Raw genomic sequence first — 57,532 nt, forward strand, 5'->3', positions numbered from 1 at the left:
ATCATCAACATTTCCAGCGGTGCCGGCATCGGCATTTCGCTGACCGGCATCCAGGCCTATGCCAGCGCCAAGGCCGGCCAGATCGGACTGACCCGCCAGCTCGCCCACGAACTCGGCCCCTGGAATATCACCGTCAACAACGTCGCGCCCGGCTTCGTGCGCTCCAACCCCACGACGGAAAAGCAATGGGAGGCGATGGGCGAGGAGGGACAGACGCGGCTCCTGCAGAACATCGCGCTGAAGCGCCTCGGCTCGCCCGATGATATCGCCGCCATGGTGATGTTCTTCGCGTCGGACTATGCCGGCTGGATTTCCGGCCAGATCGTCAGCGTGGACGGCGGCAAATGAGCGTCGAGGCCTTTCTTGACGCGAATTATACGGCCGCTCTTGAGGATCTGAAGGCTTTCTGCCGCATCCCGAGCATCAGCACCGATCCGGCCTATGCCGAAGGCATCAAGGCGGCCGCGCGTTTCGTTGCTGACCGGCTCACCCGCGCGGGCTTTTCCGGCGTCGAATTGCTGGAGACCGGCGGGCATCCGGCCGTCTTCGGCGAGATCGCAAGCGACCCGTCGCTGCCGACCTTCCTCGTCTACGGTCACTACGACGTTCAGCCGCCGGATCCGCTCGACAAGTGGAAAACGGCGCCTTTCGAACCGGATGAACGCGACGGACGGCTTTATGCCCGCGGCGTCTCCGACGACAAGGGACCGCTCCTTATCCCGATCCTCGTCGCCGAGGCTTTCATGCGCGAGGAGGGGCGGCTGCCCGTCAATCTCAAGGTGCTGATCGAGGGCGAGGAGGAATCCGGCAGCCCGCATTTCGAGCCGATCCTTGAAAAGTACCGTGAGAAGCTTCGTTGCGATCTCGTGCTTTCGGCCGACGGTGCGATGTGGCGGCCGGACAGGCCGTCGATCACGGTCGCAAGCCGCGGCCTCGTCGCGCTCGATGTTACTGTGACCGGTGCCGCGAAGGACCTGCATTCCGGCCGCCACGGGGGCAGCGCGCCGAACCCGATCGCGGCGCTTGCAGCGCTGCTGGCGTCGATGCACGGACCGGACGGCCGCGTCAACGTCGACGGATTTCTCGACGGCACGAGCCCGCCGGATCCGCGCATCGTCGCGGCGATCGAGGCGGCGGATTTCGACAGTGATGCCTATTATCGTGAGATCGGCGTTCCGGGAGCGGCCCCGATCGGGACCGGCCGGGAACTGCTAATCCGGCAATGGCTGGAGCCGACGCTGGAATTCAACGGCATTTCCGGCGGCTACCAGGGCAGGGGCACCAAGACGGTCATCCCGAATTCGGCAAGCGTCAAGATCACCTGCCGGCTGATCGCCGGGCAGAAGCCGGACGCGGTGGTTGCCGCGATCACTCGCCATCTCGAAAAGCGCCTGCCGAAGGGATTTGCGCTCGAAGTCCACCGCCACGGACCCGGCAGCGAAGCGGATTTCATCGATCCGGACCTGCCGGCGCTCAAGGTCTCGGAAGACGTGCTGGGCGAACTGCTCGGCCAAAAGCCGCTGCGCGTCGCCATGGGCGCGACGATCCCGATCGGCAGCGCCTTCCGCAGGCATCTCGGCTGTGCGTCGATCTTCTTCTCCTTCTCGACCGCGGACGAGGATTACCATGCCCCGAACGAGTTCTTCCGGCTGGAGAATTTCCGGCTCGGCATGAAGGCCTGGACGATGCTGCTGAGAAGGCTTGCAGAAACGTCCTGATGCCGTTCGCGGGGCGAAGGATGTGGCAAAGGGGAATGAGCTTGGAAGGGATGCTACCCATGCCGGAAGACGATATCGGTTTTCTCGGGGTGGAGGAGCTTGCCGCCCGCTACCGGAACGGTTCCCTCTCCCCCGTCGAGGTGGTCTCGCGGGCGCTGGAGCGTCTCGAGGCACTCGAACCGCGCCTGAACGCCGTCGCCCACGTCATGCCGGAGGAGGCGATGCGCGATGCGGAGCACGCGGCCGCGGAACTTCGTGCGGGCAAGGATCGGGGACCGCTTCACGGCATTCCGGTCGCCATCAAGGATATCATCGGCGTTCGCGGCATGCCGACCGGTTTTGCAAGCCGTGTCCGAAAGCCGGTAATCGCTGTGGACGATGCCCTGCTCGTCGCCCGGCTGCGCGCCGCTGGCGCGATCGTCCTCTGCAAGACCAATCTGCTCGAATATGCCTATGGCATCGCGCATCCCGACATCGGCCAGACCAACAATCCGCATGATCCCGCGCGCACCTCCGGCGGGTCGAGTGGCGGTTCAGCGGCGCTCGTCGCAGCAGGCATCGTGCCACTTTCGGTCGGCACGGATACCGGCGGCTCGATCCGCATCCCGGCCTCCTATTGCGGTATCGTCGGACTGAAGCCGAGCTATGGGCTGGTGCCGACGGAGGGCGTCTTTCCGCTTTCCTGGAGCCTCGACCACGCCGGGCCGCTGGCGCGTAGCGTCGCCGATGCGGCGTTGATGCTCAGCTGCCTTGCCGGCCGGGATATCGCGCTGTCGCCGCCATCGCTTTCCGGCTTGCGGATCGGCCTTGCCAGCTATCATTGCGACAGCCCCGAACTCACGCCGGCGGTGGCGCAGAACCTTCGCGATGTCGTTGCGACACTGGAGACGAAGGGAGCGATCGTCAGGACGATCGATATTCCCGAGCTGTCGCGGGCCAATTCCATGCTGCGCCATATCATCAAGCCGGAGGCGTCGCTCATCCACGCGGACCTGCATCTCGAAAATCCGCGGGGTTATGCGCCGCGGACGCTGGCGCAGGTCATTTCCGGCTTCGAGACGCCTGCCGTCGACTATCTGAGGGCACAGCGGTTCCAGGCAAAGCTCCGACAAGCGGTCGAAGCGTGTCTTGCGGATGTGGATGTGCTGCTCAGCCCGAGCGTTCCTTTTCCGGCGCCCGTCGAGGATCCGGAATTCACCGAGGACGGCGAGGAGGGAGAAATGCTGGCGAGCGGCTTTGCCAACATGACCGGGCATCCTTCGGTCAGCATTCCAAGCGGCATGGACGGCCATCTGCCGCTCGGCATTCAATTGACAGGCAGGCTCGGCGAGGACGAAAAGCTGCTGCAGGGCGCGCATTCCATTGAGGCGGCGCTCGGCGCCTATCACCGGCCGGTGATTTAAGAAATTTAAGAGTGCTCCGCTTCAGATCCTGCGGGGCAGAACAATGGAGCATAAAGCCATGCTATATAAAGTGCCGGCATCCTCGACCAATTGTGCCTGGGGTTATTTCGATCCCGCCAGAGAGCCTGTGCTGACAATCGACAGCGGCGATACGGTGGTGATGGAGACCGTCTCCGGCCCGCCGGAAGTGCTGCCGAAGGAGGGTTTCACCATCCTTCCCGAACATCTCGAGATCCACGAGAACTGCCTGCCGATCATGCAGGGCCATATTCTCACCGGTCCGGTCGGGGTGCGGGGCGCCAAGCCCGGCCATGTGCTGGAAGTGAAGATCCTCGATATCGAGCTCCGCCAGGACTGGGGCTATAACGTCATCCGCCCGCTTGCCGGCACGCTGCCCTATGATTTCGAGACTTCGCGGCTGCTGAATATTCCGCTCGACGCGGAGAAGGGGGTCGCGCGCCTGCCATGGGGCCTCGACCTGCCGCTGGCGCCCTTCTTCGGCGTCATGGGTGTCGCGCCACCTCCGAACTGGGGGCGCATCACCTCGATCATGCCGCGTGCCCATGCCGGCAATATCGACAACAAGGAACTCGTCGCCGGCACCACGCTTTACCTGCCGATCTTCAACGAGGGCGCGCTGTTTTCCTGCGGCGACGGTCACGGTGCGCAAGGTGACGGCGAGGTCTGCATCACGGCGATCGAGACAGCGTTGCGCGGCACGTTCCAGATGACCGTGCGCGACGACCTCGATTTCGTCTATCCCCGCGCCGAGACGCCGACCCATTACATCACCATGGGCATGGACCCGGACCTCGACCAGTGCGCTGTGATGGCGCTGCGCGACATGATCGTGCTGCTCGGCGAGAAGGGCCGGCTGTCGCGGGAAGACGCCTACACGCTTTGCAGCCTGGCCGGCGACCTGCGCGTCACGCAGACGGTCAACGGCTGCAAGGGCATTCACATGATGATGGCGAAGAAGCTCGTCCACCGGGAGGCCTGAGGGAAAGGGCCGGCCTGCTGCCGGCCCTTCCGGGAGGATCAGACCGGGACCTATGAGGCCCTGGTCATGCCCTTGATGCTGATCAGGCCGGTCGGCAGTGGCGTAAAGCCCTTCAGGTTCTTGGCAAGTACGAAAGGCCATGGCTGGTGGTAGAGATAGATGATCGGCAGTTGGTCCTGCAGGATCGACTGGGCGTCGTCATAGAACTTCTTTCGGGTCTCGAAATCGGCCGTCACCTTGGCGGTGTTCAGGTCCTTGTCGACCTGTTCGTTGCAGAAGCCGGCATAGTTGAGCGATGCCTTGCAGGTGACGAACTGATGCAGGTTGCCGTCCGGATCGTAGCGACCCGACCAGCCGGTCAGCACGGCATCGAAATCGCCGCTCTGGGTCTGGGCGAGCATCGAGGTGAATTCGACGGCGCGCAGCTTGATGTCGAAGCCCGCTTCCGCCGCCATGGCCTGGATGAGTTCGGCGACCTGCTGGCTGGTCGTGGAATTGGCGAAGAGCAGTTCGAACGAAACCTTTTCGACGCCCGCTTCCTTGAGAATCGACTTCGCCTTGGCGACATCGCGGGCCGTTACCTTGATGTCCTTGTTGTGATAGGGGCTGACGCCGGTGAACGGCTGCTGCGCCGGCTGAAAGATGCCCGAGCCTACCACGTCGTTGATGACGTTGCGGTCGATGGCGAGTTCGAGCGCCAGCCGGATGCGCTTGTCCTTGGCGAGCAGACCCTTGGCGCGGGTTGTACCGTTGCCGACATTGATCGTCATGCCCTGGTAGCCAACGCTCGTGACCTGCGCGAGCTGCAATTTGTCGTCCGCCTTGACCGAGGGAATGTCGGAGGGGGCGAGACGTTCGAGCATGTCGAGCGCGCCCGATCTGAGGTTCGCGAGCCTGACAGTCGTGTCCGGGATGATCATGAATGTCAGCTTGTCGAAATGGTAGTCGGCCGCGTTGCGGTAATCGGCGAACTTCTCCAGGTCGATTTTGTAGTTCTGCTGGCGGGCGACGAACTTGTAGGGGCCGGAGCAGGAGGGCGCGGTCACGGCTTTCTCGAAGCTCGCCGGCGACAGCATCATGCCGGCACGGTTGGAAAGCTGCGGCAGCAGGGTCGGATCCGGCCGCTTCAGCATGATCTTGACCGTCAGACCGTCGACCACCTCGACGCCTTTGACCGATTGCAATTCCGATCTGCGCATGCTGTCGGGCAAAGTGACGGCGCGGTCGAGATTGGCCTTGACGGCGGCAGCATCGATGGCGCTGCCGTCATGGAATTTCAGGTTCGGGAAAAGCGTCAGGGTCAGCTCGGTGCCGTCGGCGTTCCACGACCACTTTTCGGCGAGTTCGGGTTTGACGACGAGATCGGCCCCTATGGCGACGAGGCTGTCGCACAGGGATTCGAATACGACCTCGCCGACGAAGGTGCGCGAGCGGGCCGGGTCGAGACCGTCAAGATCGTCCTGCAGACCGATCTTCAGGTCGTCGGCCTGGGCGCCGGCCGCGATGAATGCAGTCATCACGGCAGGCAGCAGCGACGAAAATCTCATTTTCATTCTCCTCTGGTTGCTGGTTTTTCACCAGGAAGGTGCCGGTCCGATGTTCCTTGCCGGCCTTCTTCCGGCGGGCCGGGCGGGAGGTGACTCCGGTGGCGCCGTGAAGGACCGGAAGGACATCTGAGTCGGTTCAAAATCTATAATCGTTATACATCTTTATAACAGAACAGGCGGTTGAGCATGTCAATAGGAACCGGTCGTTTCGTCGATTTCAAATTTTTATCGGATGATTTCCAAAAATGACCAAGAAAATTCTAAAAGAACAACAGTGATAGAGCCCATAAAATGGGCAATGCACGAGATTGTGCATTGCTGTTCTCTTATGCTAGTACAATTTTAGAGCTGCTTTCCGGCAGCGGGTACCTTCCGCAAACAAGAGAGAGGTATTGTCCATGATTTCCATGACCGGGCGGCGCGACATCGGATCGATGTCCGCTTTCCTTGCCGCAATTCTCGTCACCGCTTCCGCTTCGGCGGCAGACCTGAAGATCGGCCTCAGAGCCGATCCGGATGCTCTCGACCCCGCGACAGGAGGCTCGGTTGCCGGCCGCGTGATCTTCGCGGCACTGTGCGACAAGCTGATCGATACGACACCCGAAGGCACGTTCCAGCCGCAACTCGCCACGTCCTGGTCATGGTCGCCGGACAGTCTGACGCTGACGCTCAAGCTTCGCGATCAGGTGGTCTTCCACGACGGGCAGCCGATGGATGCCGCTGCGGTCAAGGTGAATCTCGACCGCTACCGCACCGATCCGATCTCCAGGCGCAAGACCGAGCTGAAGCCGGTGGCGAGCGTCGATGTCATTGATCCGCTGACCGTGGCGATCAAGCTCAGCCAGGCCTATGCGCCACTCGTCAGCGTGCTCGCCGATCGAGCCGGCATGATCATGTCGCCGGCGGCGCTCGCAAAAGACAGCGCCAATATCGGAGCGCATCCCGTTTGCGCCGGCCCGTTTCAGTTCGTGGAGCGCGTGTCGCAGGACCACATCACTCTGAAGCGCTTCGACCAATACTGGAACAAGGACGCGATCTCGCTCGATTCCGTCACCTACCGGATGATCCCGGACGATGCCGTGCGCCTGCTCAGCCTGCGTTCCGGCGACCTCGACCTCATCGAGCGGCTGTCGCCGAGCGATGTCGCGGCGATCAAGGACGACAGGGGCGTCAAGGCCATCGAAGGGCCATCGATTGCCTTCGACGTCATTTCCATCAACATCGCCCATGGCGAAAGCGCCGACAATCCGCTCGGCCGGAATGCGAAGGTGCGCCAGGCGCTGGAGCTTTCGATCGATCGCGGCGCGATCAGCGAGGTTGTCTATGAGGGCCTGTTCCCGCCGGCCAACCAGACGGAGCCCGTCGGGGCGCCCTATTACGACCCGACCCACGCACTGAAGGGCCGCGATGTCGCCAGGGCGAAGATGCTGCTTGCGGAAGCGGGGGTGACGAGCCCGTCCTTCACGCTTTCCGTCGCCAACAGCCCGACGCTCGCCCAGGTCGGCCAGATGGTTCAGGTCATGGCTGCCGAGGCCGGCTTCGACGTGAAGATCCAGTCGCTCGAATCCTCGACGCTCGCCGCCAATTCGGATGCCGGCAAATATCAGGCCTCGATGGCGATCTGGAGCGGGCGGCCCGATCCGGACGGCAATATCAGCCCGTGGGTCGCCTGCGACGGCTTTCTGAACTGGGGGCGCTACTGCAATCCCGCGTTGGACAAGCTGCTCGCCCAGGCGCGGCAGGTCACCGATGAAAAGGAGCGCGCCAAGCTCTATGCGCAAAGCGTCGGCATCTATCTCACCGACGTGCCGTTCATCCCGCTCTATCACTACAAGTCGATCTGGGCGGCACGCAGCAATGTCGACGGCTTCGTTCCTTATCCGGACGGGCTTATCCGGCTGCAGGGGGTGAGGAAGAGCTGACCAGCTCCGCCGGGAGAGACGCCGATTTCACGGAAGGCGCTCGAGCGCCTTTCGCCGAGCAGGTTCAATCGCTTTGAGGATTTTGTTCGATGAACGTCTTGCCAGCTCTTCGTAGCGGGAAGCCGCGTGTGGAATTCGGCTATGTCCGTCCGACGGAGGAACTCGAAATCCCCTTCGCCATCATTGAAGGCGCCGAGCCGGGTCCCTGCCTGCTGATCACGGCCGGCGTACACGGCTCGGAATATTGCTCGATCGAAGCGGCTGTCCGCCTGATGCAGACGAGGCCGGTGGAGATCAAGGGGACGCTGCTGATCCTGCCGATCCTCAACACGCAGGCGTTCCGCAAGCGCAACATCTACATCATGCCGCAGGACGGCAAGAACCTGAACCGCATGTTCCCCGGCAGGCCGGACGGCACGACCAGCGAGCGCCTCGCCCATTGGCTGGTGACGGAAGTGTTTCCGAAAGCCGACGCCTATGTCGATTGCCATGGCGGCGACCTCGACGAAGGTCTTCAGCCCTTCACGATCTTTCCCGCCGGATGCGAGAAGTCGAAGGCGCTTGCGGCCGCCTTCGGCATTCCGGTCGCCGTCGCGACCGGCGGAGCCGGTTATACAGTGGATGCGGCCCACAAGCTCGGAGTCCCGAGCATCCTGCCGGAGGTGAGCGGCAACGGGCTATGGGGAGACGCGACCGTCGCCCAGATGACGGACGGCATTCGTGGCGTCATGCGGCATATCGGCATGCTGCCAGGCGCGGCTCCGGTCACGCCGCTCGACGTCGTGACGATGTGGGTGCCGGTAGCGCCCGCGACCGGGCTCTGGTACCCGCGGAAGGATCTCTGCGAACCGGTCGCCCAGGGCGAATTGCTCGGCGAAATCCGGACCGTGTTCGGCGAGGTGCTGGTCAGCATCCATTCTAAAAAGGAAGGCTTCATTCTCTACCGGCTGACGAGCCTGTCGGTGAACGAGAAGGAAGCGTTGCTCGGCGTCGGCACGCCGGTTTGAAGATGACGCCTCGATCTTCCTTCTATGGGGAAGGGGGCTTGCCGCGCCCTGTGGATCTGCCAAGGGAGTCTTTCCATGTCATCGACCACCACGGACGCGGTCGCCCGCGACGATCTCGCGCTCCTCGAACTCACCCCGACGGGAAGCCTGCGGATCGGCATCGTCGCCGCACCGGCACCATCGGCCCTGTTCGCCGTCTTTGATGCAGGGAGCCAGGCTTATCGCGGCGTAACCCTTGATATCGGCGGGGCGCTCGCCGCAAGGCTCGGTGTCGCGGTGGAGATCGTCAACTTTCCGAATTCCGGCGCCTGTACGGATGCGGTCGAAAACGGAACGATCGATGTGAGCTTCATGCCGATCGACGACGAACGGCGCCGGCGCGTCGCCTTCGGTCCGATCTATTACGTCCTCGAAAGCACCTATCTCGTGACCGCCTCGTCGGGCATCACAACCTTGGAAGAGGTCGACCGGGAAGGCGTGCGCGTCATAGGCATCGCCAATACGACGACGATCCGCAGCGCCGCACGTTCCCTCAAGACGGCAGTCCCCGAAGCAGTGGAAACGATCGCCGAAGCCATCGATCGTCTGCTGCAGGGAAAGGCGGAGGCCCTGGCGCTTTCCCGCGACGCCTTCCGAACGCTGCTTGCGAAACTTCCGGGCGCCCGCGTCCTCGACGGCGGCTTCCAGCAGACGGGCATTGCGATCGCCGTCGCTCACGGCAAGCCGTCCGCTCTCGCTTTCGTCAGCGCATTCCTGGAAGAGGCGAAGGCTTCGGGCCTCGTCCGCAAGGCGCTCGACGACGCGGGCTTTGCGGACGCGCCCGTGGCACCGCCGGGCGCCTGATGCGCAATCCTGACCGGATTGGATCCGTGTGGCGGAAATCGAGGTTCTATAGCTCCTGCCGGGAGTTCAGCACTCCTCAGCCCGCGTCGGCGGGCTGCTTTTTGCTCTCATCGGAACCATCGAAGCTCTGCGTGTTGACTTCCGCTAGGGGGCCAACTTCAACGCTCGGAAAATGCCCTCGACATACTGTCGGTGATCGGTTTCACGATATAGCTGAAGAATGTCCTGACCGAAGTCTGGATCATGATCTCCGCCGGCAACCCGGGTTGCGGGGTGAAGCCCCTTACGCGGGCGATTTCGTCTAACGAAAGGTGGATGCGCGCGATATAGACGTCGTGGTTGACAACGCCGGCCTTGCTGTCCTCCAGCGCGTCGGCGGAAACATAGAACACCTCGCCGTTCAGGATCGGCGTCGTCCGCTGGTTCAATGCGGTGAGCCGAACGGTCGCCTTTTGACCGACCTTCACATTGTCGATCTCGTTGCGGGGAACCTTCGCCTCGATGATCAGCGGCACGCCCGCGGGTAGTATCTCCATGATCCCTTTGCCGCTTTCGATAACGCCACCGGTCGTATGGTAATAGGTCCGAACAATGGTGCCGGAGACGGGCGCGACGATGGTCGTGCGACGCAGAATGTCATCAGCCTCGCGCGACTGTTCCCGGGCCGCGTCCCGCTCACCCTGGATGGATTGCAGCCGATCAAGAGCATCCTCCCGATAAGCCTCTTCGGCATGGGCTACTTCCTGCTGGGCCTTCAGCAATTGTGCGCCCGTTTCAGCGATTTCGGAGTTGAGCCTTCCGATCTGTCCCTCAGCATCCGCCATTGCACGCTGAAGCGCCTTGACCTCTGTTGCCCGAAGCAGGCCCTTGGCCAGCAGGCCTCTCTTCGTCTCATACTCCTCCCCCAGCAAAACAAGCTGACGGGAGATTGCGTCGCGATGTCGGGTATAGCCTTCGCTCCGGAACTCCAGCGCCTTCATGTTCTGCCGCAGCAAGGAAAGCTCGGTCGCGAATTTAACGCGCTGGGCCTTGAAATTGAGTTGCTGGGTCAGCAAGATCGATGAGACATCCTGGTCATTCTTGAAGTCGCCGAGGATATCCGGGATTTTGATGACATCAGTGCCTTCAGCCTGGGCAACAAGACGCGCCGCGGTTGCTTCCAGCCTGATACGCCGCAGGAAAATCTCCCGCCTCTTCGAAAGCGCGGCGGTCTCGTCAAGTTTGACCAGCGGCTGGTTTTCGACGACCTGGTCGCCTTCACTCACCAGCAGTTCCTTGATGATCCCGCCCTCGAAATGCTGCACGACCTTGTTGCGGCCTGTTGCAACAAAGCTGCCCTGAGCAATGACCGCGGCCGCGAGCGGGGCGGTCGAAGCCCAGGTGCCGAAACCGCCGAAGGCGACGATCAGGAGAACCAGACCGGCCAAGGTCTGTTTCCAAACCGATCTTGGGACTTCTTCATACCATTCGAGATCGTGAATTTTTGCAACGGAAGACATGATTTCCGCTCCCCCTATTGCAGTTGATGACCGAAAGAGCCGGTGTTGAGGTTGATCCCCCGGGCTTCGATAGCCTTCAGGACATCCATGCGCGTGCCGAACAAGGCAACCGTACCGTTGACGAGCAGGAGGATCTTGTCCACGTTGTTCAAAAGCGCCGGCCGCTGGGTGATCGTCGCAACCGTTATCTTGTTTTCCTTGGCATGCTGGAGCGCCCGTAGCAGCGCGGCATCGCCGGCGTTGTCGAGGTTGGAATTCGGCTCGTCGAGTACGACCAGATGGGGATCCCCGAAAAACGCGCGGGCAAGGGCTATGCGTTGTTTCTGGCCGCCCGAGAGAGGCGCGCCGTCGGCTGCGACCACAGTCTCATAGCCATGGGGCAGGCTTGCGATCATCTCATGAACGTCCGCCAGCATGGCCGCACGGTAGATCTGCTCATCGTTCGCGTCCTGTCGCATGCGTGCGATATTGGCCTTGATCGTGCCGGGGAAGAGCTGCACGTCCTGCGGGAGGTAGCCGATGTTCTCGCCGAACTGCCGCTGGTCCCAGTTGCGCAGGTCCATGAGATCCAGCCGGACGTTGCCCGATGTCGGCAGGATCGATCCGACAAGCATTTTTCCAAGGGTCGTCTTTCCCGCGCCGGAATTACCGATGATCGCCAGGGAATCGCCCGGTTGGAGGGAGAGGGATATGCCGTTGAGCACCACGCGTTTCGTGCCTTGCGGCACATAGAGCAGCCTTTCGACATCCAGTCGCCCCTCAGGCTTGGGAAGGTTCAACCGCTCGAAATTGAAGGGAGACGACGTCAAAAGCGTCGCTATGCGGCCATAGGCGGCCCGGGACTGACTATACTGATTCCAGCCATCGATGGCGCCTTCGATCGGCGCCAGCGCACGGCCGGCGATGATGGAGGCCATGATCACCATCCCGCCAGTGATCTCACCTTCGACCGATAGGAACGCGCCCCAGCCCAGCATGGCGATCTGCGTCAGGAGCCGGCAGGCTTTTGAAATAGCGGCGATGGTGATGTTGCGATCCTGCGCGATGACCTGAGACTTCAGGGATGAAGCTGTATCCTTGCCCCATATCTGGACTGTCTCGGGGATCATCGCGAGAGCATTGATGATCTGCGAGTTGCGGGACATGGATTCCAGATGCAGGTTGGCTTTCACCTGTGCGGTATTTGCCTCCGAAAACGGTTCCGCCGTCATGCGCTGGTTGAGTTGGGTGAAGATAAGCAGCAACACGGCCGTCAGGACCACGATAAATCCGAGATGCGGGTGAATCAGGAATACGGCCAGGACGAACAGCGGTGCGATCGGTGCGTCGAGGAACGAAAGAAGCGTTCTGGACACCAGGAAGGAACGGACCTGCTGCAGGTCGTTCAGAATTTGATATTCACGCCCGTTTCCGTAGAGGGATGCTCGGGCGGCAGCGCTGAGGATCGGAGCGCCCAGCTGCGCTGCGACTTCCACTGCGGTGCGCATCAGAATAAAGCGACGAAGCGCATCGAATGCCGCTTGCAGGATGACGGCGGCGACGATCACAACAGTCAACATGATCAGAGTATCGATCGACCGGCTTGTAAGAACGCGGTCGGATATCTGGAACAGATAGACCGGGATCGCGAGCACCAGGATGTTGCTTGCAACAGTAAACAGCATCACGATGCCCAAATTCACACGCACGGCTTTGATGCCGGCCCTCAGACTTGCCGAAAAATCGATGGGTGCGAGACGCTTGTGAAATGGTGTGCCGCCGTTGCCCGAGCCGGTGCCTCCGCCTGACGAAGGAGATTTGCCGATTGTGCTGCTGTCGATCCGGAGAGGGCCTGTGTCGCCATCGATGGTGATCATGCCCTCGGGGCTCTTCGCTTGGGGGGCTTCCCGCGCCGGTGTTCTGGATTGAATTCCGATTTCCGTTTCGGTGACGTTGTCTGCTGTCGGCAAGGGCACGACCTCAGCATTTCCGGTGTGTTCCTCCTTTTTGGAGGTATTCTGCGGGGTGTCCTTGGGGTCCAGTCGAGATATTGTTGCCGATGTCGCCGCGTTATTTGTTGACAGCTTCAGGCAGTCTTCCACGGCGCGCTCCAGCGTTGCATAGATTTCCTCATCGCTAATTTGTGGGTCCCGAAGACCCGAAGCCTGCAGGCGTTCTGCCCGCCTTTGTGTGTCCGACATGCTTCCCCCCTCTATCCGAGCACATGTTGTAATCCGTCGTTTTGATAGTGCCCGTCATGATCTGTGGGCATCGAAATGCCCGGTGCCTCGTAGTCCCCTTCCAGCATCGTTTCGTCCAGGAAGACCACCGCCTCGTTGACGAGTGCATCCGGATTCCGCGTAAGGAGCTCCGGCTGATGTGAAATCAGTTCCGCCTGAAAGAGTGTTTCCTGGGAATATTGCCCACCGCCGACATAGGTTTGACCGAAGGAGTCGAGATCCAGAATGGCGGCCTTGTTTATCAGCACGTTGCCACCGGTTGAAACAGACCATGTGGCATCGGCGCGGGGATCGATCGCATTCATGGCGAGCGCGATCTGATCACTATCTCCGACAATGTTGGTCTGGCTGACATACTGGATGTTCAGCAGGTCGCCGCTGACATAGAGAACCCGCAATCCGGGGAGATCGGCGAACATGGGATCCGTGAGAACGCCGCTGGACAGCTGATAATTCCCCGCCGCGAAATCGTTCGCGGCGTCCAGATACGCGGAGGGCAACGTTTCGAAGCGGTCGGCTCCCCCCACATTTTGGATGTAAGCCTGGTTCCAGAGCAGATTGCCTGAACTGGCGATGCCTCCTTCGCCGCTGGTTTCAAAACCCGAGACCGCGCCGACGACGTCGTTGTCGATCAACACATTCGTCTGGTGGATGATATTGGCGTCATAGAGGGAGCCGCCCACGATTATGAGGTCATAGGAGAATCCGAGCTCGAAAATCGATGTCTGGTTGGCGCTGGTGTTGTCTCCGGCAATGACCTGCGTCGTAGTGCCTGATGCGGATAGGACACCGACATCGTTGTCGGACATGAACACATATTGCTCGAGCCAGTTGGTGATCAGCAGATCGCCCTGGATTTCGGCAACGGCCCAGGCGGCGGGAAACCCTCCCGCGGCTGCCTCCGTGTCTGGAGCATCCTCCAGCGGATCGTCTCGCTTGAAGGTCGCTATATTGAAAACCTCGTTCGCAGTGTCCTCGCTCGTCCAGTTATCGACGGCGGAGGTCACGGAATCCGTATCCCATAAGGCATTTGTCTGAACGATCGTATTGACTTCGACATGGTCGCCGACGACTGCCGTAACGGTTCCCGCCGTCCAGAGATTTTGGATCACGGCTTCGTTGACGGCTGTGTTGTTTCCTGCGACGAGCTCGACGGAGTTCTTGACAGTGACAGAACCATCTTCGGAAATGACGACATTGGATGGCTGACCGTCATCCTCCTCGGCGTCTCCATCGGCAATTTCGTCCTGCTCGCCGCCGTCAGTCGCATTGCCTGCGTTCTCGTCTTCAGGGGCTTCCTCGCCGAAAGAATGGTAGTCTTCCAGCTGGGGTGTCTCCTCGACAATCTCGCCATTCACATAGATGCCTTCGATCGCCTCGGATTGCTGGACGGAGATATTTGTCGGCCCTCCTGAGGTCACGTTCGCCAGAGCCTTGAGTTGAGACGCAACGTTGTTGATGATCTCGATGAGCTCGACATTGGTAGCCGGCATATCGAGACCGTCGATCGGCGCTTGGGAGAACACCTCATCCGCAGCATCCAAAAGGTCTTGATCGCTGACGGGCTGCGGATTGAACTCGATATTGCTTCCGCCGACGTTGAAATTGTCGTCATCGGAAAGCGACGCTGCCTGCACAATGTAATTTGCGACCGAACCGGGGGGCTCGATCGTCAGCATCTCGGCCGGACTACCGGTATGATGTCCGGGCAGGTCTTTTTCCGGATGATACGGCGGGGGGGCGGGGGAGACATCCTCGACAGACGGGATTGAAGAACGATCATGCCATGACAGAGGCTTCGTGTGATCGATCGGCCTCAGATAAATCGGCGCTTTGTAGGAGATTTGCGGATCGAAGCCGATAAATTCATACGGCGCATCAAAATCCGAGAGGGCCACCGGTTGGGAATGCAGATTGCTCTTCTGGGCGTGATAGGAGAAATCGGGATAAGCGTCCCGCAGGCGGGCCTCCTCGATCCTCATGTGAAAGAGGCCGATGAAATGCGCAATTTCGTCGGTAATCTGATCCATCGCCGTCATGACATGGAGCCTTGTGTCGACATTGCCTGCTGATCAAACTCAGCAAAGGTTGGACTGCGCAGCGATGCGCAGTCCATGGCGTGCTCCCGCTCCAATGAGCGGAGTTGAGCTATGGTTCAGGATGTGCTTTCGTCGCCGTCTTCGCCGACCACGGTGCTCGTGAGGCTGCCGCCGACGACCGTCATGTCGATCGCGTTCTGCTGCAGGTTTGCACCGAGGACGATTTCCTGGTTGAAGGCATGCGTCTCGACGAAGGCATCGGCCGATGCGCTGCTCGTGCCGGTGACGAAACCGTCGTCACCATTGCTCGAGCCCCATGTGCCGCCGTCCCCGCCGGCCCCACCGAAGCCGGTGGTGGCGATGCCGCCCATGCCGCCCGCAGCACCAGAGCCGCCGATTGCCCAGCCGCCGACCGCACCGCCGCCGGTTCCATCGGCCCAGGCGCCGCTCAGGGCGTCTCCGCCCTCGCCGCCGTATGCCAGGGCATCACCGCCCAGGGCATCGCCACTGGTCGCAGCGCCGCTGACACCGGCCCCGCCGGTACCAGCACCGCCTGCGGCGCCATTGCCGCCGGCACCGCTACCGGCACCTGCACCGAACCCAGCGCCGAGGCCTGCACCGAGGGCGTCGCCGCCGGCACCGCCAGAGCCGCCAAATCCGCCAACGCCACCGTTTCCGCCATCGGCATCGCCGCCTTCGCCGCCTTCGCTGTCTCCGCCGTCGCCAGCGTCTCCACCTTCGCCACTTTCATTGTTGACGAAGATCGGATTGATGAAGCCGAGGCTGCCGCCGACGAGAGCGCCCGCATCGCCGCCGGTGGAATCGCCGCCGGTACCGCCGTTACCTGCGTTGCCGCCATCGGCATTTCCGGCATCTCCGGCGTCTCCGCCATCGGCATCACCACCTTCGTCGCCATTGCCGGCAAATGCCAGCCCAGCACCGAGGCCCAGGCCCAGGCCGAGGCCGAGGCCCAGACCGTCGCCGCCGTTTCCGCCGCGACCACCATTGCCGTTTCCGCCATTGGCTTCGCCGCTGTCAGCTTCACCGCTGTCGGCATCGCCACCATCGGCATCTCCGCCGTCGCCTTCACCGCCGGCCGCTACACTTGCCGCCAGGCCGCCGAGGCCAATACCGCCAAGGGCAAAGCCGCCAAGGGCTGCGCCGCCGCTTCCACCGTTGCCGCCGTTGGCGTCAGCATTGCCGCCGCCGTCGCCGCCAGCGGTATCGGTGCCAATGCCTTCCGACGCGATCGCAATGCCACCGTCCGGATGAGCATCAAGATCGAAGGAGCCGCCATTGTTGACAGACGCGCTGCCGAGATGATCATTGTCCTGGATGTTGGCGACTTGCGAGATGACATTGGCGACGTCGTTGCCGGCGCCGGTCAAGGCGTCGTTCAGAACATCGTCGATGCGGATGTTGAACATTCCGTCGATATCGCTGTTGTCGATATCGGCAAAATCGTTGTCCTCCGGCAGATACTCGTCAAGATCCAGCTCTACATCGACGGTTACATCGACGGTCGTCTCGCTGACATTTTCGTTGAAGTTGGCATTGCCGTTGAGGTTAGCGTTGCCATTGCCGTTAAGGTTGAGGCTGCCGTTGCCGTTAAGGTTGAGGCTGCCGTTGCCGTTGAGGTTCAGGTTGCCGTTGCCGTTGCCGTTGTGATTGACCGACTCGCTGCTCTGGCCCTGATACTGGCCCTGGCCCTGATCGGACGACTGCTGCTGCTGCTGGCGTTCTTGCTGCTCCTGCTGTTGGCGTTCTTGCTGTTGCTGCTGCTGTTCTTGGCTGTCATCGTCGAACAGATCGTAAAAGCTACGCTTTGCCATGACATTGTCCTTTAAATAGAGCGACGCCACGACCACCATTCATCTTCTTTGGAGGCCTTTGTTCGTCGCTGTTGAAGCAAACATGCTTAATCGAGGCGATAGGGCGCGCATTGACGCGGCCATCAGCCGGCTCTTTGTCCATGATGTCTGTTTTTCGTCTCCTCCTCTATTCTCCCCGGTCCTCCCGAAAGGCCTTGAGCGGGCGCTCGCTTGACCGCGTACTCGCGACATCGCGTCCATGAAGCAGCGTCCGTTCTTCAAACGCTTCGGACGGCGCATACTGTGGCGCGATTGGGTAGAAGAGATAAGGTAATATATCGATCTAGCGCGGCTGGCTGACCGACGGCGTAGGATAATCAAATAGGTGTAGGGGACATGACCAAGAAGACGTAAGGTCTGGCTTCGGTATTTCTCCCTGCGAACGAGCAGATTTTTTGCAAAACGCAAAAGAGATCATAAATTCACGTTTTGTTCCAGTGGAAATAAGCTTTTTGGCTATAAAGCATCATCAATTCGATCTATTTTATAGCTTATTCGGTCTATTCCCAACCCTCTGGTCCTGGTTTACCGTCTCCCGGAAAAAGAGGCGAGAAGTGCGTTTCGCATATGCGCCCGACAAAAGGGAGGGAATTTCCTCATGCAAGTTTCGCATACTGCTTCGCAACATGCCGGCTTGGATCTGACAGGTTCTTTGTCGACGATGAATGCTGCCCGGACACTGCTTTTCATCTGCTCACCGGGGACGATATCCACCGCAATGATTGCCGCTATAGAGAGTGAATTTCCCTGGCTCTCAGTGAAAACGGTCTCCGATCTGCAGTCCGCTCTAATAGAGCTCGATATCTCGGTTCAGCTTGTGCTGGCGGATACCGTATTTGCTCCGGCCCTGCGCGAGCATTGGCCAAAACTCGCAAGGCTTCATCATAATGTCAGTGTTGCGCTCATCGGCAACGGCGACGATATGACTTCAAGTGAGATGCAGAGGGCGGAAATCATCCAGGGAATCGTGCCGTTCAACGTCAATCTGGATGTGTTTCTGTCGATCCTCCGCATCATATTGAAGGGCGGTCGATATTTCCCTTCGAGATATCCTCTCTTGCAGCAGGAGGTGCCTCCGGAAAAAAGCCGCGATGGCTCCGAAACCCAGTTCCGGCAACAGGTTTCCAGTGGTTCCCCTGTTCGAATGCTTGACAGGCTGACAAAGCGTGAGAGGGAGATCCTGGCCAGGATAGCAATGGGCAATCAAAACAAGATCATTGCCGCCACCCTCGGTCTGTCCGAACATACGGTCAAAATTCATATTCACAACATCATCACCAAGCTCGGCCTACACAATAGGACTGAGGTCGTCGCTCTGTATTTTGAGCAAAGACGCAAGGATACCGCTGGCAATGCACACGATCCCAACCGTCGCCAAGACGGCGGCAAACGCTCAGATAACGAATAGCAGGCTTCAGGCGATCCTGCTCCTGATCGGGCAGTTGAACTATACCTGGACCAATACCGAAAGCCTGCTCATTCACATGATTGCCGGCCTTGCCAATGTGGATAAGGAAACGGCGATCGTCATTTTCCTGACTTTGAATACGACCCGGGCGCGTATCGATCTCGTCGAGCGGCTGACCAAAATGAAGAAGACGCCGGCGACCTGCCGCCGAGAAGTCCTCGATGCCACTCGCCGTCTTTCAGACGAGGCAAAACTTCGCAACAAATACAATCATTGCATCTATTCTTTCGATCCCGACAGCGGTCGCAGCATTACGCAATCAATGCGGATATTCGAAAGCAGGGATGAAATCAAATACGGAAAGATAGAGGAGCTCGACGGAGCGGAAATCGGTCGAATACAGGAAAGCATCAATTCTCTCGTGAGGATCAACCGGATGTTCTGGGACATCACGGAACGTTATGGCTTTCCGAAATAGAGCGGGTGATCGGGCGGTCTGGTCCGGGAATAGTTCGTTTGAACAACTTGCAACCTGCGATCTCGACCGGCCCTTATACGCCGTGGCCGGCGGGCCGCTTCGCTCTAGGCGCATCCGGACGGTATCTCGTATCAGGCGCGTCACGACTCGGGCGAGATCTGCGTCGCCTTGTTCGAGCGCGACGACATGCGGTTCGCCGTCGACGCGGCGACGCCGTTTTCGGCACCTCAGTGGCGATCGCCGGCATGCTGGATAGCCATGGCAAGTCGCCGTCGCCAGGCGCAGGCCCGTAGGCGAAAGAAGAGAGGCCACCCATCATTCAGGGCCAGCGGTTCTTCCCACAGTTGCCATCGTAGAACGACGATGCCGCTCTTCCAGCGTCTCGAAATGGTCAGCGATCTCCCGGCCTGTCGCGATCCAGACGTCGGATTTCTGCCGAGCATGGAGGAGGAAGTCGCGCAGCAGATGCCAGCGCATCGGGCGGCCGGAAACCTGTGGATGGAGCACCATCGTCGTTACGCCACCCCAGGCATGGGTGGCTTCGAACTCGTCGATCCACAGCGACAGGACGGCATCCCGGCCGAAGATCGGCCGGGGACTCGTCCGGCTAGACATGCCAAAATTCCAGTCGTCGAAAGCGAAATTCACCGGGATCTCGACGATGCCCTCCTGATCGCCTTGGCCGGCATGCCGATAGGGCAAAATATCGTCGCGGAAGGAACTGGAATAACGCACGCCGCTCTTGGCAAGGTAGGCGAGCAGTTCGGGGAAATTTTCGCCCGACGGCGCCCTGTAGCCGACCGGGCGGACGCCGAGTGCGGTCTTCAGTGCGTCAAAGCCGCGGTCGATCTCCTCGAAGGTTTCATCAAGGCGTTCGCGATCGGGCATCTTGTGCAGGTAGCCGTGATGGCCGATCTCGTGGCCGCCCTTCAGGATGTCCTCGCAGGCGGCCTGATGGGCAAGCGCCGTCCAGCCGGGCGTGAAGAAGGTTGCCTTGAGCGACAGTTCGTCCATCAACTGGAGGATTTTGGCGATGCCGACGCGTGCGTCGTAGCCGCCATGCGAGGTTGTCACCATGCGGTCGATATTCGATGGGTTGTTGCCGATCCAGGCGGTCTCCGCATCGACGTCGAACCCAATGAAAAGCGCGCTTCGGGCGCCGTTCGGCCAGATCATCGGCGGAGTTTTGGGAGCCGGGTTGAGAGGCCGCGGAGAGAGATCGTAACTCATCCTGTCTCCTTAGAGGAAAAGCGTGCGTTGGTCGGCATTGCCGGCGAGGAGGGGAAGAAGGGCGCTGGCATCATCCAGCGTATCGAGGGCGTGAATAGCTTGCCATAGCTTCTCGGCTGAACCGGGCGTTATGCTCATCTTGGCAAGCACATGGAACTTGGCGGCGACGTCCTCGGAAGACATTGGCCGTTCCGCCGATCCGGTCGCGCGAGGCACCATGCGCGACATCCGCACTCCATCCGCAAATTCGAGGGTCACGACGGGTTCGTCCATGGGATGCATCGTATTGTCGACGGAAAGCTGCATTCGGGCCATCATGGCGGCAATGCGCGGGTCAGCCCGGCGCTCTTGCGCATAGGCTTCCAGCCCGGCACTGCCGTGGACGCAGCGTGCGGCAAGCGCGTAGGGAAGGCTCATCTGGGTTGGCGCCATCGCACCGTTTTCCTTGGCGCCGCACATGCCCATCAGCATGGCGCTCATGGCAAGCTCGATCTGTTTGATATCGCCCGCCGCCCGCCCGCTTTGGGCAAGCATGTCATTCAACGCGTCGATGGCCGAGTGAGCGCCGCGGCAGGACGCATAGGGTTTAAGCACGGCGCGGCGGATTTTGAAGTTCTCGCCGAGCGCCTCGGTCAGTTTCTCTGGTTCGCAGGCCGCCTTGTTGAAGGTGCGGAAGAAGCCGCCCCAGACGTCGTCGAAGACTTGTGATGGGCCGGCAAATCCGTCCGCGGCCAGCTTGGCAGCCAGAAGTCCGCCCTCGGCCGCACGGCCCGCATGGACTTTCTTGGCCTGCGAGCCGTCATGGATGAATGCCCAGAGGCCGGAGGAAAAACTCGTCGAAAGCGTGATCGCATCGCGGGTCGCGGAAGGATCGAGGTTGAAAATACGAGCCGCTGCGGCGGCTGCCGCAAACGTGCCGCATGTCGCGGTCGAATGCCAGCCGAGGCTGTTATGGGCGTCGTAGCCGCCAGCGGCCTCCAGTATGCGCCTGCCGGCATCGTAGCCGGCAACGATGGCTGCAATCAGTTCTTTCCCGCTCACCGGTTGGCGCGCCTCGCTGATTGCCGCAAAGACCGCCGGAACGACGACCGCGCCGGAATGGTCGCAGCCACCGGAATCGTCGAGTTCAAAGGCGTGGGCGGCGACGCCGTTGACGAGAGCCGCATCGCGGGCATTGAGCTTGCGGTCGGTGCCCCAGACGAGTGCGGTCCCAGGTGCATTGGCAACGCGACTTGCAGTTCGGAATTCTTTCGAGCGGGTGCCCGCAAGTGCCGCCGCAAGCGTATCGGCGAGATGGGTCTTGGTTTTTTCGACCACGTCGCGCGGCAGATCTTCGAACTGCAGCATCGAGATAAGCTGGGCCAGCCGGTCGATAGGCCTCATGTCCGACATGAAAGACATGGTCTATATTCCTGAATAAACTCGCATAATCTTTCGCAGATCAGGGATCGGTTCTGCGTCGGCCGCCGCCCCGGAGAAGGAAGGCTCCGGCTTGATGCCGGAGCCTGGTCGTCGTTATTTCGCGGCTTCGCCGTTGACATAGATGCCGTCGAGCATCGTGCCTTCGAGGCCATGGGCGGCGAAGATCTTCTTGTATTCGCCGTTGTCCATCAGCGCCTTCAATGCTGCGGCATAGGCGTCGCGCAGTTCGCTGTCCTTCTTGGCAAAGCCGATACCCTGATAGACGGCGGTGAAGGGCTCGCCGACAAGCGCGTAAGTGTCTTTCTCCAGCGTCATCAGATAGGGCAGGGTTTCGGAACCCTGGACGGCAGCGTCGACGCGGCCCTGCTTGAGCTGGGCACGGGCGTCGGCGGAACCTTCGGTGCCGACGACCTTGATTGCCGGCTTGCCGGCTGCTTCGCAGTTGGCGGCGCTCCATTTTGCGGTTTCATCCGGGAAGGATGTGCGGCGGCTCATGCCGACGGTTTTGCCGCAGAGGTCGACCGGCGACTTGAATTCGTCCTTGCTCGCGGCGGCAGTGTAGAACTGGGCGCCGGACTTCATATAATCGACGAAGTCGAGCGTGTCGCGGCGCTTCGGCAGGTCGCTCATGCCGGAGTGGATGAGGTCGACGCGGCCGGTCGTCAGCGAGGAAATCATCTGTTCGAAGCCGATGTCCGACCATTCCACCTCAACGCCGAGTTGCTTGGCGAGCGCCACGCCGAGGTCGATGTCGACGCCCTTGAGTTCGTTGGTCGCGGGATCTCGATATTCCATCGGCGGGTAGTTGGGCTGGTTGGCGACCACGACCTTGCCGGCGGACTTGACGCGCTCAGGCAGTTCCGCGGCGATCGCGGATGTGGCGGCGAGGCTTGCCACGGCGAGTATGACGAAGTGTTTATTCATGAAGTTCCCCTTGCTGGTCTCATCTGGGACGACGGCCAGTTATGCCGTCGCTGCTTGCCTCAGCTTTGAACGGCCTTGATGAATTCTGCCGTTCTGGCGCTTTTCGGAGTGCTGAGAACCTCCGATGCCAATCCTGTTTCGACCACCTTGCCGGCTTCCATGAAGGTCACGGTGTTGGCGACGTTGCGGGCGAAGCCCATTTCGTGGGTGACCACGATCATCGTCATGCCGGAGGATGCGAGGTCGCGCATCACGTCCAGCACTTCCGAGACAAGTTCCGGGTCCAGCGCCGAAGTCGGTTCATCGAAGAGAATAAGGTCAGGCTGCATGCCCATGGCCCGCGCGATCGCCACCCGTTGCTGCTGTCCGCCGGAAAGCTCCGAGGGATAGTGGTCCTTCTTGTCTGCGAGGCCGACGCGTTCGAGCAGCGTTTCGGCTCGCTCGCGGGCTTGCCTGGCTGGCTCGCCAAGGACCTGGACTGGACCTTCGACGATGTTTTCGAGCGCAGTCATATGCGGGAAGAGGTTGAAGCGCTGGAAGACCATGCCGATGCGGCGGCGCTGCTGCGAGATCTCCACATCGGAGATTTCATGTAACCGGTCGCCTTCGCGGCGGTAGCCGACCAGTTCGTTGTTGACCCAGATCGCGCCGCCATCCAGGCGCTCCAGCAGGTTGATGCAGCGCAGGAGGGTACTCTTGCCGGAGCCTGAAGGGCCGATGATGCAGCTCACTTCGCCGCGCGTTACCTCGAGATTGACCTTGTCGAGAGCCAGAAAGTTTCCGAAATGCTTGGTGACGTCGACGGCCTTGACGATGATGTCGTTGCTCATGTGATCCTCCTCCATCAGACCGAAGACCGGATCGATTTGATGCCGCGACCGAAGTAGCGCTCGATATAATATTGGCCGACCGAAAGAATGGAGACGACGAACAGATACCAGAAGCTCGCAACCAGCAGCAGTTCGAGCACGCGGGTATTGGCGAAATAGATGATCTGCGCGTTATGCAGGATTTCGGAATACTGGATGACGCTGGCAAGCGACGTCAGCTTGACCATGCCGATGACTTCGTTGCCGATCGGCGGGATCATCACGCGCATGGCCTGCGGCAGCACGATGCGGCGCAGCATCTTCATGTGGGTCATGCCGATCGAGCGCGCGGCTTCATACTGGCCGCTATCGACGGAGAGAAGTCCGCTCCGGACGACTTCGGATGTGTAGGCACCCTGCGAGATCCCAAGCCCCAGCATGGCGGATACGAAGGGAGTCATGATGTCGACGGTCCGGAATTCGAAGAGGCCGGGAATGCCCATGGTCGGGAAGATCAGCGCAAGGTTGAACCACAGCATCAGTTGCAGAAGTGCCGGTGCTCCGCGAAAGACCCACACATAACCCACCGCGATCGAGGACAGTACCGGATTGCCGGAAATACGCATGATGGCGATCACGACGCCAAGCACGATGCCGAGTGTCATGGCGGCGACGGTCATCAGCAGCGTGTTGCCGAGACCGGCGATGATGGTGGGCGCGAACAGGAAGTCGCGCACATAGCTCCATTCGATCTGGCCGACGCTGAAGGCGCGGACGAGGGCTGCGAAAAGCAGCAGCACCACGGCGGCTGCGACGGTTCGGCCGATGTGCCGTTTGGGCACCAGCGTGAGATGGGCAATCTCGTATTTGCCGATATCGCCTGTGGTCCTGATCGTCGTGGCGTTCATCGGGCGACCTGCTCCTTTCCCGCCTTGTCGCCATGCGGAGACGGCGAGGCGGCGGTCGATGCGGCGGCGAAGGCGCGGCAGGTTTCGAGCGTCTCGGAGAAACGGTCGATCTGCTCCCGCACGCGTTGCGGTGCGGTCGAGCCGTAGCCGGTCCGGCTGGCGAGTGCATGTTCGAGCGTGATGGCTTTCAGCATATCAGGCGTCAGCCGCGGATCGATGTTCGGAAGGTCTTCCGCAGTCAGGCCGGAGAGATCGTGGCCGCGCTCTTCACAATAGCGAACCACGGCGCCGGTGATCTCGTGTGCCTCGGCGAACGGGACGTTCTGTCCGACAAGCCAGTCTGCAACTTCGGTTGCCAGCGTGAAGCCGCGAGGCGCTTCCTGCCTCAGCCTGTCCACCTGGAAGTCCAGCGTTTCGACCATTCCGGCAAAGGCCGGCAGGATGAGTTGCAGGACGTCGATGGTCTCGAAGAGGGCCCGCTTGTCTTCCGCCAGGTCGCGATTGTAGGCAAGCGGCATTGCCTTCATCGTTGCCAGGAAACCCGCGATGTTGCCGATCAGCGTCCCCGACATGCCGCGCGTGAGTTCGGCGATATCGGGGTTCTTCTTCTGCGGCATGATCGATGAGCCGGTCGAATAGGAATCGTGCAGGCGCACCCAGCTGAACTGTTTGGAGCTCCAGATGCAGATTTCCTCGGCGAGCCGCGAGAGATCGACCGCGACGAGCGAACAGATGAACAGGAATTCCGCCACGACGTCGCGCGAGGCGACGGCATCGATCGAGTTCTCGCACGCTGCCGAATAGCCGAGCTCAATGGCGGACAAGTCAGGACGGCAGGCAATGCCGGAGCCGGCAAGCGCTGCCGCGCCGAGCGGCGACCGGTCGAAGCGGCGGTCGAAATCGATGAAGCGCTGCAGGTCCCGAAACAGCGACTGGGCATGCGCCATCAGGTGATGGCCGAGCACGACGGGCTGCGCCGGCTGCAGGTGAGTGAAGCCGGGCATCACCGTTTCGGTGTGTTGTGCAGCCTGCTTCCGGATCGCCTCTTCGACAGCGATGACGCCGGCGCTCAATTCGCGCGCCATGCGGCGCAGGTAGAGGCGGGTGTTGTTGGCCGTCTGGTCGTTGCGCGAGCGGCCGGCCCTAAGCTTGCCGCCGAGCGTGCCGAGGCGTGCCATGAGGAGGCGTTCGAGGAACGTGTGAACGTCCTCATCACCCGGGATCGGTGTTTCGCGCCCTGCGGTAACGTCCGTTTCGATATCGTCGAGCGCCTTGCGGATCGCGGCAAATTCGCTTTCGTCCAGAACGCCGGCCCGCTTCAGCTCGGAGGCATGGGCTCGCGACCCTGCAATGTCTTCGCGGTAGAGACGGAAATAGGAGGCAGGTGCCCGAGACAGATTCGCCAAGGCTTCGGATGGTCCGGATTTGAAGCGTCCGCCCCAGAGCTGCGTGGGTTCAGCCATTCATCTTCCCCTGTTTGTCTAAACTTTTGGCAAGGCTTGCACGTGCTCCTTTGTTGAACAAGCGAAGTTATTTCGTGGTCCCTATGACGAAAGCGACTAGCTCCAATATGCCATTCGGCCTACTGTGATCCTTGGACGGATTTCCCTTGTGAGGACGGAATACAGCGCGGGCAGACATGGCGTGGAGACAGGAATGACTTCGGGGCGGCAACTGCCTTCAACGACGGCGCTGAGGGTCCTGCTGGCGGTTGCGGAGCGCGGTTCGACCAGTGCTGCCGCAGACAGCACGAACCTTACGCAAAGCGCAGTCAGCAAACAGCTGTTATCGCTCGAGAGGCTGATCGGCAGTCCGGCTTTCGTCCGGACACCGCGCGGCATGGTTCCGACGGAGGTGGGGACCATCTATATCGAGCATGCGCGCACGGCGCTGAAGGCGATGGAGGATGCGGCGCTCAGGGTTGCGCGGCTGAAGCCCGGCCCTCGCGTCCTGCGCCTGCAAGTGCCGCCGATCTTTGGCGATCGCTGGCTCCTGCCGCGTTTTGCCGGATTTACCGCAGCCCATCCCGAGATCGAGGTGCAGTTCACGACTTTCGTGTCGCCGACACAGTCGGAAGTCCCTGACGGCATATTTCGTTTTCTCACCCAACCTTTGCCGGGCGAACACACCCGCTACCTTTTTGGTCGCGACGTCCTGCTCGTGAGCGCGCCGTCCTACTGGCAACAGGTCGGGCATCCGCATACTATCGAGGAACTGGCGAGCGGCGTCATGCTGGAGCATCCCCAGACGCCGCTGCATTGGCGCCATTTTGCGGCAAGCTCCGGCCATCCGGGGCTTGAAGTGCGACATACGACAAGGTTTGGTTATTATACCATGGTCATCCGTGCGGCACTCGCGGGGCAGGGGATGGCGCTCATCCCCCGCGGCCTGATTCTCGAAGACCTCGCCGCCGGCCGGTTCGTCAATCCGCATGGCTTCGCCTATCGAAGCGACTACGGTTACTGGTTCGCTCGGCCCGAGAACATCGCCTCGAGCGAATCCATGTGCATCTTCGAAAAATGGTTAGGTGCGATCGCCGAGGATATGCAGGACTAAGTTGTCCGCGTCATTGCTCTGCAGCTTCACCCATCGCATCCGCTAGGCGATCAAGGGCCGATTTATCCAAGCGATAGAACAGCTTGTCCGGTTTTCGGCTGCCGCCGATATCGTCGTAGAAGGACAGGAGCCTGAGGTTTTCCGGATCCGCCGTCCAGTCGATACGGGAAAGTCCCCGATCGCGGGCTACGCTGGCCAGGGCCCGCATGAGGAGGCGACCAAAGCCTTTATCTCTATGCCGGTTGCCGACATAAAGTTCCTTCAGGAACAGGCCGGGCCGCAGGTACGGGCCAGGATAGATTCCGGAAAAAGCCGCGAAGCCGACAAGAGCGTCGTTTTCAGCTGCGATCAGGATTTCCGCCCCAGGCGGCCGTCCCTCGATGCCGGCGACTATTTCCGGATAAGTCGGGCTGGGTACCTGGTAGTGGTCCTGCATCTCCTGCATAACCGCGGCCAAGCTTGAGATGAGAGAATCTCGGGGCTCCAGCAAGCGAATGACGACGGACATGGCTTCTCCTCCTGAGCAGTTTCCATTGTAACAGGAGGCCGGATATTGCATTACCCTGTGGCCATCATGTCTCACTGAGGTCCGTACTGCTACCCTTGGCGCGGGCGAGGCGCAACCTGTCAAGTCGCACAGATCCGTCATCATCAACTACCAGCCAGTTGTCGAGATGATTTATGAGTTGTTCGATGTAGCGCGGGACGCAAATTCAGGTAAGCAGGTGAGAACTGCCGTTAGTGCGGCACCACCGCGAAGAGGTCGGTTATCCAGTACAAATTCGGTCTCCGGCGGCGGCGGGAGTTGCAGGCAGACAAGAATGTCCGTATCGGCCAAAATAGATTGCCGAGGTTCAAGAGGTACCTCTTAGCTTTAACTCGTCCCTCAAACGCAAAAGTTCGGCGAAATAGTATCGCTCGCCCGTTTTCTTTGCGAGAGCGAGGGCCTGTTGCACCGTATCTGACGCTTCCGCAATCCGACCCAATCTAAGATAGGTTTCGGCAAGGACACCTAGATAACAGGTTTTATCGATCTCCTGCTCGCCCATGTTGTCGCAGATGTGCCGCATTTGATCGAGGCCAGATGCATCCTGGCGAGTCACCACAAGCATCCAGCCCTGAAAGAACGTCGCCATGTTCAGCCAGAGCTGAAATCCATTCTTTCTCGCCAACGGTATGAGTTCGTTGATCATCGGTTCGAGCATTGTCGCATCATGACGAAGGGCCATGAGGATACAGCCGTTGCCGAGACATGCCGCAAGTCGATAGTCGGTTTGCTGACGCGCCTGCGCTTCGGCCTGCTGGAACAGCGCCAAGGCTTCCTTTCCCTCGCCAAGAAGCTGCAGTGTCCAAGAGAGATAGATCATCGACATGCTGGGGAAGTCGCTTCCTATCTCTTCGGCGGCCGCCTGATATGCCAGTGCTTGCTCCAGATATGGCCGGGCCTCATCGAACCGCCCCCGTGAGAATGCACACATGCCCAGAAACTGCATGCCCAGAACAAGGGCTCTGATGTTTTGCCGGTTTCGCCCTATGTCGACTAGCTGATTGCTTGCCCATTCTGCGTCATCGAAGCGGGCAGAATTAAATGCGGTGCCGAATAAACCATCCAATGCTCGGATAGCGGCCTCCGCGTCACCCAATGCCTCGCTAAGCCGCATCACATTGCGGTAGGCAGCGCTTCCCTCGCGCGTGACGTACCCGTATGTTGCATACAACACATCGCCGCGTTCTAGCTCCAACCGCAGTTCCCTGCGGTCTCGATCGCTGGACGGTGGCAGCTTTTGCAGACAAGCCAGCCCTTTGGCAAACATGTTCGCAGCTTCAACTTTCGCCCACGTCTGCCCGAGTTTCAGTCCCGCATGCAGCCACTGATCGGCGGCGCGCTCGAATTGCCCCGCCTCATATAAATGCTGCGCCAGTACCTCCGGATGTTCAATGGCAGTGCTTGGCTCCGTTTCTTCGATTGTCTGGGCCACCCGCGCGTGGAGTAGTCGCCGCTTCTCGCGGAGCAGCGCTCCGCAGGCAGCCTCCTGCAACAATACATGTGTGAATGCGTATCTCGGCCAGTCGGCGAAGGGCTGCGGTGATATCAGGCCGACCTCGGTCAAACGTTCCAGTTGCAGCTTCAGCGCCTCCACAGATACATTGGCAACTCGCGACAGCATCCTCATGTCAAACTCGCGCCCGATAACCGCGGCAACCTGTGCGATTGTCTTTCCCTGCCCAAGTTTGTCGAGTCTCGCGAGCAGGGCGGACTGAAGATTGTTGGGAACCTCAATGGGAGTGTCGCTTGCGTTCGCAGGGGGGCCAAAGGCTGTTAACTCCGCAGCAGATCTTGCAAGCTCTTCCACGTATAGCGGCACCCCCTCCGCCTTCCTGACCAGCGATTGGGTTACCGCCGATGCGAGCTTGATCCCTTGGGTGGCGCTTTCGATGAGCGCACCGGTTTCTTCGCGGCTGAGACGTCCGAGTTTCAGGCAATCTATGGCCGGTCGCCGATCCCCGAACCTCACCACGTCGTTACGCGAGGTTATCAGCACAAGCGCAGGAAAATCGAGGGCCTTGAAAAGCCCATCCAGGAGGTTGCTTGAAGAGGGGTCAATCCACTGCGCGTCCTCGATGGCCAGCAAGAGCGGACCTTGCAGCGTCATATGGCGGAGCCAATCCACAAAGACCTGGCTTACGATCGACTGCTGCTCGCTCGATGTGAGTTCGGAGGGCGGATAGTCCATCTGCTCGAGGAAGAGCAGCCTGGCAAATATCGGAAACGAGACTGACAATGGAACGCCGCTCGTCACGAGGGCGGTTTCGAGCCTTCTCGCGGCATCGGTTGGCGGCAGCGCATTGGTGATACCGGATTCTTGTCTGAGCAGTTGCAGGAAAGGGAAAAGGGCGCTGTTGCTGTAAGCGGCGGAACACTGCGCAATTAACGTTTTTTTTGCCTGTATTCTCTTGGCGACTTCGAATAGGAGCCTTGATTTCCCAATTCCAGGTTCTCCGCAGATCAGCAGCCAGCGCGCGACACCTTGCTTGGTGATCAGCCTCCAAAGAGCAAGAACCTGCTCGATCTCGCTCCTTCGCCCGATCAGTCGCGTAATCCGGGCTTTGCTAAATCTGTCGCTGCTCGGCAGGGCCCCGCTGGCACGCCAGATGTGGATCGGCTCGGCAAAGCCCTTCACAACTGTAGCGCCAAGATCCTGAAATTCGTAGGCGCGGCGGGCCGATGCGTATGTGCTCTGATCGACGAGGATCGTCTGCGGAGGCGCCAATACTTGCAGTCGCTGTGCGAGATTGGGTACCGGTCCGAAAGCCACGGTCGGCAAACCAGGCGGTGCTCCCTCGACGTCGCCCATCACGACCAGTCCGCTGGCGATCCCAATCCGAATGTTCAGCGGCGTTTGGTCAGGGACCTCGATCCGAGGAACTGCCAGCAACAGGTCGAACGCAAGATCGAGAGCGCGCTCCCCATCATTCTCTTCCGCGACTGGATAACCGAACAGAACCTGGAGGGCATCGCCAGCGTAGTTGGCGACGAAGCCGCCATGCGATCTGGCAAGACCGCCGCAGCGGGTAAGGTAGCTCTGTGTCAGATCGCTGAAATCTTCCGGATCAAGCCGCGCCGCATATTCTGTCGATCCCACCATGTCGCAAAACAGAATGGTCACCTGGCGGCGCTCTGGCGGACTGCGTTGCGCTTTCGCATCGCCCGGCTGCTCCATTGCTGCAATAGCCGCCACCAGCTTCCGCCTCGGGCCAATCGGGATTCGCAACTCGCGCAAATCTCTGTCGTTGAGCAACCTCAGGCTTTCGAGATCGATCTGGGCGCGAGCGAACTTCTGCGCAAGTTGCGCTAGTCCCACAGCGGTCAGCCATTTTTCAATGTCGCTCACAGTGCCTCCTTCATAGGGATGAAGGTTGCTAACTTAATTGCGCTCTACATAGCCTCAGGCTACATTAGTAAATTGAGATATCCAAGAAGTAGGGCCGGCATGCCAAATCTATAACGAGCGCAGAACACTTCGTACGCTCGGCCGCCATTATACTGACGCAGCACACGATCATCGCACGGCAGATTATCATCTGAACTCGCAGTTTTTCAAATCTGCAATCGATAGACGCTATGGAAGAGGTGTTCGAATGTGGGAGTTAGTCAAAGTCGCGATATTCGCGACCTTTATCGCGATCATTGCGCCTCAGGTTCTCCTGGCGCAGGAATGTCCAACCCAGGATGAGAAAATTTGGGCAGAATTCTCAGGCGTGGGTTCAAGCTATCGGCCAGTAACCATCGAGGAGCGTAACGCTGTCATGGATACTCTGGCCCGATATGCATGGGCAATGGACAATAGAGATTCCGCCATGCTTGCGCAGGTCTTTACCGAAGACGCGGAATACTATCTTTGCGGCCTCGATTCGGACTCTGCTCAGGAACGCGCCGCGCTCTTGAAGGGCATCTCAAGTCATTTTGGCAGCGTGTTTGCAAGGCTAGATGTGGGGCATGCACTGGCCCGCAGATCGTTTACGAACGCCTTGATGGGCAAGAAAGCGGATGGCGACATCGATGTAATCGTATCTGTCGTTGTCTTCATACAATCTCTGAATATCAGCAGCCCGCAAGTCGACTACACGGCGAACCTGATCGCCACGCTTCGACAGATCCAAGGGATCTGGAAGATCAGGATTTTGAAGGTGATCACAGACGACACGGGCATCAGGATACGAGCGAGATGAAGCGGGCATCGGCCGTAACCCATGGCCGAGCCCCGCCTGCGACACGCCGTGCTCCAGTAGCAATCGCTGGCCTGTTTTTTGTTCTCGTCGTCACAGGAAGCCCCGCGACGCCCGCATCGGTGGGCGACGAGATCGGAACCAGTGTCTTTGCGCCCGAAGACAATCGGCGCTTTGGCGAGATTGTCGAAGCATGGAATGCCGACATCCTTTGGGAGCCGGCCGCGGTTAGCCAGGACCCGATCACGAAATTTGGGGACGAAGCCAGAGCGGTGTTTGGGCCCATTCCGCCAGGCGACTGCAATGCCCCGGATTCAAGGCGTCTGATCCTGGAGGTTGATGGCAACAGCGTTGATCTGGCACCGAACCTGAGCAAGCCCGGATTTCCCCTGGAGTTCGAACACAGGGATGTCGACGGCAATCTGGTCAGAAGAACGACAAGCCTGCCAAAGTGTGACAAGCCCTCGCTGGCGGCGTCAGCCTACTGTGCCATGAACTCCCGGCTGGCCCATGTAAGCCTCAATCACGTCTCGTGGACGTTCCTGTGCAGGAAGTCTTCAAGCAGTCTGGAAGTAGACAATATCGAATATTGGAGGTCCTCCGATCCCAGATTCGCGCTCTACGGTGCAATCGGCTTCAACGATCTGACGGGAGAGATCGCGTTCATCGATGGAAGAAAAGATCGGGATACCTTCGATTGGTCGACGCCTTTTGTTCCTCCAGGAGGGCAGTCCTACTCGGATGTAGCCGGTCGTGCTAGCGCTCGGGAACTTTACGACAAGACATTTAAGGTCGACTGTCATGCGTGCCACGACAACAAGAAGCCCTACGTCATAGATCCGCATGTCAAGCAGGCCAGGGTCGCGTACGCGTCTGGCGATGCAGACGGCAGGGCTGCGGCATTTGCACCAGGTAAATTTCTTCCGGGACGCACCGCCAGGGCCGAGGCACCTTTTCGGGTTATCGGCTCCGGCTACACTGCCGGACGTGCGTTCGAGATGACGCGGGCGAAAGCGGTGGGTTTTCCAGGGCATCCATGCACATCCTGCCATAGCCTTACGACATTGGAGACCGGGCGCCGTTTTGCTGCGGACGCGGTGGGGAAAATGCCGACGATCGCTCGTCCTACGCCAGGACAGCTGGACGCCTTGTTCGAGCAGAAGGTGCTTCTGACCAACGTCAAGAACCATCGTACTGATTGGGCCCTCCGCTCAGGAACAGGCAAGCTTTACCCATGGATGCCTCCGGCCAACGGGGGCGAACTGTCAACATCGTCGCCGGAAATCAGCGATGAGGACTGGAACCGCTTGAGCCAGTGCCTTTGGGATGCGGGAGGGGAAGAATGTGGCTATCAGTCGCTTTACACCGCTTGCCCTGCTCCTGACAAAGACGGTGACGGGTTCGACGCGAAGGATTTTACGACGGAGGTGAACTGGCAGCCGCAAGACCGCGAGCGCCCGGCGCTTCGCTTGAAATGGCGATATTGGAACGGTTATGGAGAGGTGCCAACACGTGACGACGTTCGCTTCAACGTCGCTGTAATTGTAACCGATCTGCCCCCGGACGCGCGCCTGCCTTTCGATTTTGAGTTTCCACCAGTGCCTGCAGCGAAAGGAAGTCAGTTTACCACCACGCGCGGAGAGGTCGGCGTATCCGGTTCAGCCATCGTCTTGAAGAACGCGTCGTTTGCAGGACACAAGAAGTGGACCGATCCCTCACCAGCCATCGCCATGCGAGATTATGCGATTGATGTACCCGCTGTCTGCGGCAAGAGATACCTCTTCCGAGTACTGCCAAAGCGCTTTTGCTTCGACTATAGCGGGGTTGTGTATGGCTCCGGCTACACGGTTCACGCGGATATTGCATGCGGAGGTAGCGCATCGCCACTCAAGCCGTCATACCGATCGAAGTGAAACGGAAACGCGTGTCGCTCCGCCCAAGCGCGACATCGAGGATGCTCGATGAAAGTTGGCATCTTCGCCCGGGAGTTCAACGGGTCGTGAAGGCCAGGTTCTTACAATATGCTTTCCATCCGCCAAAGGCGGTGATGTCGAGAGCATTCTTAAGCCCGAGCGGCTCGGCGAGGAAACCCTTGGCCGAGGTTCCATCCGACAGCGTCACTGTGCCGATACTCAGCGGGCCGGGGATGGCCGCAACGAACAGCCCGAAAGCCGCCGGCGTCAGCTTCCAGACTTCCACTTCGATCTCGCCGCCTTCGCCTTCCTCTACGCGGATCATGCCGGGTTTCGGCGGCGCGGTGTCCGCCAGTGCGTAGAGCCTGTAAGCTGCCGATGTCCGTGCGACGCGGGAGAATTTGCCATCGAGTTCGGTGAGTTGATGGTTTAGTGGCATGCCGGAAAGATGGGCGCCGATCACGACAATATCGATCAACTGGTTGTCTTCGGGTGCCGAGATGATTTCCGCCGCTGCGGGTAGCGGCCAGCCGGTAGCGCCGAGCGTCAAGCCGCTCGCCCGATGGAGATCGCGGGCGAGCGAGGCAGTCAGCCCGTCGCGGCCAGAGGGAGCCAGAAGCGTGACGCTGGCCGGCAGGCGGTCGGCGCGGGTGCCGGCCGGTACGGCGATGCCACACATATCGAGCAGGTTGACGAAGTTCGTATAGGTGCCGAGGCGGGAGTTCTCCCGGATCGGTTCCGCTTCCAGATCGGCAAGGGTGTAATGCGTCGGAGCAGTCGGAACACAGAAAAGATCGACCGAGGCGACCAGCGGTTCGATCTTCTTTTTAAGCTCCTGCAGGGCATAGAACCCATTGAAGGCGTCAGCCGCCGAGAGTGTCTTGGCGCCGCCGTAGATCTGGCGCGTCACCGGATGAAGGCTGGCCTCTTTCTCATCGAAGAACGGCCTGATTGCCGCATAACGCTCCGCCACCCAGGCGCCCTCATAAAGCAGGTTTGCAACCTTATAGAAGTCGCCGAACGATACTTCGACCAAATTGTGGCCGAGCCTCGCTAGTGTCGAAAGTGCGTCGAAATAGGCGGCCTCCATTACTGTATCGCCGAAGAATTGCAGGTCTGTCTTGGCCGGCACGCCGATCGTCAGCATTTGCGGTGTTGGGCCGTAGCCCGCGGCGGGGATGGATTTCGAGTAGGCGTCGGTCTCGTCATATTTCGATGCAACAGAGAAGGCCTTCCAGGCATCGTCCACCGTCAGTGCGAAGATCGAGACGCAATCCAGTGTACGGCAGGCGGGAATGACGCCGGTGGTGGAGAGTGCACCGACGCTTGGCTTCAAGCCGACGATGTTGTTGAGACCGGCGGGAATGCGGCCCGAACCGGCGGTATCCGTGCCAAGCGCGAAGCTGACGATGCCTTGGGCCGTCGCCACCGCCGAGCCGGAGGACGAGCCGCCGGGGACCAGGCCGGGATCGATGGCATTCTTCGGGATCGGGTAGGGCGAGCGGACGCCTACGAGGCCGGTGGCGAACTGGTCGAGATTGGTCTTGCCGATGACGAGCGCGCCCGCTTGCTTCAGCAGCCGGACGACGGTCGCATCCCTTTCCGGCAGATAGGCATAGTCGGGGCACGCAGCGGTGGTCGGCATGCCGGCGACGTCGATATTGTCCTTTACCGCGAAGGGGATGCCGAAGAGCGGTTTTCCCAGATCGAAACCGCCAAGTTTGGCCGCTTCCGCAAGGACCGCGTCCTTCTGCGCCAGATGGATGAATATGCCGGGATCGTTCACCTCCGCGATGCGGGCGAAGACACCCTCGACAATGTCGGTGACGCTGCCGCCATCCCTGTAGAACGCGTGCAGCGAGGCGATATCGAAAGCCGGTGTCGTTAGCGGGGGCATGCCATTTCCTCTTCGAGTATTTTCACGGGCCGGTCCCATTGGATCAGCACGACGCAGCCGGTATTGCTCCAGACGGAATGTTCGCTGCCTGGCGCGTTGACGATGTAGCTGCCGCGGCTGTAGTCACCGGCCTCGTCGGATTGCACGCCGTCGAGCACGAGGATGGTTTCGAGGCCCTCATGGCGATGGCGGGGAACGCCGGAGCCCGCCTCGTATTTCAAAAGCGCCACGCCGGGCTGGTCGCCCTCGAAAGAGCGAATCCAGTGGATGGTGACCTCGCCGCGGAAGGGCTCGAATTCCAAGTCTTTCCAGCCGCCTAGCGTCAGAAGTTCGCGAGTTGATTCAGGCATTGGTCATCCCCCTTGGCACGATCCCTTCCAGAATATCGTCCACATGGGCCGTCCAGCCGACGATCGCGCCTTGGGCGCGGATCATGGCGATGGCGGCCGCCTTGAACTCCGGAAAATAGCTCTCGGTCGCCTCTTCGGCGAGCAGGCATTCGTAACCGCGGTCGTTCGCCTCGCGCATCGTTGTCTGGACGCAGACTTCCGTCGTCACGCCGGCGAAGACGAGTTGGCGGATGCCCTTCGCTTTCAGCACTTCGCCGAATTCGGTGGCATAGAAGGCGCCCTTGCCGGGTTTTTCGATCACCACCTCGCCGTCGATTGGCGCAAGTTCCGACAGAATTTCGGTGCCTCGCTCGCCGGAGATCAAAATGCGGCCCATTGGGCCTTCGTCGCCGATCCGGAGCGAAGGGTTGCCGCGGTCCCGTTTTGCAGGCGGCAGATCGGAAAGGTCCGGCTTGTGGCACTCCATCGTGTGGATGACCGGCAGGTTGGCGGAGCGAAAACCCTCGATCAGGCGTTTCACGTCCGGCACAATCTTCATGATGCGGCTGACATCGTTGCCAAGGCTGGCGCCAAAGCCGCCGGGTTCTACGAAATCCCGCTGCATGTCGATGACGATCAGCGCCAGTGCTTCCGGTATCGCCGGGAAGGCGAAGGGTTCCGCCTTGATGTCGCCCATCAGTGATGCCCCGCCATATGTGCGCCGATGACGCCGACATCCGCCCCGCGGGCCGGCGTTTCGTAGACCAGTTTACCCTCCGAGATGACCATGATGCGGTCCGACATTTCGAGCAGTTCGTCGAGGTCTTCGGAAAGCAGCAGCACGGCCGTGCCGGAATTGCGGGCCTTCATGATGCGGGCACGGATCTCCGCCACGGCGGAAAAGTCGAGGCCGAAACAGGGATTGGAGACGATCAGAAGATCGACGTCGCCGGTCAGCTCGCGGGCAAGTACGGCGCGCTGCACATTGCCACCGGAAAGGGCAGCAATCGGCGACGACGACGAGGCCGTCTTCACCTTGAAATCCGAAATGAGCGCGGCCGCCCGCTTCTTCATTGCGCCCCTGGAAAGCCAGATCGCGTCCTTGCCATTCGGCTTGAGGTCAAAGGTGCGGAAGGCGAGGTTTTCGCTCACCGTCATTTTTGGCGCGCAGGCGTTCTGCAACGGCTCTTCCGGGATGAAACGAACGTTGTTCTTGCGGGTTTCCGAACGAGTGGCGCCATAGGTCTCACCGTTGACGGCGATGCGACCCGTATCGGTCGGCCGCTGCCCGGCAAGGATTTCCGTGAGCTCTTTCTGGCCATTCCCGGAAATGCCGGCTATGCCTACGATCTCGCCGGGGCGGACCGTCAGGTCCGCGATTTCGATCGTTTTCAGACCCGAGCGGTCCGGCGCCTTGACCTGGCTGACCTTCAATACTGGTTTTGCCGCTTCCGATACGGGGCGGCGGCTGTCGAGCTCGGCGAGCTTGACGTCGCCGATCATCATCGCCGCCATGTCGGCGGTGGAAAGCTCGCCGATCCTGCCGGTGCCGACCAGCTTGCCGCGCCTGAGGATCGAGACTGCGTCGGTGAATTTCGTCACCTCGTGGAACTTGTGGGAAATCATTAATACGGTCAGTTCGCCGCGCTCCGTCATGCCACGCACAAGCCCCAGCATCTCGTCGGCTTCCGCGGGTGTCAGCACCGAGGTCGGCTCATCGAGCACGAGGAGCGAGCGGCCGAGATAGAGCTGCTTGACGATTTCCAGCTTCTGCTTTTCGCCGGCGGCGAGTTCGCTCACCGGCCGATCGAGCGGGATCTTGAACGGCATGCGCTCCACGAAGGCCGCAAGATCCTTCCGCTCCTTTGCCCAATTGATGACGGCCGGTACCTCGGAGCGGCTGATGACGAGGTTTTCCGCGCCGGTCAGCGACGGGACCAACGTGAAATGCTGATAGACCATACCGAGTCCGTAGGTCGCGGCATCCTTAGGCGAGGCGATCGCCACTTCGCGGCCATCGACCGACAGCGAGCCTGAGGTTGCATGGTAGAAGCCCATAATGCATTTGACGAGCGTCGACTTGCCAGCGCCGTTTTCGCCGAGTAGCGCATGGAACGAACCGGCCGGCACGCTGATCGAGACATTGTCGAGCGCAGTGAACGAGCCGAAGCGCATGGTCATGCCAAGCGTTTCGACGCCGATCGCCTTGCCGGTCTGAGGGAGGGGCGTATCGCGGACGATATTGCTCATGGAAGCTGGCTCACCAAGATTTCGGAATTGGAGACGGAGCCGAAGACGCCGCCTTGCATCTTCACCATCTTGATGGCGGCGAGGTGGTTGCCGTAATCGGTCGCGCCGCAGCAGTCTTCGAGAAGCAGGCATTCGAAGCCGCGGTCGTTCGCCTCGCGCATCGTGGTCGAGACGCAGACGTCGGTGGTGATGCCGGTGAGGATGATGTTCTCGATGCGCTTCTGGTTGAGGATCAGCTCCAGATCTGTGGAGCAGAAGGAGCCCTTGCCGGGCTTGTCGATAATCGCCTCGCCCTCGATAGGATAGAGCTCGGGGATGATGTCCCAGCCGGGCTCGCCGCGGACCAGGATGCGCCCGCAGGGGCCGGGGTCGCCGATGCCGGCGCCGATGCGCTGCGAGCGCCAGCGTTTGTTCGCCGGCAGGTCGGCAAGATCCGGCCGGTGTCCCTCGCGGGTATGGATGATGTAGTAGCCCTTGGCCCGCATGGCAGAGAGGACTTGTTTGATCGGCTCGATCGGCGCCTGCACCAGCGACAGGTCGTAACCCATGTGGTCGACATAACCACCCTTGCCGCAGAAATCCGTCTGCATGTCGATGATGATGAGGGCGGTGTTTTGCGGTCTCAGATCGCCGTTATAGGGCCAGGCGTAAGGGTCGGCGTCGATAAAATGCCCTTTGGTCTCAACCATCGCGTCCATTATCTTTCTCCTATTCGCCAGCCAGCTTGAAGGTTTCGCCATAACGCCGCGCGGGTTTTTCGAAGCCGCAGGAAGTGCCGTCGGTCACCTTGACCTTGTCCTCCCAGGGCAGCCTGTATTTCCCGGCGATGAGGTCGTGCATGTAGCTGTAGGGCGCATCGCCCGCGCCGCCGGCGACGGCTACGTAGCCGCGATGGCCGAACTGGTAGATGTTGTTCTCGACACCCCAGCCGAGCCGCGCTTCGCGCACCAGATCAGGCCGTACCTCGGCAGTGATGATCTCGTTCACCCGGCCGGACGTGCCGTGGGCGATGATCGTGCCGTCGAAATTGCAGATCATGCCTTCGCCCATCGAATCGAACGTGCCGTCCGAACCGCACATGCAGACGCTTGCCGTCACCATCATATTGCAGAAGGCGTTGGACTGGTTGGTGAAGCGCCAAGCCTCGCGGATCGGCGCCGTATAACCGGCCGTGCGGATCATGATCTCGGCGCCCTTGTAGGCGCATTCGCGCGCCATTTCCGGGAACATGCCGTCATGGCAAATGATCAGCGCGAGCTTCGCGCCCTTCGGTCCGTCGATCATCGGAATGCCGAGATTGCCCGGCTCCCAGGGTTCGACCGGCACCCATGGGTGCATCTTGCGGTAATAGAGCTTCAGCTCGCCCTGATCGTCTATGACGATGCCGGAATTGTAGGGCATGCCGCCGGGGTTCAGTTCCATGATCGAGAAGCAGCCCCAGATGGCGTTATCCTTGCAGGCTCGTCTGAACGCAGCGACCTCCGGCCCGTCCAGCGTGCACATGATCTCCGGGTTGATATCCATGGAAAGGCCGTGCAGCGCGTATTCCGGGAAGACCACGAGATCCATGCCCGGCTGGTTGCGCCGCGCCTTGGCCACCAGATCGACGATCACCTGCGTCTGCTTCGCGACGTCCGCTTTGGTGACGGTGACCGGCAATTGGAGCTGCACGAGACCGATGCCGACGCCGTGTTCGGATTTGTTAAGACCGCCTAAGCCATTCATCGGAGAACTCCTCCTTTATTTCGTGAGCGACAGCGCACCCGGGGCACCGGCAAGCGACCGGTTGGGCGAAGAGGTGGCGATCAGGATGATGAGGGTCAGCACGTAAGGTGCTGCATAGAAGAGGTAATAGCCCTGCGTGACGCCGACCGATTGCAGCGCCGGACCGAGCGCGCCGGCGCCGCCGAAGAGCAAGGCCGCGAGGAAGCAGCCGATCGGGTTCCAGCGGGCGAAGATCACGAGCGCCACGGCCATCAACCCTTGGCCCGAGGAAATTCCTTCGTTCCAGGATCCGGGGTAATAGAGCGACAGATATGCCCCGCCGATTGCCGCCAGCGCGCCGCCGACGGCGGTGGCGAGCAGCCGCACCGTATCCGGATTGATGCCCATGGCACGGGCCGCATCGGTACTGTCACCGACGACGCACAAGGTCAGGCCGATGCGGGTGTTCCTGAAGGCCCAAAAGAGGAACACTGCCAGAGCCGCGCCGATAAAGAAGAGCACATTGATGTTGAGCGCTGCCTGCACCTGCGGAATACCGGACCAGCCGCCGAGCGGGATGGACGGAAGTTTCGGCGCTACCGGCTGGATGAACGGCTTGCCGAGGAAAAATGCCATGCCCAGGCCGAACTGCATCATGGCGATGCCGATCGCGATGTCATTGACCTTCGGGAACTTGCAGATCCAGCCGTGGATAAGGCCGAACCCCGCGCCCGCCGCCATCGCGGCCAAGATGCCAAGTGTCGGCGAGCCGGTCAGAACCGCGATCGCATAGGCCGTCATCGCCCCGAAGACCAGCGTGCCTTCGAGTCCGAGATTGATGCGGCCGGAGCGTTCGGTGATCGCCTCGCCAAGCGAGACGAAGATGAACGGGGTGGAGACGCGGATGGCGCCGGCGAAGATCGCCAGAGGCACGCCCCAGAAACCGATACCTGACTCTTCCATCATGCGCTCCTTTTCCAGAGGTCGGGATTGAAGATCTTGAAGCGGCCGTAGAAGGTCTCGCAGAAGAGGATGACGATGAAGAGCATGCCCTGCAGCACCAGCACCGTGGCATCGGGTAGGCCCATGCGCCGCTGGATGAGGCCGCCCGAGGCATCGATGCCGCCGAGCAGGATGGCGACCGGGATGATCGCCAGCGGATTGTGGCGGGCGAGGAAGGCAACGAGGATGCCGGTATAACCGTAGCCGGCCGCCAGCGACGCATTGGCGCTGCCCTGCACCGCAGCCACTTCCACCATCCCGGCAAGTCCGGCGAAACTGCCTGCTATGGCGGTAAAGCCCGTGATCAGCTTGCCGACCGGCAAGCCTTGAATCTGCGCGGCGCGGACATTGCCGCCGGCGATGCGGGCCGCGAAACCATAGCTCGTCGCCTCCATCAGGATCCAGGAGAGGATGCAGGCGAGGATGCCGATAATGAGGCCCCAATGGACGTCCATGCCGGGAATGTCGCCCATCATGTACTCGGCCGGCAGCGGCCTGGTGGAGGGCTTGTTGAGGCTTGCCGGGTCGCGCAGCGGCCCTTCGACGAACTGGTTCATCAGGGCGATTGCGATATAGGCCAAGAGCAACGAGGAGATCGTCTCGTTGACGCCGCGATAGTGGCGCAGGAAACCGGCGAGCCCGATCCAGAGCCCGCCGATCACCATGGCGGCAAGCCCCATGAAGACGAACAGCACGACCGGCGGAACGAGGCCGACCAACGGCATGGCTGCCGCTGCCGCAGCGACGCCGCCGAGCACCACCGCACCTTCACCGCCGATGATGATAAGGCCGAGGCGGGCGGGTAGGGCGACGCAGAGCGCCGTCAGAAGCAGGGGGGCGGCGCGTGAAAAACTGTTCTGGATCGAGAACCAGCTTCCAAAACCGCCCGTGTACATGAGTTGGAAGAGGGTGACCGGCGACTTGCCGATCACCAGGATGAAGATGGAAAAGAGCGCCAGGCCGATCAGGATCGCGACGAGCCCGATCGCCACAGGCTCCGCCCGTCGCGCAAGCCATTCGAGAAGGGGGCGGAGCGACGCGCCGCTTCCCGCCACTATGGATAGTCCCGGATCGTTTGCTTGAACCGTCATGGCGCTGCCCCCTTCACGTTACGTCAGCCCCACCCGCATCAAGACGTCGATCCGACAACGCCTTCAACCAGATAGGCCATGCTTTCGAGATCGATCGCGTCCTCGGCGTAAGCCTTGTCGGCGGTGATCACGACATTGCCCTTGTTGTCTTTGAGTGGCCCCTTGAAGACGGAGAGCTTTCCGGCCGTGGCTTCGGCGAGCGTCGCCTCGAACGTCTTGCGGGCCTCGGCGGAAACGGCCGGACCAAGCGGGCTCATCTTGACGAAACCGTCCTTCAGGCCGCCGCGGACGAAATTGCCGAGCTTGCCGCCGCTCTGGGCCGCCTTGATGAAATTCGTGTAGACACTGCCCCAGGCCCATTCGGCGCCAGTCAGGTACTTGTCCTTTGCGAGGGGACTTTGGTCGGCGTGATAACCGCAGACGAATGCGCCGCGGCCGGCGGCGGTCTCGACCACGACCTTCGGACTGTCCACATGGCAGGTAATGACGTCGGCGCCCTGGTCTATCAGCGCGTTGGTGGCTTCCGCTTCCTTGACGGCGAGCGACCATTCACCGGTGAAGATCACCTGGCAGGTGATGGTCGGATCGACGGAGCGGGCGCCGAGGAGGAAAGCGTTGATGTTCTGCAGCACCTGCGGGATGGGCTTGGCGGCGACGAAGCCTATCTTCTTGCTCTTCGAGGCATAGCCGGCAGTGATGCCGTTCAGGTACTGGCCCTGATGGATATAGCCGAAATAGGAGCCGGTATTGGCCGGATGTTTGCCTTCCTGCCACAGCCCGCCGCAATGGCGGAATTCCACATCCGGGTATTTTGCTGCCATGGCCAGCATGTGGGGATCGAAGTAACCGAAGGAAGTCGGGAAGAGCAGGGCGGCACCATCGAGATTGATCATCGACTCCATCGTCTTCTGAACGTCGACGGTCTCGGGGACGTTTTCTTCTTCGACCAGGGTAATGCCCGGCATGGCCTTGATGACGGCAGCACCTTCGGCATGCGCCTGGTTATAGCCGTAGTCGTCCTTCGGCCCGACATAGATGAAGCCGATGGTGAGCGCTGTCTGGGCGGCCACAGGCGAGCCGGCCAGGCCTGGCACGATGCCGGCCAGCGCGCCGGCGGCGGAAGTTTGGAGAAAATTGCGGCGATTCATGGAAAGGAGTTTGGTCATCGGGAATCTCCTTGCGGCGTGTGGCCGGGTTTGAACGGGTGCCAAAAAGTGCATGCAATGTGTGTGCCAAAATTCAAGCTGTTGTTATTACTTAAAGAAATTTCACGCCAGTTCACGCTTTCTAGAAAAGTGCATACAGATTGATCGCAATATCGATTAATAAGTAATCAATGCTTATTGTTTGATCTGAATGCTGACCTTCAAGTGATATTTCAATTGCCAGAGGGTGGAAGTGCGTGATTAGAAAATGAAAAATTGCCAGTGACTTCTGGACGGAATTTGACTTGTCAGGTGCAGAAGGTCATCTGTATGCAGAACGTCGAAGCGAGCAGAGAGTAGCGTGAGCCAGATCAGACGCAGGGAAGTCACCCGAACCGGAACCACCGTCGAGCAAATGGTGCGGGCGATCGCCGACATGATCGTCACCGGTGCAGTGCTGCCGGGCGAGAAGCTCGACGAGGTTTCACTTGCTGCCCGGTTCGAGGTGTCCCGGACACCCGTGCGGGAAGCCCTGCGAGAACTTGGGGTGATGGGCTTGGTGGCCCGCGAACCCAACCGCAGCGCCGTTGTCACCAACGTCACCGAGGCCCATCTGCATTCGATGTTCGAGGCGATGGCTGAGCTCGAAGCGGTCTGCGCAAGGCTCTCGGCTGAGCGGATGACCGTCGATGAAAGGCGAGCACTGGAGCTTGATCACCGGGCATCCATAAAGCTGGTACATACCGGCGCGGAAGAGGATTATTCGGCGCACAACACAGAGTTCCATACGCGACTCTATCGTGGTGCGCACAATGAGCATGTTTTCGAGCTGGTGACGCAGACCCGTGCCCGGCTGGCGCCGTTCCGCCGGGCGCAATTTCGTCTGCCGGGACGCCTTGCAAGGTCTTATGAAGAGCACGACGCGATCGTCACCGCGATCATGCGAGCGGACGGCGCGGCCGCGGGCCAGACGGCCTATTCGCATGTTGCCATCGTCAGCGATGCCAGCACGGTGTTCGCGGTTGCGAAGACAGGCAATCGGAAGGTGTGATAGTGCACGAGATTGGCAAAGACCGGCGCGCCGGTGGGGCCGTGGCCAAGCCGCGGATTAGATTTTCCGTGAAGGCATAGCCAAAAGAAAACTCCGTATATCCAACCGTGATAACAGCCCACACCGCCGCTTCAGTTTATCGCACCTGCCGCCCCCCCCCGACTCACCCGCTATGTACAAACTCTGTGCACGAACTACCCTTACGACCAATCAAATGAACAAAACTTGACATTACCCCAAGCGTCGCGGCTTTATGTGCAAAATTCTGGACGTGAGAAGGCCTCGTGTCCACTCAAATGAACAAAGCAGGTAATAACCGTGCCCCGTCAGAGAAGCTACTCCAGAGTTACGCACCAGGCACTCGCCATGCTGGGCAAGCTGATCCGCGTCGGCCGGGCCGAGCGCAGCCTGACCGCGCAGGAATTGGCGGACCGCGCCGGCATCAGCCGCACAACGCTCTCCAGCATCGAAAAAGGCGCGCCGGGGCCTGAGATCGGTCTGGTCTTCGAAGTCGCTTCCCTCGTGGGAGTGCGCCTGTTCGACTATGACGAGCGCACGCTCCAGTTGCGCAATGCGCGCCTGGATGAAAAACTGACCCTGCTGCCCAAGAGTGTCCGCCATACGGTGAAGGAGGTCGATGATGACTTCTAGGGCGGATGCCACAGAAGCCTTTGTCTGGATGTGGCTGCCGGGGGTGGACGGAGACAGCGGTTCTTTCGGATCGAACGGATTTTTGAAAGAATTTTGAGGCTCTGATTCCCTAACGTTCTTTAGGATGTCGCCGAATCCTGAACGTTTTTTCAGTCTTGCTGCGAAATCTGAAAGAATTTTAAAGTCGCTGAACGTTTTTTTGAGGACTTGAGATGGCGGATTTCCAAGTTGGACAGCTTTGGCTCGTTGAGAACTTGCACGTTCCTCCTCCGTCGGTGACCTCCTACGCGGGCCGGGAGCGCGACGCACGACGATGGCCGAACGATCGAGAAATACAGTACTCCACATACGCGCCCGCAGATACAATCGCGGGCCACCTCAAGTTTGCCTAGAAAAATGAGCCCATCGATAGTGCAGTGATGGCCGCCGCCAGGCGGGCGATCGGCCCCGCTGTTATCGAGGACATGGACCACGCTGAACCCACGGGGGCCTTCTCCCGTCGTGCGAGGTTCCTATACGAGTTCTTCACCGGGGAAATCTTGGATCTGCCAGACGCACCGGTCGTGCAACATACTAAAGCCCTTGATCCCGACTTGAACGTGGGATCCGTTGGTGTCAACTCGGCTCGTCACCGTGTAACGAACAACATGCTAGATGGGGTAACGGGCTGATCCCCCACCCGGCAGTATTTGAGATGCTGGTGGTCATCCCTCACAATGATGGTGTCGCGGAGTCAGGATAGGCCTGCTCCAAGCATCAAGGCGAGATGACCGTGAAGCACTATGCCGGTATTGATGTATCATGGGAATACTCCAGTGTTTGTGTTGTTGATGGCGTCGGGAAGCAGCACCTCGGTGACTGCGTATCGTTAGATTGGTCGGCCGGTCCTCACCGACCCCATAGAGCAGCGGCCTCCATGCCGACTGCGGACAGAAGCAAGTGACCGGCGAGGGATGAAGCTCAAAAGGGATTGACTCGGGAAGGCCCGTTACAGAAGCCCGTCTTATTCACGACGTTGAGTAGGTTTTGGGCAGGAAGGTTTGGACGTGGGGCGCCGTTGCCTCTGTTTCGCCGCGGGGCATCGGCGCCCCGGCCTGTTGACTATTAGCGCGGCGATCTGGGGGGAAGTGATCCGGATTGACGAGGATCGGATCAAGGGCCATCTGGGCGAGATGGTGAGGGCACGGTCGAAGAAGCGCTGAATGCGATGTTCGACGCGGAGGCGGGCCGATTGTGCGGCGCTGGTCGCTATGAACGCAGCGATGGCCGTCAAGATACGCGTGCAGGTAGCTATGAGCGAGCGCTGCACACGACGGCTGGCGAAGGGAAGCTGAAGGTTCCGAAGCTGCGGCGACAGACGTTCGAGACAGTGATCATCGAGCGCTATCGAAGACGCGAGAGCTAGGTCGAGGAAGCATTGATCGAGATGTATTTAGCGGGTGTCTCTGTCCGCCGTGCGGAGGATATCATCGAGGCGCTTTGGGGCACGCGCGTCAGCCCCGGAACGGCGTCGAACCTCAAAGAAGATCTATGCCAAGATCGAGGAATGGCGGAAACGGCCGATCGATGGCGCTTATCCCCATCTTTATCTCGACGGGATCGTGATGAAGCGGACCTGGGCTGGGGAGGTCCGCCTCGCAATCAATAGCGGCATCGTCGCAGGGGGGGGCGTTTTTTGAGGGTTTCGCCAATTCTTGAATGTTTTTTTAGCGCGCTGAACGTTTTTTGAGACTTGCGCCAAAAGCTGAAAGAATTTTAAGTTCGCTGAAAGTTTTTTGAGGATTTGTGATGGTGGACGTCCCTGTCGGGCAGCTTTGGCTGATTGAAAACTTGCACTTGCGCGTGCCTCCCCCAGCAGTGACTTCCTACTGCGGGCCGGGTGCAAGGCGCACAACGACCGGAAATGGCCGGACCATCGAGAAATACAGTACTCCGTATGCGCCTGAAGATACAACCGCCGGACACCTGAAATTCGCACTGAAAAACGAGCCTGTCGATAGCGCTGTGATGGCGGCGGCCATGAAGGCGATCGATCCCGGTGTCATCAAGGACATGGTTCGCGCCGAGCCCAACGGAGCGTTCTCCCGCCGTGCGTGGTTTCTGTACGAATTCTTCACGCGCGAAACTCTCGATCTCCCTGATGCTCCGGTGGTGCAGTACACCAAAGCCCTCAACCCCGAACTTAATGTCGGCTCTGTCGGTGTCAACTCGGTTCGCCACCGTGTAACGAACAACATGCTTGGTGTCCCGGGATTTTGCGTTACCGTCCGCCCGACACCCGCGATCAGAGGGTTTCAAGCCGAAGGTATCGATGAACAGGCGAGAGAGCTGGTTCAGGACTGTGATCCGACGGTCCTGGCCCGCGCGGTGAATTACCTCTACACCAAGGAAACCAAGTCTTCATTCGAGATCGAGCGCGAACGCGCGACAGGCCAGAAGGCGGAGCGCTTCATAAACGCGCTGCGGAAGACGGCATCCTTTAACCCTGCTAGTGATCAAGACCTCGTTGACCTTCAGAACCAGATTGTTGATCCGCGATATGCTGCCAAGGGATTTCGCGACTTCCAGAACTTCGTCGGCGAAACGATCGGATATCGCGAGAAGGTACACTTCGTCTGCCCCCGTCCTCAGGATCTCCCGTCTCTAATGAAAGATTGGGCATCGATGTCCGAGCGGCTGCAGGGTTGCGACGACGCGGTGGCGGCGGCGGCGGCAATCTCCTTTTCCTTTGTATTCCTGCACCCGTTCGAAGACGGGAACGGGCGCATCCACCGATTCCTGATCCATCACGTATTGTCGAGAGAAGGGTTCACTCCGCACGACGTCCTGTTCCCGATATCGGCCGCAATCGTCCGCGACCAGAAATTATATGACGCAGCCTTGGAGTCGTTCTCCAGGCCGACAATGGATTTTATCGACTGGGAAATGAACCGTGCGCAGCAGGTCGTGGTGACGAACGACACATCGGCCCTTTATAGGTACTTCGACGCAACGGAGCTTGTCGAATATCTCTACGCGAAGATCTCCGAGACGATCCGGATCGACTTCAAGGAGGAGCTCGATTTCATGGCTGTTTACGACACGGCGTATAACGCGGTGAGGGAAGTTATCGATATGCCGGATAGACGGGCTTCCATGTTCGTCAATTTCTACATGCAGAACCATGGCTCGATCTCGAAGCGAAAGCGAGCCATGTTCGATGAACTTTCGGATGAGGACATCGAGGATCTCGAAGCCGCGATCCGAGAAGCCTTAAGCCCCGAACCCGCGGACAATGGCGATGATGAGCGGGAGGTGCCGTCGCCGAAGAACGGCTTATAGCGTGGCGACCCAGCATTGAAAGGTCCTTGACGACGGCATCTATGTTCTGCATTCGTTTGCACTCATGTTCACCGGCCTTTATCGACCAAAAACAGTAAAATGCTCGTAATCGAGCCTCATTCATGAAATTCCTCGGGTAGTCCCAAAGGAGCTTAACGAACGTTAGAGTTCCCCCGGCTCTGCCGGGGTGGCAGTAGAAGTTTGAGCATTGGGAGAAAGGCGGCTTTAGAGTGCTATAGCGTAGACGTAGTGCTCATCATCATCTGGCGTGGCCCGCCAGATCCGCCGATTGCGCGCTATGACGCGATACTCTGCGCAATAGACGCATATTCCCGCCGATTGCCGCATCGCGCGTCAAGGCGCTTGTGCTCATTTCAAATCTCGCGGTTGAGACAGAAGAACGAGAGCGCAGCGCCGATAAACAGCAGGACCACCGCGACGATGAGCGAGAGATGCATGCCGTGCATGAACGCGGCGGGCGCCGTGTCTCGCACGAAATACCCGCACGTCGCGACGCCGAGCATGCCGCCCACTTGCCGCGCCGAGTTGAGAACACCCGACGCGATGCCAGCCCGTGATGGATCGACTGAGGAGAGAGTCACATTCGTCATCGTCGGCACCATCAGCGCGATGCCGCTCGCCGCCATCAGCATCGGCATGGCCAGTTGCCAATAGGAGCCGCCGACACTGACCGGGATCAGCAGAAGATATCCAGTCGCTGCCAGAAGGAGGCCGAACACCATGAGCCGGCGCGCTCCAAGGCGCGTGATCAATCGGCCTGCGATGACGTTCATGACCATGAGGACAATGGTCATCGGCAGGAAGGCGATGCCGGTTTCCTGCGGTGAAAGATGCTGCTCCAGTTGGAAGAACAGGCTAAAGACGAAGATCAGGCCGTAATAGGCGAAGTTGACGAGGACGCCGGTAATCGAGGCGATCGAGAAGTCGGGACTGGAAAAGAACGACAACGGCAGCATCGGTGCGTGGCTTCGCGCCTCGATCAGGATGAAGCCTATTGCGGTGAGGACGGCCACGAGAAGGGCCACCAGAATCCGTGGATGCGTCCAGCCGAGATGCGCCGCGTCCGTCAGCGCCGTTGCCAGCGATGCGAGCGCGATGATGGCGGCTGCCTGCCCAGGCATATCGAGCGACCGACCCTCGTTTCTGGGACTGGCTGAGGAATAGCGCAGGATCAGGACTAGGCCGAACAGCCCGACCGGAATGTTGATCAGGAAAACGCTGCGCCAGCCCATATGCGTCACCAGAAAACCACCGACCACGGGACCGGCCGCCAGTGCAATGCCGCCTGCGGCTCCCCACCAGCCGACCGCGCGGTTCCGCTGTTCCTTGTCGGGAAAAGCCTGCTGGAGCAGTGACAACGAGTTCGGAACCAGCAGCGCAGCGCCGACGCCTTGCGCCAGCCGCGCCACAATCAGCGTCACCAGCGTCGGCGCCAGACCGCAAGCAAGCGAAGCGAGCGTGAAAACAACGAAGCCGGTGATGAAGATTGCCCGCGCCCCAAAGCGGTCTCCCAGGGCTCCGGCCATGAGCAGCAGGGCGGCAAAGATGAGCGTGTAGGCGTTGACGACCCATTGGAGGCCGGCGACATCGGTGGAGAAGCCGGTGCGCAAGGCGTCGAGTGCGACGTTGACGACACTGACGTCGAGAAGAACGACCACGAAACCAAGCGCGGCGGCAGCAAGCGTGATGCGTGGGTGTAGGGGGGAAGAGACAGTCATCGAGACAACCTTACAAAGGTAATTTGTCTCGAAACTACGCCGATGATTTCTGTGCGAAAATTCGGTATATATGCCAGTGCACCTGGAGAAATCGCACCGATGGCCGATTGGGAAAATCTTCGTCATTTCATGGCAGTGGGGCGCAACGGCACCCTGTCCGGCGCGGCGCGTGCCTTGAAGGTGGACCACGCCACGGTGAGCCGCCGGCTGGCGGCGCTCGAAGCCGAACTCGATGTGATGCTGGTCGACCGCCTGCCGCGATCCTGTCGTTTGACGGCGATTGGCCAGCAGGTTTTCGATCAGGCCGTCACGATGGAAAGTGCGGCGGACGGCGTTGCCAGGATTGCCCAGGCTGCGCATACACCGCTTATCGGCAAGGTCACGCTCAGTGCTCCGCCGGTGCTGGTGGCGCATCTACTGGCGCAGTATCTTGCGGACTTTCGATATCTCTATCCAGATGTCCGTCTTTCTCTCGCTGCGCAGGCGCAGCAGGTGTCGCTCAGCCGCAGGGAAGCGGATGTGGCGATACGGCTGGTGCGGCCCGAGGAGACCGGCAGTTTCGCGCGAAAAGTCGGGACGATGGCATTCGGTCTCTACGCGCGCCGGGACTATGCGCATCGAGAGGCGCCTGATCGATGGCAGTTCATCGCTTACGACGAGAGCTTTGCCGACATGCCGCAGCAGAAATGGCTGCTCGGCATTGCCGGCGCACGGCCGGTTGCGTGCGAGTTGAGCGACATCAGCGGGCATCTTATCGCGGCGCGGGCGGGCGCAGGTGTCGCGGGACTGCCCTGCTTCTTGGGCGACGCCGACCCGGACCTGATGCAGGTCGGAGAGGACGTTCCACCCTTTTCCAGGGAGATCTGGCTTATGGTCCATCGGGACCTGCGCAGGATGTCTTCCGTCCGTGCTGTGATGGATTTTGTCGTCGCGCTCATTACCCAGCATGGCGGCTTTTCTGCGTGATGAGGACGCCGGGGTAACAGAGGTATCAAAATGCGACATTAGAGGGCTATAGCGTAGACATAGTGCTCATCATCGTCGGGCGTGGCCCGCCACCCTACGCCAGAGCGCGCTACGCTATCCCAATTTCGCCAGCCGTTCGATTAACAGCTCCTTCCGCGCATGACGGTTTCGTATCTCCTGCAGGCGGCGTAAGAAGTCCTGGGGCGCGCCTTTTTCCTTGGAGATCGCCCTCAGGTCGAGGAGCAGGCTGGTGGCCCTGTCATAACCGGTCGCGTTGCGGCGCTCGATCTCGGCCTCGATCTCCCGCCAGATGCTCTCGCCCCGCCGGGCAATGGCGTCGAGCCGGGCGCGGCGGGACCGTTCTGTTTCCTCCTCGCGCCGTTTCCGCTCGGCAGCCGCCTTTTCAGCCAGCGTGCGCTCGCGGGCCTTCCGGATCGCTTTGGCACGCGCACGCAAGTTGCCGACGGTACGCACGGCGATAGCCGGGGTATCCGTTGGCGGGATCAAGCGATGGCGGACGAGCGCGCGCAACTCATTGCCGACATGCGCGTCGCCGTCAAAGAGCCGCGTCAGAAAGGAGGTCCTTTCGGGGTCGGTCATCGCGGCGATGATTGACTTGACTGCTTTCGATGACGCCGGCTTTTCCGCCAGCGTGTCGGCACCGCGCTCTGCAGCCGCCGCGACAAGGTCGCGATCGATATCGAAGAATTCGGCGAAAGCTTCCAACGCTCCGGTCATCGGCCCGATGCCCGGCATAGGCTCCTGCTCGTCAGGCTCGAACACGTCCGCCTCGACTGCGCTCAGCCAGAGGAGATAGAACAAACGTAGGTCCCCCCCCCGAGCACGTCGGCGCGCAGCGGCGCGAGCGCCGCCAGCCAGCCCGAGCCATCGTCCCGATCCTCGGCTTCCACCTCGTCAAAGGCGGTGTCCAGGATCAGGTTCTGCCCGGCGCGCCGCAACTCGGCGCCATCGACCTCGCCCAGGAAGGCGTCGAGCAGATTGCGATCGACCAGATGCACCGGCCAACGGATCATCAGTCGGCGCGAGCCCCAATTGGCGAGATAGAGATGCAGGTCGAACCAGTTCTCCATCAACCTGGCCGGATCGCCCTTGAAGTCGCCCCATTCATACGTGTTCGTGAAGCTGGTGGCCGTGATCCGCGCCCGGGTGGACAAGGCCCGCAGAGCTTCCTGTTCCGCTCTGCCGAGTGGCCGGTCGATCGCCTGGAATTCGTAGTATTGGTATTCGCTCATGGTCACTACCGCTTCGGCAAGAAATCAGACTGGATGCAGGACACCATCCGTTTCGAGGATTCGAAGCGCCCCGACAAGCGTCACATCGCTATGGAGCCGCCACCATTTGCCGGTGTGCCGCATCCAGTAGATATCGAAACGGTCCGGCCCATGCGGTCGATCCGGGCGAAGGCGCGTCGAACTCCTCGCCACGATTGTGTTCCATGCCCGACCGGTAGCGCTGCATGAAGCGGTATCGCCCTGCCGCCCACGCACCGTGGATGTCAATCACGTAGTTCCATTCGGTCGGCCTGATCTGCGGCAGGAAGCGCGGCTTCAATACCTCAAGGATGAAGGCCTCGCAGGCCCCGACGATCATTTGCTTTTCCGCGCCGACCGGCACCTTGGGGCGGGCCGCGTGGGTCGTTTGCATCCATTGTTTCGCTTTGGCCATGTCTTTGATCCGTTTTCCTCTTTCCTACCGGTTGTCTCATGCGGCTGCGGTGCTGGAACAGCCGGATAGTGACCGCGAGGCGCCGTTCGCGTCGGACCGCCCGATCATAGGACTATAGCGTAAACGTAGTGATCATCACTATCGGTCGCGGCCCGCCAAACACCGCCGATTGCCCTCTACAGGTCGCTATCGCCGTCGACTGCCGCATCACCACCAAGGAGCATACACACCCCGCCGATCACCGCCGTTCATACGCGGCGGCCTGACGTGTCGGTGCCAGCGGCGCTGCTTATGCCAAGCGGTTGACCAGTTGCTGTAGCACCAGACATCCACTCGCGGCGCAGGATGGCGTATTGCATGGTGTTTTCGTAGATCGGATTGCCCGCATCGTCATTGGTGAACGATACGAATTCGATGAACACACCTTCCCGGCGCATGCCAAGCTTTTCGCAGAGGCGCTGCGAGGGTTTGTTGTGGTCTTCGACATAGGCATAAATCCGGCGAAAGCCCTTTGCCCGGAACAGATGGTCCAGCAAGGCCCTTGTGGCTTCGAACGCATATCCCTGGCCACCAAATTGCGGGTTGAGGTGCCAGCCGACCGAGGTGGTCCCGTCTTCCTCGTCCTCTCCGGCGCCGCCGCCGAAAAGATCGCCGATGACCTGACCGGTCTGTTTCAGGCATATCGCCACGCTGCCCTCGTCGAGGGCGCGTTTTTTGACCTCGATCTCCGCCTCGGTCAGGTCTGCAAGCTTCAGCGAGAAGAAGCAGCTGGCGGTGGGCGCGCGCAGATAAGCGAAGAGGTCGGCTGCATCCCCCTCCCGAAATGGCCTCAGGATCAGGCGCTCGGTCTCAATGATCTGCATGTCCGATCCTCTTCGAAAGGCGGTCAATGATGGGCACGGGACAACCTGCGAGACCCAGCCAGCGTAAAGAACACCAGGACCGCCAGCATGGTGATTACCCCGGCTGCCGTCGTCAGCAGGAGCGCGTGCGTTTGGGTGAAGGCGGCCTTGCCTACCTCGATCAATGCCGCGCCCCGCTCACCCGGGAGGAGGCCTGCGGCGATGTGGGCATCGCCGATCGTGCGCGAAGCCTGTTCAGCCAAAGCCCGTGACAGGCCGGAGGGCAGTTCGATGGTGCGGCTGAACGCGCTCGACATGAAGACGCCGAACAGGGTGATTCTCGATGCCGCGTCGGCCGAATGACCGGGTGAAGACCGATCGCCGCGATGCGCAGACGCTGGCCCGACTTCTGCGCGCTGGCGAACTCACCGCCGTCTGGACTTTGTTCCGGTGTCAGAATAGCCATGCGCTCATCCAGACGTAACCATCATGAGAGGGCTATAGCGTAGATGTAGTGTAAGCGCGCATTTCTCTGCGCCTGTGCTTGCTGTGAGTGATGATGCAATTTGCGTCACGCCCGAAGGAGGGGCGCGATGCGATGGATGGAAATGAGAGAAACAGTATTAAGCTGAAGCCGATAGGCATCCGGGCGAATGGTGGCCGGGAATATGATCCGGCTGACAAGGCGCGGTTGGTCCTGGAATGCCTGAAGCCCGGGGTCTCGGTTGCCGGCATTGCGGTGACACATGGGTTAAACCCGAACCTCGTGCGCAAATGGATTAGCGATTACCGGAAACGGCAGAGAGACAGGCAAAGCCCTGCGTCTCCCGCACCTTCAGCGTTTATTGAGATCGTTGCGGCTGGCGAACCGCTCAAGGCCATAGCGACATCCCCCGACCCGGAGCATCAAAGCGTCCGGCCTGATAATGCCGGGGCATGTGTGCAGTCTGCTGGCCTGTTCGGGCATGACGCAGCGAGTGACATTGTGCGGGAAAAGGTAACGCCGCTGCTGGCAACCAGTCTGGAAGCGCTGACAGACGCAGTTGTGAACGCGGTTGCGGGCTGGCGCCCTGAACTTGATCCGATGGTTGCCCGGCGCACTGTTGAGCGTCGCAAGCGCCTTGGCGAATTGGGTGTCCATGGAGATGACGACAGCGCCGTCGAGCAGGCGTCGGGGTCCGGAGGGGGGCGCACGGAACTGCTGGATATTGGCGATGGCAGCAAGGCGGAGGGGCTGGCCGCTTCGTTGTCCGATGGGCCGCCGCGTTATCTGCGTACTTATGATGCTGCCCTGTTCCTGAGGTTGTCAGCGCGAACGATGGAAAAGCACCGCTGCTGCGGTACGGGGCCGGTCTATCGCAAACTCGGTGGCCGGGTCGTTTATGCACTTTCCGACCTGGAACATTGGGCGAACCGGGGTATCGTCAGTTCGACGTCCGACAGCACAATGGTCCGCGCGGCCAGACTGCAGCGCCAGAGGGAAGAGTGATCATGGCCCTCGAAACTATAACAGCCGTCATGATGGGCCTTTGCCATGCTGCGTCTGGCCGATGATGTGAAGGTCTATCTTCACCGCGAACCGGTCGATCTGAGAGCGGGTATCGACAGTCTTGCGATATTGGTCGAGCAAACCATGCAGCTCGATCCGTGGTCTCGATCCATATTTGCGTTTTGCAACCGCCAGCGGGACCGGATGAAACTCCTGTTCTTCGATCGGCAGGGGTTTATCCTGGTTCTGAAGCGGCTCGAAGCCGACAGGTTCCGGTGGCCCCGCCGGGCGGAAGCGGTTCTGACGCTCACGACGGAGCAGCTTCATTGGCTTCTGGACGGCATCGACATCGATGCGGTGTCCCGTCATCCGGTACGACGCTATCGTAGTGTTGCCGGCATTGTGCCGGAACCCGAAGGGCGCGTTTTACTGTAATAGCTTCAGCCAGCCTCTGGCGAGAAAATCGTTGACCTGACAGGAGGCTCCTGATTCAAGAATCGGGATGAATCCAACCTGTTCGACGTCAGATCCCGATGAACTGCTCGCCCAGATCGCTGCGCTGAAAGCGGAGAACGGGAAACTCGTCGAGAAGGTCGCAGAGCTTGAGCAAGCGCTCGTCCTTGCCAATCTCAAGCTCTACGGGCCGAGCAGCGAAAAACTCGACGATCGCGTCTTCAATGAGGCCGAACAGGCCGCCGCGACTGAGAGCGTCGAGGAATATAGCGATGACGGCGGTGATGACGCCACCGCCATCGATTTGCCGGATACCGGGCTTGCCGAACTGGGGGAGCAATTCCGCAAAAAGCGTGGGCGCAAACGCCTGCCGGCTCATCTGCCACGTGAACGGGTGGAATACGATGTGCCGGAAGATCAAAAGCTGTGCCCTTGCTGCCGTCATCCGATGCACAGAATGGGAGAAGTCGTCACCGAGCAATTGCATGTGGTGACGAGCGCGAAGGTCTTGCAGAATGCACGGGTGAAGTACGCCTGCCGGAATTGCGAGCGCACCGGCATCAGCACGCCTGTGGTGATCGCGCCGATGCCGACGCAGCCCTTGCCGGGCAGTGTCGCCACGCCCTCGACGCTGGCGTTGGCGCTAGTCAGCAAATATGTGGATGGCATGCCTCTCTATCGTCTGTCGCAGGCATTTGACCGGATCAATGTGCCGATGAGCCGTGGGACATTCAGCAATTGGGTGATCCGCGCCTGCGATCTGCATCTGAACCGCATTTATGATGCCTTGAAGGAAAAGCTTCTGGCCCAGCCCGTTCTCCATGGCGATGAGACCTGGGTGCAGGTGCTGAAGGAAAAGGGCCGGAAGCCCCAGAACAAATCCTACATGTGGGCCTTTCGCAGCGCGCAGGACAGCGAACAGCCAGTCGTGCTATTCGAATACCAGCCTGGTCGCGGCAAGCAGTATCCTCAGGCTTTCCTTGGTGATTATCGCGGCCTGCTGATCAGCGATGGCTACGAGGCCTGGCGCACGATCAGCGGTGCCATGCATTTTGGCTGCATGGCGCATGCACGCAGGAAGTTCAACGATGCGCTGCTAGCCATGAAGAAACCCGGTGGCGCACCGATGGAAGCCCTGAAGGTGTTCGCAACGCTTTACCAGATCGAGAAGCAGGCGCGCGAAGACGAGCCGGGTGACGGGGAAACACGCCACGCCTATGCATTCCGGTTGCGCCAGCAGCATAGTGTGCCGGTGTTGATTACCTTCAGGCAATGGCTCGAAAAGATATCCCCGAAGATCGCCCCGAAAAGCAAGCTCGGCAGAGCCATCTCCTATACGCTGAACCAATGGGATTATCTGGTCCGCTACACCAGTGATGGCCGGGTTCCGATCGACAACAATATACTCGAGCGCGATATCAGGCCTTTTTGCACGGGGAGAAAAAGCTGGCTCTTCAGTGACACTGTTGATGGGGCAAAGGCGAGTGCGGTGGTTTACAGTCTGGTCCTGACCTGTCGGGCTTGCGGCGTTGATCCCTTCAAATGGCTGAGCCACGTCCTGACGGAATTGCCCAAGCGTAACAGGGAGGATCCAGATATAGACGACCTGCTACCGTTCAACTTCGCCAAGCAGGTGGAAATCGGCGTCGCCGCCTGAGCCGGCTTCGTGTCGGCCAAGGTGTCCACCTGGAAGGTGTACCCCTACCGGGCCGCCTTCATCTCGTTATAACTTCCCGCATCCCGAGCCACCTGGAAGAGATTACACCAAAAACCAAGGGGTACACCTTCAAGGTGGACACCTTGAATTGCCGTGCAAAGAAAACCGCGCTTACGATGTAGTTCTCGGTTTCATCGGCTTCAGCCCGCCATAGACCGCCGATTCTACGCTATAACGCGATGCTCTGCGCCATAGCTACGCAAACGCTGCCGATTTCCGCACCCCGTGTCAAGCCGCCGCCGCTCCGTCCGCCACCATGACAGCGAAAACGGGACGAACCGGCGCGATATGCGATGCCTATTGCGGCTGCAGATGCTCGGCCATGAAGTCGACGAACGCCCTCAGTTTGGGCGTGATCTGGCGGCTGGCCGGCCAGAGCACGTTGAACTGATCAGCCTCTTCCACCCACTCGTCCAAAATCGACACGAGACGGCCGTCAGCGATCTCGTCACGGATCGCAAAGGGCGGCAGACAGGCAATGCCCAGCCCCTCGATCGCCAACTCGATCAGAGGATCGACCGCCGTCGCGCTCATCCGTTCGGGCAGGACAATCTTCCCCTGCCGTTCCCCGCGAGCAAACGGCCAGGGTCGGAGCTTGCCGGTGCTGGGAGAGCGTTGGTGAAGACACTGGTGCTGCGCCAGATCGTCAGGGGTTTCCGGCACTCCGCATCGCGCCAGATAGTCGGGTGAGGCGACGATCTTCAGTTTGAACCGGCCGACGTTGCGGCTCATCAACCGGCTGTCCGATGGTTGCC

General features: G+C 60.3%; 48 protein-coding genes and 3 pseudogenes (2 of these 51 running past the window's edge). 22 read left to right on the forward strand and 29 right to left on the reverse strand.

Annotated elements, in window-relative coordinates; genetic code table 11:
- The 4 genes in view from ABK249_RS08385 to ABK249_RS08400 are tightly spaced (at most 59 nt apart) and all read left to right on the forward strand, a layout consistent with a single transcriptional unit that may run on beyond the window.
- On the forward strand, window positions 1-348 hold the end of the coding sequence (locus tag ABK249_RS08385) for an SDR family NAD(P)-dependent oxidoreductase (protein ID WP_227703427.1). Its footprint begins 399 nt before the window's first position; only the last 348 of its 747 coding nucleotides appear in the window; its start codon lies off the left edge, out of view; it ends in the stop codon at window positions 346-348.
- On the forward strand, window positions 345-1,718 hold the full coding sequence (locus ABK249_RS08390; RefSeq protein ID WP_227703426.1) for a dipeptidase: 1,374 nt from the start codon (window positions 345-347) through the stop codon (window positions 1,716-1,718). The genes ABK249_RS08385 and ABK249_RS08390 overlap by 4 nt, the downstream gene beginning before the upstream one ends.
- 59 nt (window positions 1,719-1,777) lie before the next feature.
- On the forward strand, window positions 1,778-3,121 hold the full coding sequence (locus ABK249_RS08395) for an amidase (protein ID WP_227703425.1): 1,344 nt from the start codon (window positions 1,778-1,780) through the stop codon (window positions 3,119-3,121).
- A 58-nt stretch (window positions 3,122-3,179) separates the two neighbouring features.
- Entirely contained in the window at window positions 3,180-4,121 is a 942-nt protein-coding gene (locus tag ABK249_RS08400; protein ID WP_227703424.1) for an acetamidase/formamidase family protein, read from the forward strand.
- Window positions 4,122-4,171: 50 nt separating this feature from the next.
- On the opposite strand, the gene ABK249_RS08405 is transcribed toward ABK249_RS08400, so the two are convergent.
- Window positions 4,172-5,668, reverse strand: coding sequence for an ABC transporter substrate-binding protein (locus ABK249_RS08405; protein WP_227703423.1), 1,497 nt, complete (start codon window positions 5,666-5,668; stop codon window positions 4,172-4,174).
- Between the two features lie 398 nt (window positions 5,669-6,066).
- Here ABK249_RS08405 and ABK249_RS08410 point away from each other — a divergent pair, with 398 nt between their 5' ends.
- The 3 genes from ABK249_RS08410 (at window position 6,067) to ABK249_RS08420 (ending at window position 9,440) form a co-directional block, all read left to right on the forward strand.
- Window positions 6,067-7,590, forward strand: a complete 1,524-nt coding sequence (locus ABK249_RS08410; protein WP_227703422.1) for an ABC transporter substrate-binding protein — start codon at window positions 6,067-6,069, stop codon at window positions 7,588-7,590.
- Window positions 7,591-7,679: 89 nt separating this feature from the next.
- Entirely contained in the window at window positions 7,680-8,597 is a 918-nt protein-coding gene (locus ABK249_RS08415; RefSeq protein ID WP_227703421.1) for a succinylglutamate desuccinylase/aspartoacylase family protein, read from the forward strand.
- Between the two features lie 75 nt (window positions 8,598-8,672).
- Window positions 8,673-9,440, forward strand: a complete 768-nt coding sequence (locus ABK249_RS08420; protein WP_052182746.1) for a transporter substrate-binding domain-containing protein — start codon at window positions 8,673-8,675, stop codon at window positions 9,438-9,440.
- A gap of 158 nt (window positions 9,441-9,598) precedes the next feature.
- On the opposite strand, the gene ABK249_RS08425 is transcribed toward ABK249_RS08420, so the two are convergent.
- The 4 genes from ABK249_RS08425 to ABK249_RS08440 all read right to left on the reverse strand — a co-directional run bounded on the left by ABK249_RS08425 (window position 9,599) and on the right by ABK249_RS08440 (window position 17,029).
- Window positions 9,599-10,939: an HlyD family type I secretion periplasmic adaptor subunit gene (locus ABK249_RS08425; protein ID WP_037148314.1), complete on the reverse strand. Its 1,341-nt coding sequence runs from the start codon at window positions 10,937-10,939 to the stop codon at window positions 9,599-9,601.
- Between the two features lie 14 nt (window positions 10,940-10,953).
- Entirely contained in the window at window positions 10,954-13,119 is a 2,166-nt protein-coding gene (locus ABK249_RS08430; protein WP_227703420.1) for a type I secretion system permease/ATPase, read from the reverse strand.
- 11 nt (window positions 13,120-13,130) lie between these two features.
- Complete coding sequence (locus tag ABK249_RS08435; protein ID WP_227703419.1) at window positions 13,131-15,197, reverse strand: hypothetical protein; 2,067 nt, start codon at window positions 15,195-15,197, stop codon at window positions 13,131-13,133.
- Between the two features lie 116 nt (window positions 15,198-15,313).
- Entirely contained in the window at window positions 15,314-17,029 is a 1,716-nt protein-coding gene (locus tag ABK249_RS08440) for a hypothetical protein (protein ID WP_348862570.1), read from the reverse strand.
- 637 nt (window positions 17,030-17,666) lie between these two features.
- Here ABK249_RS08440 and ABK249_RS08445 point away from each other — a divergent pair.
- Window positions 17,667-18,476, forward strand: coding sequence for a helix-turn-helix transcriptional regulator (locus ABK249_RS08445; protein WP_152601070.1), 810 nt, complete (start codon window positions 17,667-17,669; stop codon window positions 18,474-18,476).
- Window positions 18,421-18,954: a hypothetical protein gene (locus ABK249_RS08450; RefSeq protein WP_052182745.1), complete on the forward strand. Its 534-nt coding sequence runs from the start codon at window positions 18,421-18,423 to the stop codon at window positions 18,952-18,954. Before ABK249_RS08445 ends, ABK249_RS08450 begins: the two co-directional genes overlap by 56 nt.
- A 315-nt stretch (window positions 18,955-19,269) precedes the next feature.
- Here ABK249_RS08450 and ABK249_RS08455 read toward each other — a convergent pair whose 3' ends face one another.
- The 6 genes from ABK249_RS08455 to argH form a co-directional block, all read right to left on the reverse strand.
- Complete coding sequence (locus ABK249_RS08455) at window positions 19,270-20,184, reverse strand: polysaccharide deacetylase family protein (RefSeq protein WP_052182744.1); 915 nt, start codon at window positions 20,182-20,184, stop codon at window positions 19,270-19,272.
- Window positions 20,185-20,193: 9 nt separating this feature from the next.
- Window positions 20,194-21,585, reverse strand: coding sequence for an MmgE/PrpD family protein (locus ABK249_RS08460; RefSeq protein ID WP_348862571.1), 1,392 nt, complete (start codon window positions 21,583-21,585; stop codon window positions 20,194-20,196).
- Between the two features lie 114 nt (window positions 21,586-21,699).
- A complete protein-coding gene (locus tag ABK249_RS08465) occupies window positions 21,700-22,530 on the reverse strand; it encodes an ABC transporter substrate-binding protein (RefSeq protein WP_037148308.1) in 831 nt (276 codons plus the stop codon).
- A gap of 59 nt (window positions 22,531-22,589) precedes the next feature.
- On the reverse strand, window positions 22,590-23,360 hold the full coding sequence (locus ABK249_RS08470) for an amino acid ABC transporter ATP-binding protein (protein ID WP_037148305.1): 771 nt from the start codon (window positions 23,358-23,360) through the stop codon (window positions 22,590-22,592).
- Window positions 23,361-23,374: 14 nt separating this feature from the next.
- Window positions 23,375-24,247 (reverse strand): amino acid ABC transporter permease, encoded by an 873-nt coding sequence (locus ABK249_RS08475; protein ID WP_052182743.1) that lies wholly within the window; start codon window positions 24,245-24,247, stop codon window positions 23,375-23,377.
- Window positions 24,244-25,710: an argininosuccinate lyase gene (argH, locus tag ABK249_RS08480; protein ID WP_348862572.1), complete on the reverse strand. Its 1,467-nt coding sequence runs from the start codon at window positions 25,708-25,710 to the stop codon at window positions 24,244-24,246. Before argH ends, ABK249_RS08475 begins: the two co-directional genes overlap by 4 nt.
- A 193-nt stretch (window positions 25,711-25,903) precedes the next feature.
- Here argH and ABK249_RS08485 point away from each other — a divergent pair, with 193 nt between their 5' ends.
- Window positions 25,904-26,803: a LysR substrate-binding domain-containing protein gene (locus ABK249_RS08485; protein ID WP_348862573.1), complete on the forward strand. Its 900-nt coding sequence runs from the start codon at window positions 25,904-25,906 to the stop codon at window positions 26,801-26,803.
- Between the two features lie 10 nt (window positions 26,804-26,813).
- Here ABK249_RS08485 and ABK249_RS08490 read toward each other — a convergent pair whose 3' ends face one another.
- Both ABK249_RS08490 and ABK249_RS08495 read right to left on the reverse strand, forming a co-directional pair.
- Window positions 26,814-27,311, reverse strand: coding sequence for a GNAT family N-acetyltransferase (locus ABK249_RS08490; RefSeq protein WP_348862574.1), 498 nt, complete (start codon window positions 27,309-27,311; stop codon window positions 26,814-26,816).
- A 346-nt stretch (window positions 27,312-27,657) separates the two neighbouring features.
- Window positions 27,658-30,696 (reverse strand): adenylate/guanylate cyclase domain-containing protein, encoded by a 3,039-nt coding sequence (locus ABK249_RS08495; protein WP_348862575.1) that lies wholly within the window; start codon window positions 30,694-30,696, stop codon window positions 27,658-27,660.
- Window positions 30,697-30,943: 247 nt separating this feature from the next.
- On the opposite strand from ABK249_RS08495, the gene ABK249_RS08500 reads away from it, so the two are divergent.
- Both ABK249_RS08500 and ABK249_RS08505 read left to right on the forward strand, forming a co-directional pair.
- Window positions 30,944-31,534, forward strand: coding sequence for a nuclear transport factor 2 family protein (locus tag ABK249_RS08500; RefSeq protein ID WP_037148300.1), 591 nt, complete (start codon window positions 30,944-30,946; stop codon window positions 31,532-31,534).
- On the forward strand, window positions 31,531-33,444 hold the full coding sequence (locus tag ABK249_RS08505; protein ID WP_348862576.1) for a hypothetical protein: 1,914 nt from the start codon (window positions 31,531-31,533) through the stop codon (window positions 33,442-33,444). Before ABK249_RS08500 ends, ABK249_RS08505 begins: the two co-directional genes overlap by 4 nt.
- A 76-nt stretch (window positions 33,445-33,520) precedes the next feature.
- Here the strand turns inward: ABK249_RS08505 and atzF are convergent, their stop codons facing one another.
- Genes atzF through ABK249_RS08550 form a run of 9 tightly spaced genes read right to left on the reverse strand, consistent with a single transcriptional unit; the run spans window position 33,521 to window position 42,883 of the window.
- Window positions 33,521-35,341 carry an allophanate hydrolase gene (gene atzF, locus ABK249_RS08510; protein ID WP_348862578.1) on the reverse strand — a complete coding sequence of 607 codons (1,821 nt, stop codon included), beginning with the start codon at window positions 35,339-35,341 and terminating at the stop codon, window positions 33,521-33,523.
- Window positions 35,329-35,691 carry a cupin domain-containing protein gene (locus ABK249_RS08515; protein ID WP_348862580.1) on the reverse strand — a complete coding sequence of 121 codons (363 nt, stop codon included), beginning with the start codon at window positions 35,689-35,691 and terminating at the stop codon, window positions 35,329-35,331. The genes atzF and ABK249_RS08515 overlap by 13 nt, the downstream gene beginning before the upstream one ends.
- On the reverse strand, window positions 35,684-36,367 hold the full coding sequence (locus ABK249_RS08520) for a cysteine hydrolase family protein (protein WP_348862581.1): 684 nt from the start codon (window positions 36,365-36,367) through the stop codon (window positions 35,684-35,686). Before ABK249_RS08520 ends, ABK249_RS08515 begins: the two co-directional genes overlap by 8 nt.
- A complete protein-coding gene (locus ABK249_RS08525; RefSeq protein WP_348862582.1) occupies window positions 36,367-37,920 on the reverse strand; it encodes an ABC transporter ATP-binding protein in 1,554 nt (517 codons plus the stop codon). The genes ABK249_RS08520 and ABK249_RS08525 overlap by 1 nt, the downstream gene beginning before the upstream one ends.
- Window positions 37,917-38,618: a biuret amidohydrolase gene (biuH, locus tag ABK249_RS08530; protein ID WP_348862583.1), complete on the reverse strand. Its 702-nt coding sequence runs from the start codon at window positions 38,616-38,618 to the stop codon at window positions 37,917-37,919. Before biuH ends, ABK249_RS08525 begins: the two co-directional genes overlap by 4 nt.
- 10 nt (window positions 38,619-38,628) lie before the next feature.
- Window positions 38,629-39,645: a formamidase gene (locus ABK249_RS08535; protein ID WP_348862584.1), complete on the reverse strand. Its 1,017-nt coding sequence runs from the start codon at window positions 39,643-39,645 to the stop codon at window positions 38,629-38,631.
- 15 nt (window positions 39,646-39,660) lie between these two features.
- Window positions 39,661-40,587, reverse strand: a complete 927-nt coding sequence (locus ABK249_RS08540) for an ABC transporter permease (RefSeq protein WP_037148765.1) — start codon at window positions 40,585-40,587, stop codon at window positions 39,661-39,663.
- Entirely contained in the window at window positions 40,587-41,717 is a 1,131-nt protein-coding gene (locus ABK249_RS08545; protein ID WP_348862585.1) for an ABC transporter permease, read from the reverse strand. The genes ABK249_RS08540 and ABK249_RS08545 overlap by 1 nt, the downstream gene beginning before the upstream one ends.
- 38 nt (window positions 41,718-41,755) lie before the next feature.
- The gene (locus tag ABK249_RS08550) at window positions 41,756-42,883 is read right to left on the reverse strand and encodes a BMP family ABC transporter substrate-binding protein (protein ID WP_037148290.1); all 1,128 of its coding nucleotides are present in this window, start codon (window positions 42,881-42,883) and stop codon (window positions 41,756-41,758) included.
- 340 nt (window positions 42,884-43,223) lie between these two features.
- Here ABK249_RS08550 and ABK249_RS08555 point away from each other — a divergent pair, with 340 nt between their 5' ends.
- The 4 genes and pseudogenes from ABK249_RS08555 to ABK249_RS08570 all read left to right on the forward strand — a co-directional run bounded on the left by ABK249_RS08555 (window position 43,224) and on the right by ABK249_RS08570 (window position 47,885).
- A complete protein-coding gene (locus ABK249_RS08555; protein WP_348862586.1) occupies window positions 43,224-43,913 on the forward strand; it encodes a GntR family transcriptional regulator in 690 nt (229 codons plus the stop codon).
- Window positions 43,914-44,279: 366 nt separating this feature from the next.
- Complete coding sequence (locus ABK249_RS08560) at window positions 44,280-44,564, forward strand: helix-turn-helix transcriptional regulator (protein WP_037148286.1); 285 nt, start codon at window positions 44,280-44,282, stop codon at window positions 44,562-44,564.
- 1,172 nt (window positions 44,565-45,736) lie between these two features.
- Window positions 45,737-46,192 (forward strand): annotated as a pseudogene (locus ABK249_RS08565) (transposase); the annotation flags it as partial.
- A 160-nt stretch (window positions 46,193-46,352) separates the two neighbouring features.
- Window positions 46,353-47,885 (forward strand): Fic family protein, encoded by a 1,533-nt coding sequence (locus tag ABK249_RS08570; RefSeq protein ID WP_348862587.1) that lies wholly within the window; start codon window positions 46,353-46,355, stop codon window positions 47,883-47,885.
- Window positions 47,886-48,259: 374 nt separating this feature from the next.
- Here ABK249_RS08570 and ABK249_RS08575 read toward each other — a convergent pair whose 3' ends face one another.
- A complete protein-coding gene (locus ABK249_RS08575; RefSeq protein WP_348862588.1) occupies window positions 48,260-49,624 on the reverse strand; it encodes an MFS transporter in 1,365 nt (454 codons plus the stop codon).
- A gap of 99 nt (window positions 49,625-49,723) precedes the next feature.
- On the opposite strand from ABK249_RS08575, the gene ABK249_RS08580 reads away from it, so the two are divergent.
- A complete protein-coding gene (locus ABK249_RS08580) occupies window positions 49,724-50,590 on the forward strand; it encodes a LysR family transcriptional regulator (RefSeq protein ID WP_037148280.1) in 867 nt (288 codons plus the stop codon).
- A gap of 114 nt (window positions 50,591-50,704) precedes the next feature.
- Here ABK249_RS08580 and ABK249_RS08585 read toward each other — a convergent pair.
- The 5 genes and pseudogenes from ABK249_RS08585 to ABK249_RS08600 all read right to left on the reverse strand — a co-directional run bounded on the left by ABK249_RS08585 (window position 50,705) and on the right by ABK249_RS08600 (window position 53,435).
- Window positions 50,705-51,843: pseudogene (locus ABK249_RS08585) on the reverse strand (hypothetical protein).
- Window positions 51,844-51,867: 24 nt separating this feature from the next.
- Entirely contained in the window at window positions 51,868-51,966 is a 99-nt protein-coding gene (locus tag ABK249_RS34025; protein ID WP_463139869.1) for a hypothetical protein, read from the reverse strand.
- A complete protein-coding gene (locus ABK249_RS08590; RefSeq protein WP_348862589.1) occupies window positions 51,932-52,276 on the reverse strand; it encodes a hypothetical protein in 345 nt (114 codons plus the stop codon). Before ABK249_RS08590 ends, ABK249_RS34025 begins: the two co-directional genes overlap by 35 nt.
- A 248-nt stretch (window positions 52,277-52,524) precedes the next feature.
- Window positions 52,525-53,139: a GNAT family N-acetyltransferase gene (locus ABK249_RS08595; RefSeq protein WP_348862590.1), complete on the reverse strand. Its 615-nt coding sequence runs from the start codon at window positions 53,137-53,139 to the stop codon at window positions 52,525-52,527.
- Between the two features lie 23 nt (window positions 53,140-53,162).
- A complete protein-coding gene (locus ABK249_RS08600; protein ID WP_348862591.1) occupies window positions 53,163-53,435 on the reverse strand; it encodes a hypothetical protein in 273 nt (90 codons plus the stop codon).
- A 26-nt stretch (window positions 53,436-53,461) separates the two neighbouring features.
- Between ABK249_RS08600 and ABK249_RS08605 the strand changes: the two genes are divergently transcribed.
- The 5 genes and pseudogenes from ABK249_RS08605 to tnpC all read left to right on the forward strand — a co-directional run bounded on the left by ABK249_RS08605 (window position 53,462) and on the right by tnpC (window position 56,717).
- Window positions 53,462-53,602: a hypothetical protein gene (locus ABK249_RS08605; protein WP_348862626.1), complete on the forward strand. Its 141-nt coding sequence runs from the start codon at window positions 53,462-53,464 to the stop codon at window positions 53,600-53,602.
- Between the two features lie 114 nt (window positions 53,603-53,716).
- Window positions 53,717-53,938, forward strand: a pseudogene (locus tag ABK249_RS08610) (transposase); the annotation flags it as partial.
- Window positions 53,939-54,352: 414 nt separating this feature from the next.
- The gene (locus ABK249_RS08615; RefSeq protein WP_037148759.1) at window positions 54,353-54,607 is read left to right on the forward strand and encodes a helix-turn-helix transcriptional regulator; all 255 of its coding nucleotides are present in this window, start codon (window positions 54,353-54,355) and stop codon (window positions 54,605-54,607) included.
- A 45-nt stretch (window positions 54,608-54,652) separates the two neighbouring features.
- Complete coding sequence (gene tnpB, locus ABK249_RS08620; protein WP_052182739.1) at window positions 54,653-55,042, forward strand: IS66 family insertion sequence element accessory protein TnpB; 390 nt, start codon at window positions 54,653-54,655, stop codon at window positions 55,040-55,042.
- A 67-nt stretch (window positions 55,043-55,109) separates the two neighbouring features.
- Window positions 55,110-56,717: an IS66 family transposase gene (gene tnpC, locus ABK249_RS08625; protein ID WP_037148278.1), complete on the forward strand. Its 1,608-nt coding sequence runs from the start codon at window positions 55,110-55,112 to the stop codon at window positions 56,715-56,717.
- Window positions 56,718-57,074: 357 nt separating this feature from the next.
- On the opposite strand, the gene ABK249_RS08630 is transcribed toward tnpC, so the two are convergent.
- Window positions 57,075-57,532, reverse strand: the 3' portion of a protein-coding gene (locus ABK249_RS08630; RefSeq protein ID WP_348862592.1) for a LysR family transcriptional regulator. The gene runs 430 nt beyond the window's last position; only the last 458 of its 888 coding nucleotides appear in the window; the start codon falls outside the window, past its right edge; the stop codon is at window positions 57,075-57,077.

It is taken from the genome of Neorhizobium phenanthreniclasticum (assembly GCF_040066075.1).
In the GTDB taxonomy this organism is placed as follows: domain Bacteria; phylum Pseudomonadota; class Alphaproteobacteria; order Rhizobiales; family Rhizobiaceae; genus Neorhizobium; species Neorhizobium petrolearium.

What these genes read in the sequence shown, in the direction of transcription:
- ABK249_RS08395 (WP_227703425.1), top strand. Translation starts at nt 1,778, where the DNA reads ATGCCGGAAGACGATATCGGTTTTCTCGGGGTGGAGGAGCTTGCCGCC.
- ABK249_RS08535 (WP_348862584.1), bottom strand. Translation starts at nt 39,645, where the DNA reads ATGAATGGCTTAGGCGGTCTTAACAAATCCGAACACGGCGTCGGCATC.
- ABK249_RS08470 (WP_037148305.1), bottom strand. Translation starts at nt 23,360, where the DNA reads ATGAGCAACGACATCATCGTCAAGGCCGTCGACGTCACCAAGCATTTC.
- ABK249_RS08575 (WP_348862588.1), bottom strand. Translation starts at nt 49,624, where the DNA reads ATGACTGTCTCTTCCCCCCTACACCCACGCATCACGCTTGCTGCCGCC.
- ABK249_RS08430 (WP_227703420.1), bottom strand. Translation starts at nt 13,119, where the DNA reads ATGTCGGACACACAAAGGCGGGCAGAACGCCTGCAGGCTTCGGGTCTT.
- atzF (WP_348862578.1), bottom strand. Translation starts at nt 35,341, where the DNA reads ATGCCCCCGCTAACGACACCGGCTTTCGATATCGCCTCGCTGCACGCG.
- ABK249_RS08410 (WP_227703422.1), top strand. Translation starts at nt 6,067, where the DNA reads ATGATTTCCATGACCGGGCGGCGCGACATCGGATCGATGTCCGCTTTC.
- ABK249_RS08415 (WP_227703421.1), top strand. Translation starts at nt 7,680, where the DNA reads ATGAACGTCTTGCCAGCTCTTCGTAGCGGGAAGCCGCGTGTGGAATTC.
- ABK249_RS08440 (WP_348862570.1), bottom strand. Translation starts at nt 17,029, where the DNA reads ATGGCAAAGCGTAGCTTTTACGATCTGTTCGACGATGACAGCCAAGAA.
- ABK249_RS08405 (WP_227703423.1), bottom strand. Translation starts at nt 5,668, where the DNA reads ATGAGATTTTCGTCGCTGCTGCCTGCCGTGATGACTGCATTCATCGCG.
- ABK249_RS08550 (WP_037148290.1), bottom strand. Translation starts at nt 42,883, where the DNA reads ATGACCAAACTCCTTTCCATGAATCGCCGCAATTTTCTCCAAACTTCC.
- ABK249_RS08605 (WP_348862626.1), top strand. Translation starts at nt 53,462, where the DNA reads ATGCCGCGTCGGCCGAATGACCGGGTGAAGACCGATCGCCGCGATGCG.
- ABK249_RS08570 (WP_348862587.1), top strand. Translation starts at nt 46,353, where the DNA reads ATGGTGGACGTCCCTGTCGGGCAGCTTTGGCTGATTGAAAACTTGCAC.
- ABK249_RS08400 (WP_227703424.1), top strand. Translation starts at nt 3,180, where the DNA reads ATGCTATATAAAGTGCCGGCATCCTCGACCAATTGTGCCTGGGGTTAT.
- tnpC (WP_037148278.1), top strand. Translation starts at nt 55,110, where the DNA reads ATGAATCCAACCTGTTCGACGTCAGATCCCGATGAACTGCTCGCCCAG.
- ABK249_RS08460 (WP_348862571.1), bottom strand. Translation starts at nt 21,585, where the DNA reads ATGTCTTTCATGTCGGACATGAGGCCTATCGACCGGCTGGCCCAGCTT.
- ABK249_RS08540 (WP_037148765.1), bottom strand. Translation starts at nt 40,587, where the DNA reads ATGGAAGAGTCAGGTATCGGTTTCTGGGGCGTGCCTCTGGCGATCTTC.
- ABK249_RS08465 (WP_037148308.1), bottom strand. Translation starts at nt 22,530, where the DNA reads ATGAATAAACACTTCGTCATACTCGCCGTGGCAAGCCTCGCCGCCACA.
- argH (WP_348862572.1), bottom strand. Translation starts at nt 25,710, where the DNA reads ATGGCTGAACCCACGCAGCTCTGGGGCGGACGCTTCAAATCCGGACCA.
- biuH (WP_348862583.1), bottom strand. Translation starts at nt 38,618, where the DNA reads ATGGACGCGATGGTTGAGACCAAAGGGCATTTTATCGACGCCGACCCT.
- ABK249_RS34025 (WP_463139869.1), bottom strand. Translation starts at nt 51,966, where the DNA reads ATGCGGCACACCGGCAAATGGTGGCGGCTCCATAGCGATGTGACGCTT.
- ABK249_RS08490 (WP_348862574.1), bottom strand. Translation starts at nt 27,311, where the DNA reads ATGTCCGTCGTCATTCGCTTGCTGGAGCCCCGAGATTCTCTCATCTCA.
- ABK249_RS08500 (WP_037148300.1), top strand. Translation starts at nt 30,944, where the DNA reads ATGTGGGAGTTAGTCAAAGTCGCGATATTCGCGACCTTTATCGCGATC.
- tnpB (WP_052182739.1), top strand. Translation starts at nt 54,653, where the DNA reads ATGCTGCGTCTGGCCGATGATGTGAAGGTCTATCTTCACCGCGAACCG.
- ABK249_RS08520 (WP_348862581.1), bottom strand. Translation starts at nt 36,367, where the DNA reads ATGGGCGACATCAAGGCGGAACCCTTCGCCTTCCCGGCGATACCGGAA.
- ABK249_RS08590 (WP_348862589.1), bottom strand. Translation starts at nt 52,276, where the DNA reads ATGGCCAAAGCGAAACAATGGATGCAAACGACCCACGCGGCCCGCCCC.
- ABK249_RS08525 (WP_348862582.1), bottom strand. Translation starts at nt 37,920, where the DNA reads ATGAGCAATATCGTCCGCGATACGCCCCTCCCTCAGACCGGCAAGGCG.
- ABK249_RS08450 (WP_052182745.1), top strand. Translation starts at nt 18,421, where the DNA reads ATGCACACGATCCCAACCGTCGCCAAGACGGCGGCAAACGCTCAGATA.
- ABK249_RS08425 (WP_037148314.1), bottom strand. Translation starts at nt 10,939, where the DNA reads ATGTCTTCCGTTGCAAAAATTCACGATCTCGAATGGTATGAAGAAGTC.
- ABK249_RS08445 (WP_152601070.1), top strand. Translation starts at nt 17,667, where the DNA reads ATGCAAGTTTCGCATACTGCTTCGCAACATGCCGGCTTGGATCTGACA.
- ABK249_RS08505 (WP_348862576.1), top strand. Translation starts at nt 31,531, where the DNA reads ATGAAGCGGGCATCGGCCGTAACCCATGGCCGAGCCCCGCCTGCGACA.
- ABK249_RS08560 (WP_037148286.1), top strand. Translation starts at nt 44,280, where the DNA reads ATGCTGGGCAAGCTGATCCGCGTCGGCCGGGCCGAGCGCAGCCTGACC.
- ABK249_RS08435 (WP_227703419.1), bottom strand. Translation starts at nt 15,197, where the DNA reads ATGACGGCGATGGATCAGATTACCGACGAAATTGCGCATTTCATCGGC.
- ABK249_RS08485 (WP_348862573.1), top strand. Translation starts at nt 25,904, where the DNA reads ATGACTTCGGGGCGGCAACTGCCTTCAACGACGGCGCTGAGGGTCCTG.
- ABK249_RS08595 (WP_348862590.1), bottom strand. Translation starts at nt 53,139, where the DNA reads ATGCAGATCATTGAGACCGAGCGCCTGATCCTGAGGCCATTTCGGGAG.
- ABK249_RS08580 (WP_037148280.1), top strand. Translation starts at nt 49,724, where the DNA reads ATGGCCGATTGGGAAAATCTTCGTCATTTCATGGCAGTGGGGCGCAAC.
- ABK249_RS08420 (WP_052182746.1), top strand. Translation starts at nt 8,673, where the DNA reads ATGTCATCGACCACCACGGACGCGGTCGCCCGCGACGATCTCGCGCTC.
- ABK249_RS08455 (WP_052182744.1), bottom strand. Translation starts at nt 20,184, where the DNA reads ATGAGTTACGATCTCTCTCCGCGGCCTCTCAACCCGGCTCCCAAAACT.
- ABK249_RS08475 (WP_052182743.1), bottom strand. Translation starts at nt 24,247, where the DNA reads ATGAACGCCACGACGATCAGGACCACAGGCGATATCGGCAAATACGAG.
- ABK249_RS08390 (WP_227703426.1), top strand. Translation starts at nt 345, where the DNA reads ATGAGCGTCGAGGCCTTTCTTGACGCGAATTATACGGCCGCTCTTGAG.
- ABK249_RS08515 (WP_348862580.1), bottom strand. Translation starts at nt 35,691, where the DNA reads ATGCCTGAATCAACTCGCGAACTTCTGACGCTAGGCGGCTGGAAAGAC.
- ABK249_RS08545 (WP_348862585.1), bottom strand. Translation starts at nt 41,717, where the DNA reads ATGACGGTTCAAGCAAACGATCCGGGACTATCCATAGTGGCGGGAAGC.
- ABK249_RS08600 (WP_348862591.1), bottom strand. Translation starts at nt 53,435, where the DNA reads ATGTCGAGCGCGTTCAGCCGCACCATCGAACTGCCCTCCGGCCTGTCA.